The sequence below is a fragment of the Austwickia sp. TVS 96-490-7B genome (genome assembly GCF_019331795.1).
Taxonomy (GTDB): domain Bacteria; phylum Actinomycetota; class Actinomycetes; order Actinomycetales; family Dermatophilaceae; genus Austwickia.
In genome coordinates, this window is record NZ_JAHPZL010000004.1 from 53,870 (window position 1) to 111,540 (window position 57,671).

Here is a 57,671-nt window from a genome sequence, read left to right on the forward strand (position 1 = left end):
GGCACTGGAACCGTCTATCCGTATAGCCCCTTCTGAAAATCCCCCCGAGCCTCCCCCATGGCCAGTGTCAGCATTCTTGGCAGAATTAAGCCTGCCACCCCCTCCGCCGCCCCATGCTTTGATTTTTAGTTTGTCCACACCTGTCGGAACCGTAAATTGCTCAGGTGATCCAGGATCGAGGTAAGAGAACACTTGGCAATGGCTATAGCCTGCATCTGGAGTGCACGCTGGCGCCCCGCCGGCCTGCGCCAGGGGCACCCCCGAGAATGACGCAGCTGCAAGGCAGGCCACTGATAGGCCTATCAGTTTGGTTGACCGCATAGCGCGATCCAGTCTGCTCACCATTTCACCAAGTTAAGGCTTACCTTGGCATATCAAAAACCTCGTTCCATCTATCATAGGTACTATCTAATCAACCCCAAGATCATCAAGTCATACGTCTGACTTTATGCCGCCAGCCCGATGAGGACACCACTTCTGTCCAAGATCAGTCGGATTCTGGCATCAATGCAGTACCGACTGATATGTAAAAACAAGCCTGTGACCTTAACCGGACACCACTCTTGCTGACCTCCCCGTCATTAATGACCAGTCCGGAGGTGCGGTTTCACATGCTCATTCCGGGACGGTTTTGGGTCCATGACGTCAGACTTGGCATCTGGAGTTTCTCAGGTGCCGGTGGTGGCTGGCCCCCTGATGTCAGGTGTTACCGTGACGGCGGACTGCCCTTGGCAGTCTGCCGACCGTGCAGCGAAGCCGGTGTGAATCCGGCGCTGTCCCGCAACGGTGATGTCCGTCCCTGCCCGGGTCGGCTCAGTCCGGTCGCCTGACGGTGTGGCTTTCCCCAGTCCTCGAGGCAAGGACGACCGGGTCTGGTCCGGCTTCCACCGGGCCGCTCAGGTACGCCATGCCTCCTGTCCCCACCCACGAGGAGCAGCCATGGCTGACCAGTCGCCCACCCAGTCCCACCTCGACGACGCTGAGCGTTCAGTCGCTCACAATTACGCCCCGCTTCCTGTGGTCCTGCAACACGGCTCCGGGGTGTGGGTCACCGATGTGGAGGGACGGCGCTACCTGGATGCCCTCGCCGGATATTCGGCGTTGAACTTTGGGCATGGCCATCCGGGGATCATCGGGGCAGCGCAGCAGCAGCTCGCCACGTTGACGTTGACGAGCCGGGCGTTCCATTCCGACCGGCTAGGTGGGTTCTGCCGTGACCTGGCCGCATTGTGTGGCAAAGACATGGTGCTTCCGATGAACACGGGCGCGGAGGCCGTGGAGAGCGCGATCAAGGTGGCCCGGAAGTGGGGGGTGGAGCGTCGCGGCGTCCCCCAGGATCAGGCGACGATCATCGTGATGGACGGCAACTTCCACGGCCGGACCACGACGATCGTGAGCTTCTCCACTGACCCGGTCGCTCGGGACGGGTTCGGTCCGTTCACCCCTGGGTTCACGGTGGTCCCGTACGGCGACGTCGCGGCGGTGGAGGCAGCCATCGACGACACCACCGTGGCGGTGCTGGTCGAGCCCATCCAGGGTGAGGGCGGTGTGGTGATCCCGCCAGCGGAGTTCTTGCCAGGCCTGCGCCGTCTGTGCACGGACCGTCAGGTGTTGATGATCGCTGATGAGATTCAGTCCGGTTTGGGCCGAACCGGCCGGACTTTCGCCTGTGACCACGCCGATGTGGTGCCGGACGTGTATCTGTTGGGGAAGGCGCTGGGCGGTGGTGTGCTGCCAGTGTCGGCGGTGGTCGCTGACCGTGACGTGTTGGGGGTGCTCACCCCAGGTACGCATGGTTCGACGTTCGGCGGCAACCCGTTGGCGGCTGCGGTGGGGCAGGCTGTCGTGGACCTGCTCGCTCCCGGCGACATCCAGGAGCATGTGCAGGCGGTGGAACCGGTGCTGCGTGACGGCTTGGAGGCACTGATCGGTCACGGAGTGACCGGGGTGCGAGTGCGCGGTTTGTGGGCTGGCGTCGACATCGATCCGGGGTTGATGACCGGCAAGCAGGCGTGCCTGCGATTGGCGGAGCGGGGTGTGCTGGTCAAGGAGACGCATGGGTCAACCATCCGGATCGCGCCGCCGCTGATCGTCACTGCGGACGAGGTCCAGGTGATTGTCGACGCGCTCGCGGAGATGTTGGACGAGGCCCAGTTGGCAGCGTAAGTCGCTGATCGAGGTGAGTTGTCGCCGCGATCAGGCCGAGGTGCGGGGTGTGTTGCCGTCGCCTCGGCGGGTCGCGGCGACGACCCGGTAGTAGGCGTAGATGTCAGTGAGGACAAGGATCACGACGGCGCCGGTGAGCACCGCGAGAGACATGGGGATGGTGCCGCCGTCCAGGTAGGACACGGTCTGTGCGAGCACTGCCCCACCGAGGATGATGAGGTGTTTCATCAGCTGTCTGCGGGTTGCGCCGGTCGCGTCGATCGGGACCGTAGCGACGTGGACGCGGGGGCTGCCGAATTCTTCGCGGAGAGGACGTCCGCTGGTCTGGGCATACCCGGTGATCTCGTGGAGGTGCCGCCGGATGTCGCGCTCGGAGTGTCCGGCTTGCCGGAGCAGCACGGTGGTCTCCTGCCGCCAGGCTTGGTCCGTGGCGGCAGTGACAGCGGCCGGTGAGGTGGCGGCTTGCGAGGGTCGGTAGATGGCGATGATGCGAGCTGCAAGATAGCTGACCAGGGCGTATCCCAGCGTCATGGTCAGTAAGCTCTGGGTTTCCACAGTGCCCAGGCGCACTGTTTCGGTGCCGACGATCAGCACTGCGGTAGCGATGCTTCCGGTCAGGCCGACGAGGCTGGCCAGGGCCGCGGCGACGCTACGACGCCATCGTCGTAACGCTGCCCGGTGGATGGCGATGACCGAGAAGATCACCATCGACAACACCAGGGGCAGCAGGATCACCCCGGGGGTGAGTGCTGCCTGAGGTGGGGCTGGCCACAGGTGCAACAGCTGGGCCACGGTGAAAAGAAAAGACAGCGCCGCTGCCCATCCCAGGACGAGCGGGAGATTGCCGAGGACAACGATGTCGTCCTCGGGCTTCCAGACGTCAGCGCCATCCTCAGTCCAGTCGGCGACCTGTCGGGTGGCCCAGTCACGGGCCGGACCGAAATGGATGTCAGCGGGTTGACCGGCCGTCTGGAGTTCCGTGGCGGCATCGGCCAATGCGGCATTCCGGTGGATGTCATCAATGTCGGCGAGCACGAAAGCGAGCAGCGCTGCGTGCGCCCAAGGCCGGTCGGTGGGGTCGAATCGGTCCAGGATCTCGGAGGAAGCGCTCATGGTTGGTGTCCTGTGGAATCGTCGGTGACCTGGTGCAGCGTGGAGATGAAGTCGTTCCACAGGGCGAGTTCTCCGCGGAGGCGGGCCTGGCCGTGCGGGGTGATGGCGTATCGCTTCCGGCCCGGACCGCTGCGGGGTTCTTCCCAGGTGAAGGTGATGTGCCCGTGGTTTTCGAGCCGGGTGAGGACGGGGTAGATCGATCCACCGCGGAGGTCACCGAATCCGGCTTCTTTGAGGTGGCGGGCAAGGGCATAGCCGTGTTGCGGCTGAGCGTGGACGAGTCCGAGGATCGCGAGGTCCAGGACAGCACGCACCCAGGGCAGTGGGTAGGGCTGGGGTGATTCGTCGGGTGGGTGCTGTCCCGTCATGCACTAAGTATGACTTGTATCTAGATACGGCGCAGGGTGTTTCAGGAGTGGTCGACGTACAGGTCGCGGAGCGGACGGTGACGGACCGCAGCGGGGAGGGTGAGGAGGATCACCAAGCCCACTGCACCGATAGTCAAGCCGGACAACACCCAGAAGGCAGGTGAATGCTGCAAGCCGATCCCGGCGAGCAGGGCGTACCCGATGTGGTAGCCGCCGTGGACACCGACGGCTGACCAGAGACTGCGGGTGCGGATCACGAGAGCACCAGCGAGAATCGCGAATCCGAATGGCGGCAGGAGATAGATGAACCGTTCGGTGAGGGAGTTTTGTCCCCCTTGGGAGGTGAGGTGAGGCAGCGCGAAGCAGAACGCGTTGAGGAGGACGGCGGGGACCACCGCCATCTGGATGCTGGTGAGGAGGTAGCCGCGCCAAAGGAGTTCTTCACCGATGCCTTGAAGGACGAAGGCGTGCAGGAAGGCCAGGACGAGCAGGGCCCCTAGGGGTGCCCCCTCGTCGGTGACTGCGTTGAGGGGAATCCACCCCATCCGGTGACCCCAAGCCAGGGCGGCACCCATCGGCGCGATAGTGAGCAGCATGGCGAGAGTGAGGTGTGCGAGGTCGAGGGGGCGGGCACGCCAGCCGATGGCGCCCAGGCTGGGGCGGCGGTCGACGTAACGGGTGAGCAGGTGTGCGATGAGGAGGTAGCTGAGGAGGGTAAGGACGCAGAACAGCGTTTTGGCGGCGAGATAGGTGAAGAGGTGATCGCTGTGCAACCAGGTGCTGACGGGGTGGATCAAGGCCAGTGGGACAGGTAAGGTCACTGCCAGGAACATGCCAGCCACCGTGAGCAGCACTCGCGCCCAGGGTGGGACACGTGGTGTGGCGTCAAGGGTCGACCGGCCAGAGGTGACCCCGACTATGTGGCTGGATTCCGCTGTTCCAGAGTCTTTTTCCATGAAGTCATGATGTTCCCGCGGTGGTCCTTGACTCGATCAGGAAGCCCCCCTGAAACACCCCTGATGTCCCCTGAGCCTCACCCCGGGCGGCCCGGCCACCGTCGACTCCCGGTGTGGGATACCAAACTTCCTCGACAGCGGTCCTAGGCTTTCACCGGCTGACCCTGTCCTCGACCCCTACGGAGCTTGACCATGCCGCCGCAGATCAAAAAGGTGCTGATCTGGGTTTTCTGGATCTTCGTCGTCTACGCGGTGTTCACCTCACCTGATCGGGCGGCCAACATCCTGCGCACTGCCTGGGAGATCATCATCAACGGCTTCCAAAACCTGGGGGTCTTCTTCGATCGGCTGCTGGGTCGCTGAGATGGCCCACGACGACTGGGTGGAGCCGCCACGCTTCGCCGAGCGTTATCTGGTGAACGGCGAGCATTGCGTGGTCGCGACCAGACGGCATTGGGTGACCTTGGTGGAGCCGTGGGCGTCCGTCGCGGCAGCATTCATGGTGGTCTCCTGGATCACCATGAACGTCGACCCGCGGATCGCTCGGCCAGTGGATTTCCTGTGGTGGTTGTGGTTTGCCGTGGTGGGTCGAGCGGCGTACCGCAGTTGGGATCGCTCACGGACCTGGTTCATCGCCACCGACCGCCGCTTGCTGCTCATTTACGGCATCCTGGTGCGCCGCGTCGCGATGATGCCGTTGATGCGGGTCACTGACATGAGTTATCGGCGGAGCACCTTGGGGTGGCTGTTGGGCTACGGCACATTCGTCCTGGAAAGCGCGGGCCAACAGCAAGCGTTGCGGGACATCACGTTTGTGCCACACCCAGACGTGTCTTACCGGCGGATCGTGGCGCAGATCTTCCACCGTGACGGCGATGACGAGGAAGAGTCGGCCGAGGAGTTCGACGACGAATTCGACGAGATGTACGACGAATTCGATGTGATCGAGGATCGCCCGTCGCGGGGTCGAGGAGATCCGACATCGTCTTTAGCGATGAGCGAGGAAGAGTCCGACCAGTGGCGAGACCGGCTTGCCAGGACACGCACCTCACCTGGCCGGTCGCCATCAGCACGGACGCACCAACCCGGGGTGCAGGAGTGGCCTGAGCAGCGCCGGTTTAGTTGGTTTGGTCGGCGAGCGCAGGGTCGGGCGAATCCGCCGGAACGTGACGGAGAGTCGTTGTATCGCAGCGAAGGTCGCTGATTTGGGCTGTGGTGTGTCAGATCAGGGGTGTGCGCCGGGGACGCCTGCGCCAGGAGGTGGCAGATCCGGATGGTCACTGTGGGGTGCCTGCGCAGCGTCGGCTTCCGCGGCGGCGCGGGCGATCTCTTCGGCACGTTCGGTGTCGTGGCGACGCCGTTCCTCCGGGGTGTAAACATCGCGTGGTGAGAGCAACTGGTAGAACCCCAGGGCGTTGCCCCAGTTGTCGGAGAAATTCACAAAACTGACGACGTCTGGGACGACCACGACTTCTCCGACTGGGACGGATCCGCCAGCGAGTCGCCCGACAGCTGTGTCAATGTCGCCGACTTCCAACCGGACTCGGGCGTTGTTAGCTCCGGGCCGGTCGTGACCGGTGGACAGTTGCAGCCACGCTCCGGGTGAGATCTGCCATTCGAGGAAGTCGTCGAGGGGTGCCGTGTCCGGTCCGTGCCCAAAGACCAAGGTGTAGAAGTCCAGCACCTCGGTGAAGTCCCCGGCGTTCAGGGCGATGGTCATGCCGCGCACGTCCGCCATGGTCGACAGCCTAGGTCACTGGAGGGCGCTGACCCGGCAGATGCGTTAGATGGGTTTGCCCATGCCGCAAGGGTGTTGCTGGTGGTGGCGGTGGGATGGATCTGTTGGTGGGAGGGGCTCAGGTGCCCTGGGTGCGGTGACGACTGGAGGGGGTACGCGTCATGTCGCCCGAGGAGGATCGTTGTCGATGTCGGTGGGTGAGGTCACGCACATCGTGGTGATCACGGTGGGTGTGCTCGCCGTGTGTTGGGGGGTGGGTCGGTACGCCGCCGCAGTGGTGGCGACCCGGTCTGTGGTCAACGGCATTCGGCTGGATTTGGCGATGCCACCGGCATGGGCGTTGGACGTGGCTGAAGCCCAGTTCGAGGTGGCCCGGTGGCACCCGATCGAAGGGGACGGGTCAGTGAACCGTCAACACGTGTCGGCGTCGTACCCTGCGGTGTCGGTGGAAGCGGTGCCCGGCGGGGCCGCCGCGGACGGGACGATCTGGGCGGGTGGCGACGGCTGTCTCTCAGGGGGCAGCGAAGTGCACATCTGGCTGTCGGGCTGGACGGTGCGGGCCGGGGTGGTGCGTCATGCGTCGGTGGCGTGCGCGCAGATGCGTTTGGTCAGCGAGGTATTGCGCACTGCGGATCGGTCGTACGTCGCCAGTTCCTAAGGAAGGTGGACGATTGTCCTGGGAGAGCACCATCACGGTGGACGGATGGCAGGTCATTGCGTTTTCAGTAGACCGAAAGCTCACCCAAGCCTTCCACTCGGCGCCCAGTATCCGCCATTTAGCGCAGCCATACCGCATCAAACCTAGTAGCCTGCCATTCACCCCATGTGAGCTCGATTACGTTCACTCACACCCCTCTCATCGGACGGCACCACCCCCGCACGTCCCCCCGAGAGCCAGAGACGAGCTGCCGTTCGGACCGGACCGCCGTTCGGATCACGTTCGCAGCACATCCAACCGCCACATCACAGGTGGCGCCATCGGAACAGCGGCGTCACCGCCCACTGCGACATAGGCCTTTACCGACCTTTCCGAGGGAGTTGTGAGCATGAGTGTCCTGCGAACCAAAACGATCGAGCAATCGATCGCCGAAACCGACGAGTCCGAATATCAACTCAAAAAACGCCTCACCGCCGTCGACCTGACCATCTTCGGCATCGGCGTCATCATCGGCGCCGGTATCTTCACCCTCACCGGCAAAGCCGCCCACGCCTACGCCGGACCAGCCATCGTCATCAGCTTCACCCTCGCTGCGATCGCTTGCGGCCTCGCAGCTCTCTGTTACGCCGAATTCGCCTCCACCGTCCCCGTGTCCGGGTCGGCGTACACCTTCTCCTATGCCACCCTCGGCGAAATCGTCGCCTGGATCATCGGCTGGGACCTGCTGCTGGAAATGATGCTCGGCTCCAGCGTCGTCGCCCAGGGCTGGTCGGCGTACTTCCAAGTCTTCCTCGCCCGTTTCGGGATCACCTTGCCCGAAGCGCTCGCTGGTCCTCCCACTGGGCATGGCGGGATGTTTGACCTGCCGGCGTTCATCTTGGTGGGTGTGTTGACGGCGTTGATCGCCTACGGCATCAAAGAATCCATGCGGGTCAACCTGGTGTTGGTCGCCATCAAACTGTTCATCGTGTTTTTCGTGATCATCGCGGGGATCGGTTTCATCAACACTGCGAACTACTCGCCGTTCATCCCTGACCCGCAACCCGCCGGGAACGTCGGCGGCAGCATCTGGACTGCGCCGATCGTGCAGGGCGTTTTTGGTTTCAACCCGACGACGTACGGCTGGGGCGGGATCGTCGCTGGCGCGTCGCTGGTGTTCTTCGCGTACATCGGCTTTGACGTGGTGGCCACCACCGCGGAAGAAGCAAAAAACCCGCAACGTGACCTGCCGATCGGCATCATCGCGTCCCTGGTGATCTGCACGGTGCTCTACATCGCAGTCGCGCTGGTCATCACCGGCATGGTGCAGTACGACCACATCTCCCCCAAGGCTGCGTTGGCCACCGCGTTCGAATCGGTCGGCAAACCCGGGTATGCGACGTTGATCGCGGCCGGAGCAGTCGCGGGTCTGTGCACCGTCGTGATGACGTTGATGATCGGCGCGACCCGCGTGCTCTTTGCGATGTGCCGGGACTGGCTGCTGCCCAAGTCGTGGGGCACCACCAACCCACAGACCGGTACGCCGGTGAAGATCACCCTCGCGGTGGGCGTGCTGTGTGCGTTCATGGCGGCGCTGTCGCCGTGGGATCTGGAGCAGATGGTCAATATCGGCACGTTGGCGGCGTTCACTCTGGTGTCTTTCGCAGTGCCGGTGCTGCGAAAGCGTCGCCCCGACCTGAAGCGATCATTCAAGGTGCCCGGTAACCCGGTGTTGCCATGGCTGGCGGGGTTGGCGTCGATTTACTTGATGTTGAACCTGTCATTGGAGACATGGCTGCGCTTCATGATCTGGATGGCGATTGGTTTTGTCATCTACTTCACGTATAGCCGCCATAACTCTCGCCTGGCAAAACACGCCCACTCCGCAGAATATGACGATGCCAGCGCGCATGAACACCACGGTGGTAACCCCGCTGTGGGTGGTGACTTCTGACCCGTCGACAACCGTGCGGGACGACCCTGCTCGTGACCTAACGGCCACCCCTCATCGGTGAGTTCGGGTCCCTGCCTTAAGAGTTCACCTAGGCAGGGGCCCGTCGTCGTGTCGAGACGCTGATGGTGGGGGCAGCCAGCGCGGGCCAGGGATGGTGGAGGCACCGAGGAGGTGACGTCGAGATGTCAGAGGCCTTGTGGTGACCTGGTCAAAGGGAGCCGCAACATTGTCGACACGGTGACCTGCGTCGTATTGATGAACGATGAAAGATCACATCAACTGACGATGATTGCTGCCCAAATTGGTCGATCGTCCTGTAAGCTGGCGGCGCCGCCTTCGCCAGGGGCGGCATCTGGCGGTGACGCGCCAGGGATGACCGTCGAGACCCCCATCCGTTTTCGGGTGGGGGTCTCGATGTTGTGGCGCGTTTTCAGCGCAGCCACGTGATGAGCAGACGATGCGGGGGCGACTTAGCGCAGGTGATCCGGGTGGATTTCGCTGGGGCGTGAACGGCCCGGCGGTGGCGGCACGGCAGATCCCCCACCCGGCATTGCGGATGGGGGATCTGCCGCACCTGAGGCTCCCTGGGACCTCTGCGGACCAGGTGGTGTCCGGTGTCCTGGCGTCCGAGGAGCGACGGCACCGTCCTCGTCCGGGTGCAGGTCTTCATGACGACGGCCCGCCGCAAGTCGCTGTTGCCGGCTTGCGGCGGGCCGTGCTGGTCATGTCCGGTGACCGGGGGTCACGGCAGGACGGTCAGCCCAGGATGTAACTGTCGAGCGCCAGGTACTGACCGGGCGCGTTGCGGGTGATGATCTTGATGGTGACGGGTGCACCGGTGGCTGGGAGGTTCAGGTGCCGCACCATCTGCTGGAACTTCGTGGGGTCGGCACCCTTGGTGGTGAAGTCAGCCCAGTTCCGGCCGTTGACCTGGATAGTGCCAGAGCCACCCTTGGCGAAGACCGCCGCATACAGGTCGAAGGTCTTCGTGTTGGCGGGGACCGTCATCGTGGCGGTGCCACTGAACCCGATCAGCGCGGACTTGCCGAAGTACGGCAGGTTGAGGTTGCGCAGGTCCTTCCACGATCCAGTGAAAGTGACGCCCTGGCTAGTCAGGTCGGTCATCTTGGACCACTGGTTCGGGAAGGTCAGGTCGTATGTCGCGGCGTCAGACATGCCACCCTTGTCGTCGATCGCCACAGCACTGATCCGCCACTTGCTGCCCAGACCGGCGAAGAACTTCGCGGTGGTGTCAGTGGTGTTGGTCATCCAGTTGACGACCGGGCCGAGGGTGCCATCTTCGTTGATCTTCTGGAAGGTCACCGTGTAGGCCTTGGCGTCTTTCGCTGTCCACGACACCACAGCAGTGGGACGAGTCGCGTTGTCGACCCACGCGGTGGAGATCACTGGCTTGTCGATGACTGCTGATGCGTAATCAAGTTTCCACTCGGTCTTCGCACCAGCAGCGATCGTGTAGCCAGACATCGCTTTCGCGGTGATCGTCAACGTTGCCTTGCCCGCGGTGCTCTGCGGCAGGTTGAACTTCGCCGGGTCAAACTTCACCCCGTCGACGTAATAGTCGACACCTGAGCTACCAACGATCGTGTAGGTGTCTTTGTCTGTGCCGGGCAGGTTGACCTGGGTTGGCGCTGCCGGGGTCACCACAGTGCCATCAGTAAACCCGTTGATGAACGTCGCGGTGGATTTGTTGGCCGAATCCGCATCAGCGTTGCTGAAGGCATAGCCTGCCTGGGCGGTAGCAATCACTTTCACCGTGACGCCAGCGGCCACTTTCACCGTGGAGACACCATTGGTGTAGGTGAAGGCAATCGGGGAACCTGTGTACGTCTTGCCACCGTCAGTGCTGGTGTCGTACTTGTAGTCGACTCCCAAAGTCTGCGACACCTTGATTTCGTCCTGGACACCGGTGCCGTTGTTATCGGTAAAGACCGGAGCAGGGGCGGCGATCAGGGTGCCCGCGGTGACTGTCTTCGTCCAGGGTTCCACCAGGTTGGAGTACGACGCAGGAAGCGCCCAACCAGCTGCTGGGGTCGGCGTGAAAACGAACTTCACATCGCCGCCATCACTGCTGGGGAGATTCAGCTTCGACACCCAGTCTGTCCGCTTAACCGTTTGCCCCCACAGGTTATTATCATTGATTTTTGCGGTGATATCGACAGCGCCAGCTCCATTGACTGAAGCAGTCACTCCGCTGACCCCATAACTGACGCCAGGCGTTGCTGTGGGGAAAGTGATACTGTCATCCAATCCGCTACCATCATTGTAGGTAGGAATTGCTGGTGTGACGATCTGCAAAGCCGTGTAATTACTGGGGGATCCAAAGTAAACCGGCCCCATGCTATCTGCAGACATGGCCGAAGTGATTCCTTTATCAGTATAGAGAGACGTCACTTTGGCAAACTTGCCCGTCTTGGGGTCAGCCAGCGCAACAGCGATAACCAGTTGATCACCTGCAGCGACTGGGGTGGTCACCTGAACAGGAGAGCCAGCTCCGAGCACATGCCATTGTCCACTGTTTGGACCTACGTTATATCCGCCAAGAGTAGAATCGGGCTGCACACCAGCTGATGGGATCTGCGATTTCCACGTATAGAAGTAATTGACTCCAGGCACCGCCGGAACAGTGACGGTGTCGCTGGCCGTTCCAGTCTGATCCACCCACGTTGTCTTCAGCGGATCGAGGGTGATCATGTTGAGTTGCGGTACCACCACATCAAAGATTTTATAAGTCACGCCATCCGGGCTGAATGACTTCCCAGCTGTCGCAATAGCCCAGAACCTCTTGGTTGTCCCCCTATCAGAGCTGGTGAGGGAATATTGAGTCGTTGTGTCACCCAAATTATTTGTAGCTTTTGCCACATCAACAGATGTAACAGTGGCATCAGTGACATGCCAAGCGAAGTCCACGCCGGATTGATTGAATTCAATCTTCGAGATATCACTTGCAACCACGGGAGAAACTGGTGCAGGAATAAGAGTAGTTCCATTTGTCACGAATGACCACAGCATGTTAGATGGACTGAGCATGAAGTTAGCAGATACTGGGACTGCTTTAACCGTCACCGTGGTCCCCGTGGTAGTGACATCCAGTTGCGTGCCGGCAGTGGTGGCACTGAATGCTGATTTAGTAAAAGTACGTGTCCCACCCCCGTCGGTGACTTCCCAATTCACACCCTCAGTATAGAAGAGATGTAGAGTACCACCGCTCGTAGCAGGCGGGGCCGCATTAGTAATAGTGGGCTCTTTAACTTTTCCAGTAAATACCGGGGATGGGTTCGATGGATCAGGGTTTGCCGCAGTGGTTGAATCTGCCGTGATTGAACATTTTGTATTGGTGAGGGTGCTTGCCCCTGCAGTGATTGCCGCCTGCTCAACATTTCCTTTGTAAATCCGGAACGTCGATTTCAGCAAGCCAGCAGTTTCACCACCTCCAGTAGTGGTTGCATAAATATCAGGCAGTGTCGACAGGTCGATGACCGCACTTGTGTCCGCGTCATCAGGCGCGTAGGTCAGGGGGCGCATCGTCGTGCCACCATCAGGAGAATACTGTGTGTAAGTCTTGTCTGGAAGTTTCAGAATATCCGCGGTGCCACAGCCATTAACCAGCGTCGGAGTAAGAACAGCAGCAGCGTGTGCTGGTATCCCAGCCAAACCGACTGCGGCCAGGGCGAGTGTTGTTGAAGCGGTGAGGACGCGCTTGCCAGAGATAGGAGACAAGGTGATCTCTTTTCAGACATGTCCTGGACAGACGTACTGCACAGGACGGCCAGGGATGACGGCAACGACTATGCCGTTCTTTGCCAAGATTTGGAAGTCCTGGAGCTAGTTTCGACCTGTTCTCTCAGATGGTGATACGGACATTTGTCCAGATCAGTCGACCGTATTTATTAACGTATTTATATCGTGAGTTCACAGCCACCACAGTGGTTTTAGGAGCCGTCGCGTTCTCCCTTTTGGTGCCCCTGAACATTGACGTCACAGCAGCATCCACAGGCCGCTGACAGCACTCACGCACCGTGTGTCGGACGATCGCCACACATGTCACGAGCTCTTCGCGGACAGACGACTCATATCCGCTCCGATCCGGCCGATGAGTGCGCTGAACGAACAATCACGACAGCCACCCCACAGTCAGCCCCCACCCCATCGGAGAGGAATCATGGACGACATCCGCCACACCGACAGCACGTCGATCGACCTAGACCTGCCGTGTGCGCGCGACGAACTCCTCCACGCACTCGCGCTATCTGGCTCCGTGCAGTGGGGAATCACCAGCGGGCAGCTGCTCCGTCCTCTGTCGACGGGCCGGCCCAATGGGCGTGCCACCCGCACACCCCGTTCCGCCTGACCCCACCCTGCACCGGCATCACCACGACAAAAGGCGGGGGATCGACGTGATCGTCGATCCCCCGCCTTCATGTCATCACTTGCGCCAGCAAGCAGATCAGTAGGGGTGATACATCCCTGTGTCCTTCACCACCCGGGAGGACACCGCCAAATCATGCCAGCCACGATCCCGCCCTGCGGAATCAAAAAATGGTGAGAAGATACCGACGATGATGGTTCCGCACAGCTGCCACACCACAACTCGCAGCACCGCAGGCCAAAAACCGATTGGCTGCTGAGTTGTCTCACTGATCACACGAAGCCCGCAAAGCTGCTTACCCCAGGTGCGGCCCCTCACCCCATTGCCATAACCGTAGTAGCCACAGTTCATCACAAAAGCCAGGGGATAGGTTAAAAACGTCGCTAAGCCGGCGAGGTTGGGGTCAACGCTGATGAGGATTATCACCGTCACAACCATCAACAGCAGCATGGGTATAAACATCACAAGTGAGTCGACAATCGACGCTAGGATGCGCATTCCTCGCGGTGCCGTCTCATACCCTCCAGCCTGACCGTAACTCGACATCCAGGGTGCTGCAGCCCCAGAAGCGCCGTACCCGGGAGCGCTGCCGTATCCACCATCTTGCGGTGCCCCGTAGGGGCCCACCGGCTGGCCATAAGCACCCGGCTGCTGCCCAAACGCACCAACGGGTGCCCCACCCTGAGGCGGGTTGCCGTACTGCTGCTGCGGCGCGGCGCCGTACTGCCCTTGGAAAGGTGCCTGTGGCGGCTGCCCCTGCTGCTGCCCCCACGAACCAGCAGGGTTCCCACCCTGCCCGTAGTACTCCTGTTGTCCTTGCCCCTGCGGGGCACCGTACGTCGGCCGGGGCGGCATCCCATACGGAGGCACCTCACCGCTTTGCGGTCCAGCACCGTGACCTTCGACAGGGCCACCAGGCATGTTGCTCATCCACATCTCCCCATACATGTCGGCGTCTGCCGCATCGTCAGCTGAGGACTCCAGTATCCTCGGTCCGCTCGTTTGATGGTTCCAGACCCCACAACAAACGTCACAAACCGCCTCTCACCAGCCGATTCGTTGCTGGGCCAACCCAACCGGTAGCATGTCTATCTGTCAGGCAGGGCCTGGCAAAGATCAAAAATGCGCCCGTAGCTCAACGGATAGAGCATCTGACTACGGATCAGAAGGTTGGGGGTTCGAATCCCTCCGGGCGCGCTCTGTGTTGAGACAGAACAAGAGACCTCGTACTGCGGCTTTCGCGTACGGGGTCTTTTGCTACCCCCTGCCCCTCATCACTACCATCCCCGCGCTCCCCCACATCCGCGAGCCACATCACACCTCACCACGCACCACTGCACACCCCACCAAACCCGCCCACGGGCGGCCCTACGCGACCAACACCCCGCCCATGGGCGACTTCCCTGACACAAAACCCCAGGACACACCCCACCAAACCCGCCCACGGGCGACTTCGGGGGTAAAAGACCCCGCCCATGGGAGGCCCTGAGCGCAGAGACCAGCAGAGCAAGCTGCGCGGGTTCCCTGTTGAGCGCTTAGCGAAGTGGAAGCGAAGATTGCAGCTCTGGGTAGGGTCGATGGCGACGCGGCAGTCGCTATCGAGGAAGGGAGCGTTGCTCGTCTCCTTACTTTCATCGTCGTATCCGTCACAAAGCGACATCTTCGCGGCGCCTCAATACGTCGCCGAGCTCAGACACGGTCCGAACCTCGACTGCACCTCTGACCAGTAACAGCAAATAGATAGAAAACCTCTGGGGATCCCAGCTGAACTATCTAAGGAAGAGACGGCGTAATGAGAATTCTCATCATTGGGGGGAGCGTGTTTCTTGGACGGGCTGTCGCAGAGACTGCCCTTCGGATGCACCATGAAGTTCTCGTGCTGAATCGTGGGCTTAGCCGCCCGAACGCGCATGGCGTTGTAGCCATTGTTGGTGACCGAAACGAGACTGAAACTCTCGCGCGAGCACGAGCTAATGGGCCGTTCGATCTGGTGGTCGACACATCGGGTTTTGAGCCAGAGACCGTCGCACTGTCTGGAAGGATGCTGGCCGACATCTGCAATCACTATGTGTTCATCTCGTCCGTCAGTGCGTTTGCCGACTGGCCAGCGCAGCCCGTGTCGGAACTATCCCCACTCTTGCCGTTCTCCAAAGATGAGCGCAGCTACGGCTCCTCCAAAGCAGAATGCGAGCGCATCCTCAGGGCCCAGTTTGGACCTCGCCTCTCGGTGCTTTATCCGGGAGTTCTCATCGGTCCCAACGAGAACGTCGGACGGTTGCTATGGTGGCTGGATCGCTTTGCCAAGGGAGGGAGCGTTATCCGTCCCAAGCTGGATGTGCCGATCTCACCTATTGATGCGCGTGACGTCGCAGATTTTGTACTTACGCTTGCCGCCAGGTCCTCCGCTGGAAAGGGATACGTGGTGTCGGGTGTGAGCGCGGAAAGGACGCTCGACGACCTCCTAAGCATCTGCGCGACCGTGACCAACACCACAGCTAGGTCCGTTAGCGTCGAGGATGAAATCTTGCTCTCACATGAGGTCGAGCCCTGGTCGGAATTGCCTTTTTGGGCTCCCCGAGGCGTAGGAGCAGATGGCATCTGGTCCACTGACTGTTCCGCCGCGCTTCGCGCGGGGCTACGTCTTCGACCGCTCTCTGACACGGTCGCCGACACGTGGTCTTGGATGCAGTCCATCGGGGCGGTGAACCACGTAGATCGGTTTTCTGCCCTCAAGGAAGGAGTCGGACTTTCTGCAGATAAGGAATCGCGAATCTTCGCAGCACTTTTTCATTGAATGCCTAGGGAATATTGGACTGCATCCTTGCGAATACGGATGTCCATCTCAACCTGGATCCTCTTGCCTTCACCCAGGCAGAAGGACAAGGTAAGTTAGATTTTTTAGGCTTATTGACGCTCATCATTTACGCACCCCAAATCACGACCTTCCCGTTTACGACAAAAAAATCAGCGTCCACATTTAGGCCTGCACTGTCGTAATTACTTCGCGCCCCACTTGCTGGAGCGATGAGCCGCGTAACCCACTCGTCTCACCTCATAGGGCCTGTTCCAGTTGATTCCAGGTTATCTCGAAGTCCAAATCTTCGAGATGTCTAAATCTGAGGATCATCCTTCTCGACGACGAAAGAGGTCCGCGATAGATACAGAACATCTTTGATTGAATGGGGGCACTGCAATCGAGATAGCACCATCCAGCCATAAGCAATAGATGCAGGGCAACTTTGATACAGACGTGCGGGTTATTGCTCTTCATCTCCCATAGCCAACATGCGAAGCTTTTTAAGGCTCTTGGAGTTGAATTAGCTATTGACCAGATTCTCGCTTCAACAGTCAAGCGCACCGTGCCCATCGAGGAGCCGAACCTCGGCGTCGGCATCGCATTGGCTTCACGGGTCAGCTCGCTGCGTGACGCACACCTGCGAGTGCAAGTGAGGGACGCAGCTCCGTCACGGAGTCCCATAGGTGAGAGCACTCGGTCGCGGGGAGACCCCCAGAGCCTTGCCAACATGCTGTTGACCCCAAGGCCTTCTCCATCCGAGGAATCAGCGACCTCAGGGCGGGGACGACTATCACCGTTCTCCAGCAAGTAGCGCTCTGTGTTGAGACAGAACAAGAGACCTCGTACTGCGGCTTTCGCGTACGGGGTCTTTTGCTACCCCCTGCCCCTCATCACTACCATCCCCACGCTCCCCCACATCCGCTAGCCGCACCACATCACACCTCACCACGCACCACTGCACACCCCACCAAACCCGCCCATGGGCGACTTCGGGCGTAAAAGACCCGCCCATGGGCGACTTTCCTGACACGAAACCCCAGGACACACCCCACCAAACCCGCCCACGGGCGACTTGGGGCGAAAAAGACCCCGCCCATGGGCGACTTTCCTGACACGAAACCCCAGGACACACCCCACCAAACCCGCCCACGGGCGGCTTGGGGTGAGAAGCCCGCCATTTAATTCGGAGTCAGCCAGGAAAAAGATTTACGGCAGACGACTTTGACCAATGTGGAGCATCTGGCTGACGCGACACCCCTGGCTGGCTCATCCTGGAGTAAGGATCTCGCCTAGGCCCACGCTAAGAAACACCACCCCAAGGTACGGCGCACAGTCCCATGGCGCCGACGTCGGCACACACTCATCAGACATAAGGTGCCGACAAGGCGTCAGAAAAAGCCACGGTCACATCAGGAACATACATACGTGTATGTATCCCCCATATCGGACATATTGACGCCTGTCCGCCCCCACCTTCATAAGGTGTTACTTACCTTGGTTGATGGTGCCCAGGCAAACCCCTGGGGTTGTGAGTTACTCCTCACAAAACATCGTGTCGTGGATCTTGAATCCCTCCCGACCCCCGGTACTACGGTGAAACCAGAGCTCCGTCATCAACTCATCAACGGGGGTCGAGGTGGCGTCGGCGCCAGCGGATTGTCGCCACTCCCCTGGGCCGAGGTGGCGGGTTCGAGCGGATAGCAACGCTCTGGTGGCCGTGTGCGGCTCAGCCCGGCAGCGACTGCCTGAGTGTGACCACACCACACGAAGGGATTGTTGAGGCGATGACCGACATGATGACGCCGACCAAGGGCGGAACAGCCCATGAGGACCTGGCTGCCTGGGTTGAGGAGATCGCCTCGTTGACGCTGCCGGACGAGATCGTCTGGGTCAACGGTTCAGAGGCGGAGCGGGACCACTTGAATCAGGCTCTCGTCGACTCGGGCACGTTTGTCCGGTTGAACGACGCCGCCAAACCCAACAGTTTCTGGTGCGCTTCGGACCCCAGCGATGTGGCTCGGGTGGAGGACCGCACCTACATTTGCTCAGTCGACGAAAAGGACTGCGGCTTCACTAACAACTGGATGGCTCCCGAGAAAATGAAGGAGACCATGACCGAGTTGTACCGGGGGTGCATGCGTGGGCGCACCATGTATGTGATCCCGTTTGTGATGGGGCATCTGGATGCCGACGAGCCAAAGTATGGCGTGGAAATCACCGACAGCGCCTATGTTGTGGTGAACATGCGCATCATGGCGCGGATCGGTACCGCGGTCTTGGACCGCATGGAAATGACTCGCGCACCGTTCGTGAAATGCCTGCACTCGGTCGGCGCCCCGCTCGAACCCGGCCAGCAGGACGTCCCGTGGCCGTGCAGCAGCACAAAGTACATTTCACACTTCCCGGAGTCCCGAGAGATTTGGAGCTTCGGGTCGGGGTACGGCGGCAACGCTCTGCTCGGTAAGAAGTGTTATGCGCTGCGGATCGCCTCAGTCTTGGCCCGTGATGAGGGCTGGATGGCTGAGCACATGTTGATCCTGAAGTTGACCAGCCCTCAGGGCAAGACCTATTACATTGCTGGCGCTTTCCCCAGCGCCTGTGGCAAGACCAACCTGGCCATGTTGGAGCCGACGATCCCTGGCTGGAAAGCTGAGATGGTCGGCGACGACATCGCGTGGATGCGGTTCGGCAAGGACGGCCGACTGTACGCCGTCAACCCCGAATTTGGCCTGTTTGGGGTGGCACCGGGCACCGGGTATGGCACGAACGCCAACGCGATGCGCACCATCGAGAAGGGCAACTCGGTCTTTACGAATGTGGCCCGCACCGATGATGGTGACATCTGGTGGGAGGGCATGACTGACGAGAAGCCAGCGCACCTGACCGACTGGAAGGGTCGGGAATGGACGCCGGAATCTGCGGAGAAGTCATCGCACCCGAACTCACGGTTCACCACCCCGGCAAAGCAGTGCCCGATGCTCGCCGCGGAGTACGACGAACCGAATGGCGTCCCGATCGACGCGATCCTGTTTGGTGGCCGTCGGGCCACCACAGTGCCGCTGGTGTATGAATCGCGAGACTGGAACCACGGCACATTCATTGGCTCGACGTTGTCCTCGGAGACCACGGCCGCTGCGGCCGGTGCAGTCGGCGTCGTACGGCGTGACCCGATGGCGATGTTGCCCTTCATCGGCTACAACGCCGGTGACTATGTGCACCACTGGATTGAGATGGGCCGCCGCGGTGGGGACCAGATGCCGCGAATCTTCCAGGTCAACTGGTTCCGCAAGGACGACGAGGGGCACTTCGTCTGGCCGGGCTTCGGCGACAACATCCGGGTGCTGAAGTGGGTTGTGGACCGCCTTGAAGGCACCGTTGAGGGCGTGCAGACCCCGGTGGGTCTGATGCCGCGTCCAGAGGAGTTGGACTGCACGGGTCTGTCATTGACCCCAGATCAGGTCGCCACCGCAGTCGCATACGACGAAGCCGGGTGGAAGGCCGAGATCCCGATGATTGAGGAGTGGTATGCGAAGTTCGGTGACGCGCTCCCGAAGGAGCTGCGGGCTGAACTGGACGGGTTGAAGAAGCGCGTCGGCTGATCCGGGTGACGTCGCCGTCACGGTAGGTCCCGGTGGGCCGGTCATCTCCACGGAGGTGACCGGCCCCGGTCGTGACTGCCGGCCCCGGTCGTGACTGCCGGCCCCGGTCGTGACTGCCGGCCCCGGTCGTGGCTGCCATATCTGGGTGTGACAGGTCGGCCTGGAGGTGGCGGCGTGGACAGTGGGGCACCTGCATGTCACTGGTGGTGCCATGATGGGGCGGTGTGTGCGGAGCAGAGGTGGCAGGTGTGACGGCGCAGTTCCACGTCGACCTTCGAGGCATCGTCGATCTGCTCAGTCATCATCTCTATTCGAGTCCGCGGGTTTACCTGCGTGAACTGATACAAAACGGAGTCGACGCGATCGAAGCGCGACGGCGTCTCCCCGGCAGAGGTGGCGCCTCGACGGGCCGGATCGTCATCACTCCCGCTGATGTCGCCGAGGACGGCTGCCTCCACATCACTGACGACGGGGTCGGGCTGACCCCCGACGACATCGAACAGTGCCTCGCCACGATCGGTGCGTCGTCAAAACGCACCACCGACGGGATGCGTCGGGAAGGGTTTATGGGGCAGTTCGGCATCGGTTTGCTGTCTTGTTTTCTGGTGGCCGACACCATTGAGCTGACCACCCGACATGTCGACGGTGGACCGACCTGGCGGTGGCGGGGCGAATCCACCGGCGTCTATCACGTCGATGAAGCCGACATCCCGCAGGATCAGCCGGGAAGCACGGTGCGGTTGCAGCCGCGCCCGTCGGCGGCGCATCTGCTGCGCACCGCTGAAGTGACTCTTTTGGTGAGCCAGTTCGCGGCGTTCTTGCCTATCGACATCGTGGTCAACACTGCCGACGGGCCAGAGCATCTCGCGGAGCGTCGTTTCCCGTGGGAAAAGGCCGTAGACGGGGCGAGTTTGCCCTCGGTCGCGAGGCGCGCCTCCGGGGTGGACCTGTGCCAGGAACTCTTCGGTTTCGTCCCCTTGCACGCCGTGGAAATCGCTGACGTCCAGACCGGTGTTCGCGGCATGGCCTATGTGATGCCGTTCGCGGGGGGTCAGCGCGGCACTCACCGGGTCTATGCACGTCACATGCTGGTCAGCGACTCGTGCCCGGAGATCCTCCCGGACTGGGCGGTGTTTGTCCGAGCGGTGCTCGACACCGAAAATGTGCGGTTGACCGCCGGACGCGAGTCGTTGTATGCCGACGCAACCCTTGCCGGGGTGCGCGAACGGTTAGGCGCGCAGATCCTCGGCTGGTTGACCCGGACCGCGCAAACCGATCCGGCTCGGATCCGCTCGTTCCTCGACGTCCACGAAGTGACGTTGAAACGGTTGGCGACTCAGGACGACGACCTGTTGTCGGCAGTGGTGCCTTGGCTCGCTTTCGAATCGACGTTGGGTCCGGTGAGCCTGCCGGAGTTCGCCCACGGCCAACCTGTCATCCGATACGCCGCGTCTGTGGAGGACTTCCGGCAGTTGGCTCCGTTCGCGGCAGCGCAGGGCACCTCAGTGGTCAATGCTGGCTACGCCTTTGAAGGGGCGCTGCTGCGCCGGTTCGCTGAAGTCAACGGCGTCGACACCCAAGCGTTGACCCCGGCAGCGGTGATGGCTGATCTGACGGCCCCGGATGCTGACGAGGAGGCGTCGTACCTGCCGCTGTTGGATCTCGCCCAGCGAGCGCTGGACCGGTCCGGCTGTGAAGTGGTGGTGCGTTCTTTCGAACCGGCATCGATGCCAGCGGTGGTGCTGGCCGGTCGGGCTACTCGGGCGGCTGCTCGCCGTCGGGAAACTCTCGACGAATCCGACGGGGTGTGGGCTGATCTGTTGCGGGGGTTGGGGGAAGGGGAGCGACGTCCGCAGTTCGTCTTGAACATAGCGAATCCGAGTATCCAGGCGTTGCGGGACCGGCAGGACGACGAGGTGTGCACCACTGCGGTGGAAGCCTTGTATGCCCACGCCTTGGTGAGCGGACATCACCGGCTGCGTCCTTTTGACACCGCCCTCATGGCACGGGCCCTGCCCTGCCTCATCGATCGCGCTCTGCGCGTCCAGGAGTGAGCATGACCAGCACAGCAGACGTCGACCGGTTGTTGCGGGCCGTCGAAGGACTTCCCCACGGCGTGGATCGAGTGCGCGCCGCCGAAGAAGCGGTCACTGCCGCCGATGACAGCGGTGATTTCCTGGCTCGCGTTCACGCCCGGTATGCCCTGCACACGGCGTACGTCTTTGGGTCGCCTTCACCGCAAGAGTTCACCGTCGCAGCATGGTTGACTCGCGCTCTCGAACAACCTGAGGTGCCTCTCCCTGACGACCTGCGGCACAGTCTGTTATGGAATCTCAAGTTCGTGCTCTCTCGGCTGCGTCACACCAGCTCGGTCCCTTTGGATGTGCTGCTCGGGTTGTACGACGACATCGAACAACGCCTTGCTGCCGACGGATTCCGCCACGCCACTGCTGTCAATCGGGCCCTGCTGCAATGTGACATCGGCACCCCCGATGATGTGGCTGCCGCGACCGCAGTCATGCACACCACCCCGCGTGACGAGCTCTCCGACTGCCCTGCCTGCTCTGGCGCCTCCGAATGTGCCCTCGCGGTGGCTGTCGGGGACACCGACGGCGCCCTCACTGCGCTTCTGCCCACGCTCAATGGCACGCTGCTCTGCCAGGACGAACCAGCGTTCTCCCAGGCAGTGGCTCTAGATCTGCTGATGCGCGCTGGCCGGACCGACGAAGCCGTCGCCGCGCATGTCGCGTCATGGCGTGAACTTCGGGAACGACAAGCCTTGTCTTCTGGGATGATTCGCCACCTCGTGTGGCTCGCCCGCACCGGCCGCCCTGAACGAGCCTGGCGGCTGCTCGGGCCGCGCCTGTGCTGGATTGAAGACATCGAATCCGACTTGGAACGTATGGAAATGGCTGCCGGATCTGCGGCGGTCATCGAAGCTGGGCGCGCCGCCGGGGTGGTCCCTGACCGTGTCGGCGGCGAAGACAGTGACCTGCTCGCCGCCGAACTGCGCGAGATCTCCGGATCATTGGCGGCGGCTTTCGACGCCCGTAATGGCACCACCAATGTGTCCCGGCGGTTGGCGGCGCTGGTTGATCTCACGCCGTACGACGACGCAGTGGAACTCCCCACCGACATTGGTAGCGCCGTCGACGCAGCCACCCGACTGATCGCCCGCGGTGACCTCACGACGGACGCCCATGCGGTCCCGGATGCGCTGCCCGACGGGGTGATATCTTGGCGGGCTCAGGTCGAACACGCCATTGAGGTGTTCGACCCGGTGGCCTCCCACCTGCTGACCGCTTGGCGTGACCACCGCGCGGACCAGCCAGCACCGACCACCCCCACCGAGTGGGCAGCCGCGGCGTACCTGGACCGTCGCGTCACCCCAGCTGCAGACAGCGAGGACCCCGCCGCTGAACGACGTACCTGGCTGGAACGGGCCCTGGACGAAGCCACTCACGGTGACGACGACGGCTTGGACGACCGGATTCGGGTGGATTTGGCGGCTTTGGACGCTGAAGAGGGCACCGGATCGTGGGATGCCGTGGTCGACCTGGTGCGTTCCATGCCTGCCGATGCCCCACAGAGCACGAACGCGATGACATCACTCGGTGACCACCCTGATTCGCAGGTCGCCACCGCATGGTTGGAACGGGCGGCCCAGGCCTTCGGCCGGGATGGTTCTCGGGGGTGGCAGGCGGTGACCTTAGCCCGAGCCGGTTGGCGCGCCCTGGACCACGACCCAGTGGCCGCAGAAAGCGACGCGCGTGTTTCCTTGTCGCTCCTCGCTGACGTCGGTGCGCCCCGCCTCTCCCAGGTCCTCCCCTACCTGGTATTCGGGGTGGCCCGAGCCGTCCAAGGACGCCCCGACGAAGCCGTTGAACCGTTGACCTGCGCCATCGACCTATCTCGCGGCATGGGCGAGCCCGCGCCCGTCCCCGCGCTGATGGAGCTCTGCGCTGCTCTCGCTGCGATCGGTGACTGGCCGACCCTGCTCACTGTCGCTCGCCGCGGCGCCGGAGAATACGTCTCCCACGGCGAGATCACCTGGGCGCTGCGCAGTTACGTCGGCGTTGCTCTCCTGGAAATCGGTCGAGCCGAGGAAGCCGCAGCGCTCCTCGAAGATCTCCTCCCCGAGGTGCGAGCCCAAGGATCCACGACCGTGGCCCCCACCTGTCGCACCCTGGGACGTGCCCTCGAACGCATCGGCGACGCGGAAGCCGCCCGGCAGGCACACCTCCTCGCCGCGGAAGCTTTCGAAGAGGACCAGCGCTTCCAAGACGCTGCGCGAGCCTATCTGAGCGCCGCAGAACTCACCTGGGATGTGAGCACCGCCGACGAAGCCCTCCCCGGCTACGAACGCGCCGGAGAGCTGGCCTTCGACGCTGGCGACCTGGACACCTACGTCGGGGCACGTCGCGGCCGAGCTGCCGCGCTCGCCCAAGCCGACCTAGAAGGCGGACTCGCTGCGTTGACCGCATGCGTGGATGACGCCCGTCGGTTGGCAGCGGCACCACACTGCCGGTACGACGTCAACGCCGAGGCTCTCCGCGGCAGCCTCTTGCTGCAAGGAGCCCGGCTATGTCGGGCCCAAGGGCGATCAGCGCAAGCCGTGGACCTCGCGGTCGCGGCGCAACGCCACGCCACGCAGATCCCCGCCATGCAGTGGGAAGCCCAGGTGCTGCAGGCCTCCGGGTTGGCCGCGTTGGACCGTGCTGACGAAGCTGAACCCTTGCTGCGTCAGGTCCTCGACGCCGTCAACGACCCTGACCTGGTGTGGGTGCGCATTGAAGCGGCACGAGTATTGGCGATTCTGCTCGACGACACCGGCCGAGTAGAACAGGCCAATGCGATCTGGGAGCAGTACGGTCTGGGCGCACCGTGAACACCATGACGTGATCGGCTCAGCACCGCGACGAGGCACCATAGAATTCCATCAATAAAATCAGCAGAAATCATGCATTGAATGCGACACGGCACGATCTGACATGCCCTCAGGTAATGCAGCGACATGGGGCGTCATTTCCGGCACCATGAGGGGCGCTCATCGTCGCTGTCGGCCACGCCTGAGCGGACCTTCATGATGTACGGTGGGGGTCATGTATGCTGCTCCGCGCTCGGTGCGGCACCGCCTGCTCGATGTGCGATTCCTCTGGATCGCATTCCTCGGCGCACAAGTGCTGCTGACGCTCATCAATATTTACGGTACCAAGGTCAACCCCATCGGCGACATCAAGAATGTCTACATCGAATGGGCCAGGCAAGCACTTTCAGGGAATTTTCCTGGAGTCACTGTCGATTTCGTCTACCCCGTTTTTGCTATGGCGCCAGTGTTGCTCGCCGCGATCTTCGGTCTGGGGCGTTACATCCAGATGTGGTTCGTCATGGCGGTGCTCCTCAACTGCATCGGCATGGCCATCCTGCTCCGCGACGAGGAACCCTTCTCCCGTGACCGGCGCATCATGGCTGGCTGGGTCTGGACCCTGCTGACCTACTTCCTGGGACCGATCGCGCTGAGCCGCATCGACTCGATCACCGTCCCCATGGCCGTGGTCGCCGTGGTGTGGCTGTCGACCCGCCCCAGGACCGCCTCGGCCCTGCTCGCGCTCGCCACGTGGATCAAGATCTGGCCGGTCGCGGTGATCACGATCGCACTGGTCAGCACCACCTGGCGCAAGACCGTCTTCACCGTCGGAGCAGTGGTGTCGGCGATCTTAGTGGGCGCCTCGGCGATCTTCGGTGGCTTCCGGCCAGTTCTCAGCTTCGTCACTCAGCAGACTGGTCGCAGCATCCAGATCGAATCGACGTACGCAGTGCTTTATAACTGGGGTGCGGTGCTGCGCGTCCCAGGTTTCCGCAGCTATTACAACCGGCAAATCCTCACCGTCGAGGTCGCTGGTCCCGGGGTGAACTTCTGGGCGGCAGCATCCACCCCGATCCAGGCATTGGCCGCGTTCTTCGTGGTGGGAATCACCCTGCTGATCGTGCGGCAACGCCGCCCTGACATCCTCGCCCAACTCCTCCCGCTCGCGACATTAGGGCTGGTCCTGGCGCTCATCGTCTTCAACAAGGTCGGCTCGCCACAGTTCATGTGCTGGCTGGTCGCGCCCCTGCTGTTGGGCGTGTTGATGCGCACCGATGACTGGTTTCCGATCATGTTTGTCTGCGCCGGAGCCACACTGTTGACACAGCAGATTTACCCCTATTTCTACTCGTCGTTCTTCCCAGCGAGCGCCTGGTTGGTGTTTCTGCAGAGCGCGAAAATGGTGCTGTTGTTGATTGCTTTCTGCATGGTGTCGGTGCGGCTGGTCCGGTTGTATCGATCTGGGGTGCAGCCGGCGACAGCGGTGGTGGAATCGTCACCGGCGGCGGGACGCAGCGCCGCCGTAGAAGGGTGATTTCCGGGCAGTGAGGTGACCCCTCGCAGATGACTGAGTGAGCTCAGAGATAGGGGCGGATCGACCGGTCGGGTCGACCCGCCCCTATCTCATGTCGAACTGCTTTGAGGCCGAGGCAGCTGGCCGCCGCTCACTCGTGACGTCGCGAGTCCTGGAGTGGCGACAGCCCGTCGCATGGTGGTGACAGCCTGTCGGCTCGACTGATCTGCCGTTCACAGTCTCAGCACAGTGCGGACATAGCCAGCAACGCTAGATCCATCGTTCAATTACTTCATGAGCACTCCCACCCCATCGACGTTGACCCGCCCGGACGGTTCGGCGGTGCGGGTCCTGGTCGTCGACGACGAAGCCAACATCACCGAACTCCTGCGGATGGCCCTGCGCTACGAAGGCTGGGACGTCCAGACCGCAGCCACGGGCGTCGCCGCCGTCCGAGCCGCCAAGGAGTTCGCCCCCGACGCGGTCATTCTCGACATGATGCTGCCCGACTTCGACGGGATGGAAGTCCTCCGACGGATCCGCATCAAGGACCCCAACGTGCCGGTGCTCTTCCTCACCGCCAAAGACGCCGTCGAGGACCGGGTCGCTGGCCTCACTGCTGGCGGCGACGACTACGTCACCAAACCCTTCTCCCTCGAAGAAGTCGTCGCCCGACTCCGAGCGCTGTTACGCCGTACCGCCGTGACACACAGCGAATCCGGCTCGCTCCTGGTCGTCGGAGACCTGACCCTCGACGAAGACAGCCACGAGGTGACCCGAAGCGGCGTAGAGATTTCCCTGACCGCCACCGAATTCGAGCTGCTCCGCTATTTGATGCGCAACCCCAAACGAGTGCTGAGCAAAGCGCAAATCCTAGATCGCGTCTGGAACTACGACTTCGGTGGACAAGCGAACGTCGTCGAGCTCTATATCTCCTACCTGCGCAAAAAAATCGACGCGGGCCGCAGCCCGATGATCCACACCATGCGTGGCGTCGGATACGTCCTCAAACCCGCCACCTAATCCACTCACAGGCAGCGCCCTCCCACCACCTAATCCACAGCCTCGACACAGACCCACAACAGCCTCAGCTCCGGTGCACCCCTTGTCATGTGGTCATGAGTCGATGCGGACAAGAGATGCTGGAAGGTATGTCACTGCGTCGCAAACTGGTCGCCTCGATCGTGGCCCTGTTTATTCTGGTCACCATCACCACCGGGGTCGTCAGCCTCCTCGTGACCCGACATGCGCTATCCGTGCAGCTCGACCGCCGAGTCGCCCAAACCGTGACCCGCGCCGGGGACCCCGGCACCGCCCCCGCCCCGCCCCGACCCACCGCCGGAGAGCGCGGACTCGGACGCGGCATCGGCGGTGACTTCCTCTATCTCGCCTACCGCGACGACAAAATCCTCCGCTTCACCGCCTTCACCACCTCCGGCGACCTCGTCGACGCCACCAACAGCAACAACCAAGTCATCCACACCCTCCGCACCGCGCCACTCTCCGAACGCCCCAGCACCGTAGACCTCGGCCCAGAACTCGGCTCCTACCGCCTGGTGCGCGCCGAACGCCCCCACGGCGCCACCGTCATCACCGGGCTACCCCTGCAACCCATGGTCGACACCCTCGACAACATCATCCTGGTCACCGCACTGGTGGGAGGCGCCGGAATCCTCGTCCTCGCCGGCGGCACCGCAGCCCTCGTCCAAATCAACCTCCGCCCCCTCGACCGGGTCGCCGCGCTCGCCGATCGGGTCTCCCGCACTCCCCTGCACCAAGGCGAAGTGGACCTACCCGACCGGGTACCAGCCCGCGACACCGATCGACGGACAGAAGTGGGGCAAGTCGGCGCGGCCCTCAACGAACTCCTGGACCACGTCGGCGCGTCCCTGCACGCCCGATACGAAAGCGAAACCAAATTACGACGGTTCGTCGCCGACGCCAGTCACGAACTGCGCACTCCGCTGGCGTCAATCCGGGGGTACGCCGAACTATCCCGCCGAGAAAGCGAACCCGTCCCTGAAGGGATCAGACATGCCCTGAGTCGGATCGACTCCGAATCAGCCCGGATGGCACATCTCGTCGAAGATTTGCTCCTCCTAGCCCGCCTCGACGCCGGACGCCCCCTGGCCAGTGACACCGTCGACGTGACCCGACTGGTCATCGACACTGTCAGCGACGCCCGCGCCGCCGGTCCGGATCACCGATGGCAGATGTGCCTGCCCGAAGATGTCGTCGAAATCACCGGTGACGGATCACGCCTCACCCAAGTCGTGGTGAACCTCCTGGCCAACGCCCGCGTGCACACCCCCACCGGAACGACCGTGACGACGACAGTGCGCACCGAAGCCGACCACGCCGTCATCACGGTCGTCGACGACGGACCCGGAATCCCCGCCGACCTCCTTCCGCGCGTATTCACCCGATTCACCCGGGGCGACGAGTCCCGGGCCCGTCTCACTGAGACACCGGAAGAACGCACCGGAGCATCCACTGGCCTGGGACTATCCATCGTCGCCGCTGTCGTCGCCGCTCACCACGGCGATGTCCACGTCCACAGCACACCAGGGAACACTGTCTTTACGGTGCGACTCCCCCACGCCGTCACCGCTCCGTCGGAGGCACCGGACTGATCAAGACCGCTTTGCGCCGCCCATCTGGATACCCCATGGTCGCGGCAATCTGATGGTGCTTGTTGATCGCCCCCGCATCGACCAGTCGCGCATCGCCAGGCAACCGTCGGACCTGCACACTTCGGACAATCCCGCCGCGCCACAGAGCTGGGCCCTGCGGTGTCCGACCCACCACGACGTGATCTGCCGCGATATCCACCGGCACAAAACCTGACCCTGCTGCTGAGATTGTCGCCGTACGCGCCGCATCCCACGAGACCACGCTGTCACCGATACGCGCGATGATCATCTTTCCGTCAGGGGACGTCAGCAACCGCACCTCCGAACCCACTGCCGACGCAGGTATCCCGGCCGGCAAGGGCAAGGGCACCGGGGTCTGAGCACGGCCCGGCGCGACAAAGGGCTGCCACACCGTCGTGCCGCCCACCCGCACCTGCATCACACCGACCACAGTGCCGTCATCAGCTAATGCCGTGCCCCGGACCTGCATCCCGTCCTGTTCAGCTACCAACTCTCGGCTCTGCCCGCCCCCAGTGACGTTCGTCACCAGCGAGTGAGCAACTGTCATCTCTTTGGTCGTCAGCGCAGCGCCACGAGCGTTGAGCGCCACCGCGTCCACGCGACAACCAGACCCGGCCGGACACTCGTCCACGGTCTCGCTGAAATCATCCAGCGAAGACCACACCACACTCAGCTGCGAGACCTGCGAGTCTTCCCACGATCGACATTCCCCCACACCCATCACATTGCCCCGGGCGTTTGCCGCCACCGGACGCCAATTCTCTGGCTCACCACCAGGGCAGGTCTTCAGCAGGTTCAGTCGTGCACCGATTGTTCCTGGGCCAGTGAGGAAACCACCGGAGCCGTCATCGCCATGACCAGGAAGAGCCGGACCGATCCGCACCAACAACATCGAAGCGTCCGTGACATCCACGCCGGTAGTGACAGCAGCACGATCCATCCCTGGCAGCGAGATCAACGGCGTCACCCGGTAGAGCAGGTCACCGGTTTGTGGCGGCGGGACCGCCCCGCCAGCCCCGGTGGGTCTAGCCCCTGGAGCATCGACGGCTTGCGCGCCATCAATCATCACCAGCGGAGAGGACATCACGGACAAAGCCGTCGCGGCGATGAGGACACGACGGTAGGAACGAGGTCTCATCATGACTTTCTTCCTCGGGGGGGGAGGGCTCTCGCTGGAAATCGGAGTTGATGTCGCATCGAATGAGCCCACCGAACACATGAATCTAAAACCGTTCATTCCCTGGATAGGGAGTATGCGGAATCACGATCCCGTGCGGAAAGTAAATTTCCGTCCACCTCGAAGCCGTCTCGACATACCTGCCAGATTCGAGAGTCGGCACCATGCAGACATCTCGATGCCCGCTGTGGACCTGCCGCCCCGGCGCTCGCTACTGTCGCGACATATCGCCCATCGCCTCTACCATCTCGACATATCGCCCAGCACCTCTACCATCTCGACATATCGCCCAGCACCTCTACCATCTCGACATATCGCCCATCACGACGAAGCGGCCTGACATCGTGATGATGTCAGGCCGCTTTCGACAATGGCGGAGGCGGAGGGATTTGAACCCTCGATGGGGTTTAACCCCCAAACCCGCTTAGCAGGCGGGCGCCATAGACCGGACTAGGCGACGCCTCCACAGATTACCCACCACGAATCATCGCGGTCGGCAAGCTCAGGCAAGGCTACCGGGTCACCCGGACTGAACACAAAGTGGCACGACGACGACTCGTGTCACGCAGGTCACATCCGCTGAGCTGGTCCCGAGGCGCCTTTCTGCATCTGCTGCACCGTCAGACCTACACCACGCCCGGCCGACCACACAGCCATCGTCATGTCACCGTCCTGACCAGCCATGATGGCCTCAAGCCACGACGCGCCGGAGCGGCACTGTACGTCCGTCGGGGCAGCAACACCCCAGGCCACGACGCTGAGCAGCAACACCCCAGGCCACGACACGATGCAGCCGCCCCACGCCCCCCGTAAATATCTCAGCGACGCAGAGCTACCCGCCCCACCTCGACCTCCCCCGCCGAGCGCACCCCACAGAACGCACGAACGGCCCCCGGGGGTATCCCGGGGGCCGTTCGCGATTAACTGACGTCTATCGGCGTCAGGGAATCAGATGGGACGAACGTTGTCCGCCTGCGGACCCTTGGGGCCCTGCGTCACCTCGAACTCGACGCGCTGCGCCTCGTCGAGCGAACGGTAACCGTTCGTCTGGATCGCGGTGTAGTGAACAAAGACGTCGGGGCCGCCGCCGTCCTGAGCAATGAAACCGAAGCCCTTTTCGGCGTTGAACCACTTCACGGTGCCCTGAGCCATGCGAAAAACAACTCTCTGTTGAGGCCTGCGGCGCGTCACACTTCATGAGCGCCTGGCTGCTCCATCACCCCAACACGGGGACTGGCCCATCATCCCGAGAGCTCAATGAAGCTGTCCGGAGTGGAGGCTAGGGAAACCGCCGCGAGGAACTTGCTGTGCAACCAGGCTCACCGTAGCACGGCAGCAGCTTGCAGTGACAGGAGAATCCAACACTGATCGGATTCCCTGTGTCAGGGGTTCGACATGCCTATGTGGGTGACATCTTGGACGGTCGTCAGACTAAGCCTAAACCCCAGAAGGCTTCATGGCGAAGAGTGCAGGTCAGAGACCTGTCATCGTGAAGATTTCAGCGTTTTCAACAACTCCGAACCGTCCCGATCGGTTCAGCTCCGCGCTGAACCATCGCACCCACATGACCGGCGATGCACGATCTCACCAGCGAGTCGCAAAGTCTGCGGAGGCGCATCAGGCGTGTGCATGCGTCGTTCCAACAGCTGCACAGCCCGTGCTCCAATCGCAAACCACGGCTGCGCCAGGATCGTCATGGCCGGATCAGCGACCCCCGCCCAGGGCACCTCGTCAAAGGCCACCACCGCCAGATCCTGCGGGATGGACAGCCCCGCCGCCCTAGCTGCCCGCAATGTGCCCAGCGTGGCGCTGTGTCCCCCCGCAAAAACCGCTGTCGGAGGTTCAGCGGAGGCCAACATCGCCGCCACCGCTTTGCGCATGCCTTCTTCACCGGTGTTGTCATCAGAGACCAGCTCAGGGCACACCGGAATCCCCCGTCGCCGGTGCGCTTCGACGTACCCGGCTTGTCGTTCCTGCCAGGTCATAGTCTCTGGCCAGCCGCCGACAAAGGCGATCCGAGTGTGGCCGCGAGCCATGAGGTGCTCGACCAGACTGGTAGCAGCGCCCTGGTTTTCGACGCCGACCTGGTCAGCGCGGGCATCTTGGAGACGGTCCACCACCACGAAGGGCACATTGCGCTCCCGGAGACGCTTCAGCGTGCCCTCCTCCCACTGCCGAGTCGGGGCGATGAGCAAGCCGTCGACGTGGTGGGCCAGGAGGTTGGCGACGACTCTGGCCTCATGGACCGGGTCGTCGTGCGTGTCGACCAGCATCATCTGCAGGCCACGCCGAGACGCTTCTTCCTCCACTCCATCTGCGAGTTCACGCAGAGCCGGGTTGACCGATGGTGACATCGCCAAACCGATGGTGGAGGTCGATCCGGCCGCGAGGGATCCCGCCACCGGCCGATGCTGGAAGCCGAGACGATCCATGGTGGCTAGGACCAGTCGGCGCGTCTGCGCATTGACTGGTCGTGTGCCATTGACGACGTGCGAGACGGTGCTCACCGAGACCCCCGCCTCACGTGCAACCATCGTCATGGTGACTGTGGGCATATCCCTATCTTTGCGCAAACCAGGCACAGAGTCACTGGGTCGCAAGGCCCCAAAAAAGCACATCCCGCCATCGCGTCGGACCTGCCTTGTGCAGCAAGGATTCTGGTCAGGCGACTGTCTTCACGGTACGGACACCACCTCGGGCGTGTCTCACTCCCGCCGTATCATGAGGAGCCCCGACCAGCGGGCAGCGGCCACCACCGCACGCCACCGGCAGCCCCGGACACAGCGGAAGGAGACACCCATGGTGTCGCTCCAACCTGAGGACATGGGCGCGGTGATCAACCGACTGCGCCGCGCTCAAGGACAGCTCGGGGGCGTCCTAGCCATGATCGAAAACGGCCGCGAATGCGAAGACGTCGTGACCCAGCTCGCCGCCGTCAGCAAAGCGGTGGATCGTGCCGCGTTCAGCATCATCGCCACCACCCTGCGTCAGTGCGTGGACGCGGGCGACGCCGACAGCTTGGACTCCAAGCGTCTCGAGAAACTCTTCCTCTCCCTCGCGTGACGCTCCCCCGACGACGTATCGCAACGATCCTGGCCACAGCCTGCCTGCTGGCCGGGCAGCTCAGCTCGTGCGGCTGGGGTCCTCCCGACCTCCCCGCCGACTCCAGCAGCACCTCCAGCCCCCCCAGCGGGCTCGGCACCGCCACCCGCGCCGCTCGCACCCCAGGGCCACAGACCCCAGAGCTCACCCGCGCCTTTGAGGCCTTGCCCCAGGAACTACGGCACCGCGCCAGCATGGCTGTCCTGCGGGTAGGCACCGGCTCCACCGAGGAAACACTGCGATGGGGAGATCTCCCCGCCACGCCAGCCTGGTCCACCATCAAAGTGCCAATGGTGGTCGCGACCCGTGGACGAGACGCCGCCACAGCAACCCGCGCCATCACCGCCTCAGACAATGAGGCTGCCGCGAGCTTGTGGAAAGGACTCGGCGGAGGCAAAACAGCTGCTGAGGCCGTCCAGAACGAGCTACGCGCTGGCGGTGACCACAACACCATCGTTCAGGATCACGACGTCCGCCCGCCGTACACCCCGTACGGACAGACGGTATGGCGTGACGACGACGCCGTGCGCTACACCGCGTCACTCCCCTGCCGCGCCGACGCCGCTGCCGCCTACGACGCGATGAAACACATCATCACCGCCCACCGTTGGGGCTTGGGCAAGATCGACGCGCCCGCTTTCAAAGGCGGCTGGGGGCCGTCCTCTGACCACGGGTACGTCGTACGACAGATCGGCGTGGTGCCCGCTGCTGACGGCGGGCAGACCGCCGTGGCAGTGACCGTGCTGGCCCCTCAGGGATACGACCAAGGCGTCGCAGACATCACCACGCTGGCCCGGCTGCTCGCGGACCATCGGGATGAGTTGCCGTCCGGTCGATGTGCACCGGCGTCCACGTCACCGTCCAACGGGCCGTAGACTAGGCGACGCGCACGTCGGTCCACGCCGACGTGACATGCATGGAGGGCTCGCATAGTGGCCTAGTGCGGCGGTCTTGAAAACCGCTATGGGGTGACCCCCCATCGTGGGTTCGAATCCCACGCCCTCCGCCATTGACCCATGCCGACCCTGGTCAGGGCTGAGTGTCACCGCCCTCAGTTCAGGGCGGAGCCACCCACCGCGACGACATCTGAGCGCACAGCTCAGATGTCGTCGGCTTTCATTTCTGGTTTTTTGTTGGCCGTCATGATGGGGTTCCACGCACGCAGGAAGTTCTGCTTCGCCTGTGACGCCTTTGAGTTGGCCTGGGCTAATTCGCTGCTGTTATGGCAGACCGTGCCCGAGCGGGCCATGCGCACATAGATCTGGTCGGCTTCTGCTGATGCTTGCAGCGCTTCTTTCAGCTTGTCGCGGGCATCTTTGGCTCCGGGGAGATCAGCGAATGCGGTGTCTCCCATTTCGCCCAGCTTCGCTTGTTGTGCCATGCGCCCCTGCAGGGCTTCGGTCATCAGCTTGCTACCGCCCTCGCGGTCTCGTTTGCTGCAGTAGGTGTCGATGCCCTGCACCAATGTGGTGCGGGACCCCTTGCCAGCTTCCAACGCTTCCAGGACCGCTGCTCGAGCTGCCTGAGCCTTCGCTTCCGTCCCGGACGCACTCGTTTCCTTGTCTGTGGTGGGGACGGCAGGTGCCACCGACGGTGGATTTGGCACCGGCTCTGGCGCAGGGACTCCGTTGCCACTGTTGAGAGTCCACACCATTGCACCGATCCCCAGGACGCATAGAGCTGCCGCGCCCGCCACGATCGGCACGACCATTCCCCGCCGACGCCCCGACATTTCTTGCGCATCGGCATAGCGTCTCGCCGCCGTACGACTCCCAGTTTCCGGTTCGGCGGCTTCATGCCGGGCGCCGCCGCCTCGACGGGTCGGCGGTGCCTGCGGAGCGCTTTCCTCGGGGGCTTCCCACGGGTCGTCGTCATCCGGCCAGGCCGCGAACTGTTGCGACACGCCGTCACGTGACACCCCCCGGTACGTCGGGCGAGGCGGAGCGATTTTCGCCGTCGGAGCGGGGCCTCCCGCAGCTGCGGTGTCGAACTTCGCGGTGGCTGCTCCGGCATCACCGGCGGGGAACGGCGTATCGATCTTGGCGGTCGCTGCACCCCCGGCCATCCCGGCTGCGGCAGCGAGTTGCTCTGGCGTCAACGCTGGCGATGGACCCGGAGTGATGGGTGCCATCGCGGCCGTGGACAGCTCGACCGAACTCTCTCGTCGAGCGGCTGCACCAGCACTATCAACGCCGGTGATCGCGGCCCCACAGGACACGCAGAACCGGGCTTGAGACGGTAACTGCGCACCGCACTCGAGGCAGTAGCGGACCATGTGGATCTCCTCCCACCCGCCGAAAACTGCGGGTCAGCCTCGTAGCCTATCGACCATCCGGCAACGCCGACATCCCGGTCCAGGAAGGCCACCGCCATCTCGTGGCGAGACCAGGTCACTTGAATCGTCGAGAACACCTCGGATTCGACACCGAACTTCACGCCATGACAAGACATTCGGCGTCTAAGCTCGCGATCACCAAGAGGTCACGGACGACCCACGCTGCCACTCACCGATCCTAAGGAGAACAGGCCATGCGCGGACGCGTGATGTTGCTGACCGGGGCCGCGATCGGCTACGTCCTGGGGGCCAGGGCCGGACGAGGCCGGTACGAACAGATCAAAGAACACGCCGATGTCCTGTGGAACGACCCCCGGGTACAGGACAAAGTCGGCCAGGCGCACGAACTGGCCGTGGAAACCGCCACCAGCGCCGGACAAGCCGTCGTTGATGCCGCCAAGGACAAAGCCCCTGAGATTCGAGCCACCCTCGGGGATGTCGCCGACACCGCCCGGAACGCCGTCAGCTCGGTCATGCCCGGGCAGCGTGACGACGCCAGCGGCACCTCCGAAACCGCCCGAACCGATCCACCTTATGGCGGAACCACGTGGCCTGGCCCCGGTCCCACCGGCCCCTGAACCGCCGTCTCCTGCCAGCGCCACTCAGCGACAGGTGCTCGTCGAGAGGTCCTGGCCGCCCAACGCGGTGGTCAGGACCCGGTGCGCACTGCGGTCGTGGTGAATGACGCATCGACGCGCTCTCCCAACCACCCTTCGATCAACCAGCGGCCTGCCGCGAACCACGGCGGCAGGGTCACCTCACCGGCAGTCAAGGCCTCTCGTAGCTGGGTGCGGGTGAACCATCGCGCCGCCGCCACCTCGACCGGGTCGATCGTCAATGCTGGATCTTCGACCCGAGCGACCATAGCCACCATGACTTGCCCCGCTGCTGGCCACGGTTGGCTTCCCGCGTAGGACACGTCCACGGTCCGCAGCCCTAGCTCCTCAGCGACCTCACGGCGTACGGCGTCTTCCAACGACTCGGCGGCATCGACGAAACCGGCGGGGCATGACATCGCCACCGATGACGCGAACTGATGTCCTCGCACCAGACAGATCCGGTCTGCGTCGTCCAAGACCGCCATGATGACCACCGGATCAGTGCGTGGGTAAAACTCCGCCTCGCACGTCCCGCACACTCGCATCCACCCGGCGTGTCGCGGCTGAGTTGGCGCGCCGCATCGCGGGCAGAACGGATGAGTCGCATGCCAGCGCCCCAACGCCAAACCCACTGCGGCGGCATGGGCATCCACCACTGGCAGCGCACCGATCACGTCACGCCACGGGCGGGCCCCTGCCACCGGATCCGCAGACACCCGCACCCACCGCGCTGGATCACCGCCGCACCACACCACCAGGTCATCCCGCACCGATCCGGTGGGCTGCCACACCAGGCCGTCTCCGCCTGAGACGGTCACCAACTGACCTGACTCCGACACCTCCGTCACCACGGACGACGGGTCAGCCCACAGCGCTGCGAGGTCTTCTTCACGCCCCCGCAATTCACCGCGTCGATCCTGCCGGGACTGATGCAGCCACAGCTCACCAGCAGGGGCACAAGGCAGGGCAGATCGGCTCGCAGACACAGCTGTCAGCGTACGCGCGGCCTTGTCGGCGGATCATTCCGGCGTACCGGACCCGACTCCCCATCGGCGGGCCTGCGCGGCCGCCGCCGCCCGATTCGGCACTCCCAGCTTGGCGAGGATGTGCGACACATGCACGCTCGCCGTTTTGGTGCTGATGAACAGGCGCCGCCCGATCTGTCCGTTGGTCAATCCCGCTGCGACTAGCTGCAACACCTGCCGCTCTCGACGGGTCAACATCTCCGGCGAAGGCTCCGCGGCCGCGGGATCGCCCGGAGGGCCGGACGGGCCGGAGACCCCCAACTCCTGCAGCAACGGCTCCGCTCCCAAGGCGCGTGCTTCCCGTTCCGCTTGGGTTGCGACCTCTCGCGATACCGTCACGCATCCTGCCCGTCGTAATGCCGCAGCAAGAAACACCCGGGAACGCACCGTCTCGTAGGCATTGCCGTACGACTCGAATGCGGCGAGCGCGGCACGCCACGCTGCGACTTCTTGGTCGGCGTCGACCGGTCCGCCGTCTGCTGGGGGGATGCCGGGTGCGGCGATCATCACGGATCGTGCGCAGTCGGCTTCCATCCGGGCGGCCCATGCCCGGGTTTCGGCTCCGATGCGTTCGTCGCTGGCGGTGGTGATGGCTCGGGCTTTGGTGACGAGCCGGGCTATCTCGGGCAGCGCTCGGGAGCGGGTGTCTTCGGGTGATGCTGCAAGCGGCCCGGTGACTGCTCCGACGAGTACTGCGCTCAGTCGCACTAATGCTTGGCAGGAGGGTCCCCACATGCGTTCTAGCATCACGGCGCCTTGGCCTGCGACGTCGATGGCTGCGTTGACTCGCCCTTCCCTGCCGTACACCTCGATGCCGACGATCAGGCCGAGGAGGCAGGTCAGTCCGTCGTAGGTCCACCATCGGTCGAGGGAGCCGAGGTGTTCGCTGTCGATGTCTCCACGCGCGACGTGCACCCCCATGTGCGCGGCTTCGGCCATGGCTCGCGCCAGTTCTGGGGTGTGTGGGGGCACGGTGAGGATGTCGTCGGCGAGTGCCCATTCGCCGAGTTCGAAACTGTAGATGCCTTGGAGGACGCGGCATTCGACGGCCCAGGGGGTCCATTGGCGTCCGAGCCGTTCGGCGATGGCTCGGCCTTGGGCCATGAGGTCGCGGGCTCCACGGAGGTCGCCGCGGCGGTGGTAGACCCCGGCGAGGTTGTGGTGCACGCGGACTTGGATGGGGTCATCGCCGCCGGCGAGTTCGGCGCGGACAGCTTCGAGGTGGGCGCCCATCGCGTCGGTGTCTTGTTGGGCTTCGACGACGCGGGCGAGGATCGCGCGGGCTTCGCTGGCTTGCCGGGATAGGCCGTGTTCTTCGGTGATGCGGGCGATTTCGTCGGCTAGGGGTGCGGTTTCGGCGTATCTGCCGGTCTCGGTGAGGGCTTGGAGGCGTGCTTGGAGTACGCCGCCGCGGACTTCGGCGGGGGTGTGCTCGTCGAGGAGGGCGAGGGCTTCGTCGGTGAGGGCGACGGGGTCGCAGGGGACGTCGATTTCACGGCAGCGGAAGACCAGCAGGGAGAGCATGTAGGCGCGTTTGTCATGGTCTTGGCGGGGACCTGGGTGGTCGATGGCGTCGCGCAGGAGGTGGATGGCGCGTGGGACGTTGCCTGCGTGGACGCCGGCGAAGGCGGCTCGCAGAGTGATGTCGTCGCGCACGGGGTCGTCTGGGTCGGTCCAGGCGAGGGCGCGTTCGAGGTGGGCGAGGGCGTCGACGGGGCCACCGGCGGCGAGGGCGTCTTCGGCGGCGCGGCGTGATGCGGCGATCGCGGTGGCACGTTCACCGGCTTCGTAGGCGTGTCGGGCGAGGGTGGCGGCGGTGCCAAGGTCGGGGCGGTGGGTGAGGGTGTCGACGTAGGCGGAGTGCAGGCGGCGGCGTTGGGTGGGCAGCAGGTCGTCGTAGGCACTTTCGGCGAGGAGGGCGTGCCGGAAAGCGATGTCGTCTTCGGCGGTGCAGACGAGGATGTGATGGTCGGTGGCCTCATGGAGGGCCTGGTCGAGGGTGTGCGCGTCGAGTCCGGTGACGCAGCTGAGGAGTTCGCTGCTGACGCGGCGTCCGCCGACGGCCATGGCTTGGACGACGGTGCGGGCGGTCTGGCCGAGGTTTTCCACGCGGAGGCGCAGGACTCTGCCGAGGTCGCCGGTGAGTTCGTTGCCGCCGGCAATGAGTTCTTCGGCGAAGAAGGCGTTGCCGTCGGCACGGTCGACGATGTCAGCGACTGCGGCCCGGGAGGTGGGCGCACCGCCGGTGGCGTCGATGAGGGCGCGCATGTCGCGGGCGGGGAGACGTCCGAGGTGAATTCGGGTGACTTGAGGAAGGCGGGCCCACAGGCCGAGGGTTTCGTGCAGGGGGTGGCGTCGGTGCAGGTCGTCAGCTCGGTAGGAGGCGAGCAGACCGACTGGTCCGGTGAAGCCGCGCGTGAACAATACGGTGAGCAGGTCCCGGGTGGAGTTGTCGGCCCAGTGCACGTCTTCGACGACCACGAGCACGGGCCGGTGTGCGGCGACGGTTTCTAGCAGGGCGTGAACGGCGGTGGCGATGCGGCCGGGGTCAGGGACCGGGCTGGTGTCTTCGATGGGGTCGACGGCGGGGTGGTCTTCGACGGGGAGGAAGGGTGCCAGCGTGCGGTGGGTAGCCGCGACCTGCCGGACCATGTCGGGTTCGGCGGCAGTGAGATCGTCGAGGAGTTCGACGAGAGGGAGATAAGCCAGGTGGGGGCCGGTCACTCCCACGCAGTGGCCGACGGCCACGACGTGGCCTGCTTCCTGAGCTCGGGTGGCCAGGGCAGCGATGAGTCGGGTCTTGCCGATGCCTGCGTCCCCGGAGAGAACAGCGAGGCCAGTGGTGTGACCGCCGCCGGTCGCTGCGGCGAGACGATCAAGTTCGGTGAGACGTCCCACCAGCGGCCGGTCCGGGACGTACAAGGGCATACCCTGCATTATCAACCTGCGGACCGGCGCGGTGAGACGTGTCCGTTCAGTTGGCGCGTCGACGACCATCCAGCGGGTCGATCGGGCCGTAGCTGCCGAGGATTCGGCGTCCGATACTCAGCCCTGGGAGGAAGCCGCCGCGTCGGGTCTCGTCACGCCGAACATCGAGGGTGACGCGACGAGCAGGTCGCGTGGACCGCCAGGACAGTCCGGCATGGTCGTCGACGTAGCGCCAACGAATCTCTGCCGCGAGGGTCTGGGGGTCGGTCAGGGCGTACATCGCTACTGCCTTTCGTGGTGGATGTCACAGAATGCGTCAACCCTCACGATCCCGGTCTGAGGTAGGGGCCCACATCGGGTGTCCGCCTTACCTGAGGCAGGTACCTACCTCAGATCCTGGTCTGGTCAGATCCATAACGCAGGTTCGGCGTACAGATCATCCGGAAGCCCCAGGATGCGCTGCTGACCGCCAGGACGGGTCCGCGCCGGAACCCCGACTGCCACATGCTCGGCTGGAACGTCCTTGACCACCACCGAATTTGCGCCGATCTGCGCGCCAGCGCCGATCGTCACCGCGCCGAGCACTCGGGCACCAACACCGATCGTGACACCATCCTCCACCGTGGGATGACGTTTTCCAGCGGACAGGGTGCGACCCCCAAGAGTGACCGCGTGATACATCATCACGTCGTCACCGACCTCGGCGGTCTCGCCGATCACCACCCCCATGCCGTGATCGATAAAGAGTCGCCGCCCGATGGTCGCGCCCGGATGGATCTCAATGCCGGTGCGGGCCCGAGTCCATTGAGACAGCAACCGCGCTGGAAGGCGACCACGGTCATGACGCCACATCGAATGGGCCACCCGATGCGCCCAGAGCGCATGCAGGCCCGGACTCACCAATGCCATCTGCACGCGACCGGTCGCGGCAGGATCCCGGGCGATGGCCGCATCGAGGTCTTCAAGGACAGCACCAGCCATCCGTTTCACGGCATGCATCCACCGATGTCCCCGGCCCTGACCAGCCAGGGATCTCGGCTCAGGGTCGGCGACACCGACAGGCTGCGAGGCGGACATGGCTCAGTCAGTCAAGCCGTCGAACAGGACAGTGGACAGGTAGCGCTCGCCGGTGTCGCACAACATGGTGACGATGGTCTTCCCGGCGTTCTCCGGTCGCGCAGCGAGCTGGGCGGCGGCGGCAAGGTTAGCCCCGGAGGAAATACCGACCAGCAACCCTTCCTGGGTCGCTGCAGCCCGAGCATGAGCGACGGCGGTGTCAGCGTCGATACGCAGGATGTCGTCAACGATGTCGCGGTCGAGGTTGTCGGGCACAAAGTTCGCGCCGATGCCTTGGATCCGGTGCGGTCCCGCCTGACCGCCGGTGAGGATCGGGGACTCTGCGGGTTCAACTGCCACAACAGTGATGCCGGGGTCGTGGGCTTTCAACGTGGCGCCGACGCCAGAGACCGTCCCGCCGGTGCCGACCCCGGCCACGAAAATATCGACGGTGCCGTTCGTGTCAGCCCAGATTTCTTCACCGGTGGTCTCGCGATGGATCTGCGGATTGGCCGGGTTAGCGAACTGACTGGCCAGGATGGCATTGTCCCCTGCGGCGATCTGTTGGGCGCGCTCCACGGCGCCTTTCATCCCGGCAGCGCCCGGGGTGAGCTCCAAGTCGGCTCCGAAGGCCCGCAGCAGCGCTCGCCGTTCGGTGCTCATCGTCTCCGGCATGGTCAAGACGACGCGGTAGCCACGGGCGGCACCGACCATCGCCAACGCGATGCCCGTGTTGCCGCTGGTGGCTTCGACGACCGTGCCACCGGGGCGGAGTTCACCGGCGGCTTCGGCGGCGTCAATGATGGCCACGGCGATGCGGTCTTTGACTGACCCGGCAGGATTGACGAACTCGGCTTTGACCAGGACGGTCGCCGGGCCGTCGATCATGCGGTTGATCCGGATCAAGGGGGTGCCGCCCACGAGGGCGGTCACGTCGTCGTACACGGTCATGTTTCTCACCTGGGTGGGTCGTCGGGGTCGACGTGGGTGGCCGGTACGGCGGGGGACGTCGAGCTCTGTCAGCTGAATCAACAGTAGGTTGCTTATAGGTATTCCAACAAAATCTTATGGATCTGGTGGTGGTGCCGCCCCACCACCACAGCTTCACCGCAGACCGGCCACCCTCGACGATCCTCGCCAGGGAGAGCCAGGTCACAACGACGAGCACCCCGTCCCCCGCAGATCAGCTCCGTATCATCGCAGCATGTCAGCGCTGCAAGCCACGGCGATCCTGCTGTGCCTGATCGTCCCCACCATCGGTTGGAGTCTGCTGTTCTGGCGGATCTGGCAATACAGCCGAGTCTTCCGAATGGGCACAGCCGACCCCACCCGCACCGGACGCCCGATCCGCCGCACCTGGGTGCTGATCAAGGAATTCCTCGGCCACACCCGAATGGCCCGACTCCCTGTGGTTGCGGCAGCACACTGGGTGACTGCCGTGGGATTCCTCGTGCTGTTCTCTACCCTGGTTAACGCGTTCTTCCAACTGTTCTGGGCTGACTTCCGACTCCCCATCGTCGGGACTTTCTTCCCCTTCGAATGGATCATCGAAGGCCTGTGTGTCTTCGGTCTGGTCGGCATCCTCACCCTCGTCGGCATTCGGCAACGCCACAACCCGCGGTTCGCTAAAGGCGTCCACGGCCGCCGTAGCCGATTCTTCGGTTCGGTGAAATGGAAGGCCTACTACGTCGAAGCGACCATCGTCGCGGTGATGGTCCTGATCATCCTGCTGCGCTCCCTCGAAGCGCGGATGGTGCAGATACAGCACCCCGAGGAAAACATCGCCCTGCACTTCCCACTGACCGGTTGGGGCACCCTCTTCTGGAGCCACCTCGACCTGGCTCAGATCTATGAAGCGGTCTACATCTTCGCGATGCTCAAGATCCTGGTCAGCTTCGCCTGGATGATCGTGATCGCATTGAACCCCACTATGGGAGTCGCCTGGCACCGCTTCTTGGCGTTCGTCAACATCTGGTTCAAACGTGAGGCCTCTGGACGCACCGCGCTGGGAGCGCTCCGCCCGATCCTCACCCCCACCGGCGCCCCTGTCGGCCTGGCCGAGATCGATGCCATGGGCGACGAGAGCGCAGACGACAACACCCCCGCAGCGATACCGCGCTTGGGAGTCGGCGCGATTGAAGACTTCTCCTGGAAGTCCCTGCTCGACTTCACCAGTTGCACCGAATGCGGCCGCTGTCAGAGTCAATGCCCCGCCTGGAATACCGACAAGCCGCTGTCGCCAAAGCTGCTGACCATGACCCTGCGGGACCACGCTCACGCCAAAGCCCCCTGGATTCTGGCCACCGAGGACCAGCGCCACGACCTGCCAAAACACGTCAAACGTCTCGCGGAAATCCCGCTGGTCGGCGACACCGGCTATGAAGCGCCCTACCCGATCGGGGCCTACGACGCCCTTGGCCCGGACGCGATCATCGATACCGACGTGCTCTGGTCATGCACCTCCTGCGGGGCATGCGTCGAACAATGCCCCGTCGACATCGAACATGTCGACTCGATCATCGATTTACGCCGCCACCGTGTCCTCATCGAATCAGCGTTCCCCGCCGAGTTGTCCGGCCTCTTCAAAAACATGGAAAGCAAGGGCAACCCCTGGGGCATGTCCCCGCAAACGCGCCTCGACTGGACACAAGGGCTGCCCTTCGACGTACCCGTCGTCGGTCAACACGTCCACGACCTGACCGAAGTCGACTACCTCTTCTGGGTGGGCTGCGCAGGCGCCTACGAGGACCGCGCCAAAAAGACCACCCGCGCCGTCGCCGAACTGCTGCACCACGCTGGGGTCTCCTTCGCGGTGCTCGGCAACGGTGAATCATGCACGGGCGACTCAGCCCGACGCGCGGGCAACGAGATCCTCTTCCAGATGCTCGCTGCGCAAAACATCGCCACTCTCACCGCAGCCCAGGCCACCACGATCGTGGTGACCTGCGCCCACTGCTTCAACACACTGCGCAACGAATACCCCCAGTTGGGTGGTGATTTCGACGTGGTCCACCACACCCAACTGCTCAACCGGCTCGTCCGAGAAAAACGCCTCGTACCCACCGCCCGCCCCGAGGCAGCCGACACCTCTGGTGTCGCCTCCACCGGAAAAGACGTCACCTACCACGACCCCTGCTATCTGGGTCGGCACAACCACGTCTACAGCCCCCCACGCGAACTCATCGCCAGCCTGCCCGGAGTGCGCCACCACGAAATGGCCCGCTCACAGGAAACGTCGTTCTGCTGCGGTGCCGGTGGCGCACGCATGTGGATGGAAGAAAAACTCGGCTCTCGCATCAACGAGAACCGTACGGCGGAAGCCGTGGCCACCGGCGCTGACCGGATCGCTACCGGCTGCCCGTTCTGTCGAGTGATGATTTCTGACGGGCTGACCAGTCAACAAGAAACCGGCACCGCCCGTGCCGACGTCGAAGTGGTCGACGTGGCCCAGATGCTGCTCGCCGCCGTCCGTCCCCCAGCTGGAACCGCCCCCGCCACGATTTCCGAGGTCGCCCCTGAGGACACGCTCAACACGGAATCTCCAGCGCTGGATGACACGCCGTACGCCGATGACGTCGCGACCGTCCACGCCACAGCCAGTCCCCACCGAGCTGACGCCACCACCTGGGCCAGCCTGCGCACCCACCTCGACGGACGACGCACCATGCCCGCCTCCGAAGCCCTCGCCCTCCTGGGCATCGCCGCACCAGACACCCCCACAGCGGACACCACCACACCAGATGCCAGCAGCTCAGATGCCGCCGATACCCCCTCGACAACCCCAGCCCTTCCCCCCGAAGGGACGCCGTCCAGGGCAGTAGTCAGTGCCGACGCCACCACCTGGGCCAGCCTGCGCACCCACCTCGACGGACGACGCACCATGCCCGCCGCTGAGGCTCTGTCGCTGCTCGGTGTCACCGCGTCCACCGCCGTGCTGGACCCCACACCCCACCCCGAACCTCCCCCGGCAGCAGCACCTACCCCACCGACACCACAACCAGCCTCGCCCACATCAGCACCCGCCCCACCAGCAACCCGCAGCGAAGCCTTCACCGCCGACAGCAACGATTGGGCGCGCCTGCGAGATGCCCTCGGATCCCGCCGGACGATCCCCGCTACTGAGGCGATGCACATCCTGCGCACCCGCTGACCTCACCGACGAGACAGGGCCCCGGCTGTCACCGCGACAGCCGGGGCCCTCTCTCGTGGCGGAATGTGGTCGCTAAAGGGTCAGGTCTGACCCGCACATGCCGATGAGCGCTTGAGGAGTCCTTTAATGCACCAAAAGGACTCCATGTTTGCCACGCTGATCGTGCTGATATTTCCGCAGGAGCCCACTCTGAAGAACGCCGATGTATCACCCCTCCACGCCGCTGGTCATCTGCTCCTGGGAGCGATGACCCCAGCGGAGTGCATCCGCTTGCCACATCACGTCATCGCCTCGGGGGATAGTCCGACCAGAACGCGCCGGCGTGCGACGTTCTCAAGCACCGAGGAGCAGCATGCAGCAGCATGATCCACAGCAGGGCACCGCTGACAGCGCTGTGAAAACCCCATCCGCCAAGCCCACTGGACGCGACGGAGGCGGCGCCCGCATCGCTGGCGCAGTCCGCGGAGTCCTGCCCGGTCAGAGTGCCGCCGCCGAATCACTGACCGCAGACCCGTACGTCGCTCCATCCGTGAAGATCTCGCCGCTGGCGCTCGCCGCGGAAGGATATCCGGTCCCCACCGAAGCGGAGATCGCGGCCTTGTTTGACCGGTGGAACTCAGTGATGCAGAACTCTGACGCCAAAGCCGTTGACGCGCTCTACATGCCTGACGCCACGTTGCTGCCCAGTCTCTCGGAACATCTCTGCGAGAACGCTGAGGAACGTCTCGCCTATTACGAGATGTTCTTGGCCAAGAAGCCCTGGGTCTCGGTCATCGAACGTCACATCTATCGGGGCCATGGCATGGCTGTCGATGTGGGCCGTTACCGGTTGGAGTTCCAAGAAGAAGTTGAACGCCTGGAAGGGCGCTACAGCTTCGCGTATGTGTGGAACGGCGAGGAATGGGCGATTGTCAGCCACCATTCGTCGTTCGAACCGGACCTCACCATGGAGGAAGCCGAGGAGGAATCCGCCTAGGACGCCTCCCCGGCTCCGTTCACCGCTGACCTGTGTTATCAGAGGAGTTGGTTGGTGGGTCAACCGGCGCGATCGGCTCGTCTCGTTCGATCGGAGCCGCTGGGGCCACCGAGTCAGCTGGGTCGGCTGGCGCTGACTCGTCGGCGGTCGCTGCCCCGGCAAACTGGCTGCGATAGAGCTGCGCATAGGCGCCATCGAGCCCGAGCAGCTGCTCGTGGGAGCCGTGTTCGACGATCACGCCATCCTGCATCACCAGGATCACGTCAGCGTCACGGATCGTGGACAGTCGGTGTGCAATGACGAAGCTGGTGCGATCAGTGCGCAACGCTGCCATGGCGTGTTGCAGGAGCACCTCGGTGCGGGTATCCACCGAGCTGGTCGCCTCATCGAGGATCAACAGGCTCGGCGCACTCAGGAAGGCCCGGGCGATGGTGATGAGCTGCTTCTCCCCTGCCGAGATGTTGGAACCCTCATCGTCAAGGACCGTGTCATATCCATCAGGCAGGTGCGCGACAAAGCGATCGACGTACGTCGCCTCCGCTGCAGCGTGGATGTCCTCTTCGGTGGCGTCCGGCCTGCCGTAGGCGATGTTGTCCCGGATGGTGCCGTGGAAGAGCCAGGTGTCTTGCAATACCATCCCGATGCGCTGGCGCAGTTCGCGTCGAGGCATCGCAGCGATATCAACGCCATCCAAGGTGATCCGGCCACGATCCAACTCGTAGAACCGCATGATCAGGTTGACCATGGTGGTCTTCCCGGCACCGGTGGGTCCCACGATGGCCACGGTCTGTCCCGGCTCAACCGTCAATGACAGGTCGTGGATCAGCGGACGATCCGGCCGGTAGGAGAAGGCCACATCGTGGAACTCGATGCGTCCGTGCGGCTCTGGTCGGTCACCGAGGCGAGCCACCTCCGGGACTTGCTCGGGAGCGTCGAGCAGCTCAAACACTCGCTCAGCGGAGGCCACACCGCTCTGCAGCAGGTTCGCCATCGATGCAACCTGCGTCAACGGCTGAGTGAACTGCCGTGAGTACTGGATGAAGGCCTGCGCGTCACCCAGACTCAGGGCTCCATTCGCCACCCGCAGCCCACCAACGACGGCGACCAAGACAAACGACAGGTTCCCCACCAGGAACATCACCGGCATCATCAAGCCGCTGACAAACTGCGCGCCGAACGCGGCGTCATGCAAATCCTGATTGGTACGACGCATCCGCTCAGACACCTCGGCGCGCCGACCGAAGGCGGCCACTAATTCGTGACCGGTGTAGGCCTCCTCGACCAAGCCGTTTAACTCACCGGTGCGGGACCACTGAGCAATGAATTGCCGCTGGCTGCGTTTGCCAATGACCACAGTGACCAGCACCGACACCGGGATTGCGACCAGAGCAATCACCGTCAGCATCGGAGAGACCAGAAGCATCATCACCAGGATGCCGATGACGGTGAGCAGACTGTTCAATAACTGTCCGAAAGTCTGCTGCAAACTCTGCCCGAGGTTGTCAATGTCGTTGGTCACCCGCGACAACAACTCTCCGCGGGGCTGGGCGTCGAAATAGGACAACGGCAGCGAGTGCAACTTCTCCTCGACCTGCCCGCGCAGTCGACGCATCGTGGTGATCACCACATGGTTGATGAGACGACCGGCCGCCCACATCAGGACGGCGGCGACGGCGTACAGTCCCAGCACCAGCAGCAGGACGCGACCGACCTCGTCGAAGTCCACTCCCCGGCCAGGAATGACATCCATCGCTGACACCAGGTCAGCGAACGTGTTCTCCCCGCGGGCTCGCAACGCCGCCACCACCTGCTCCTTGGTGGTCCCGGCGGGCAGTCGGCGTCCGATCACCCCAGCAAATACCAGGTCAGTGGCATGACCGAGGACTTTAGGTCCGACAACGGACAGCGCCACGCTAGCCACAGACAACACGACCGCGGTGATCACGTGGACCCGAGAGGGCCGCAACAATCCGAGTAGGCGCCGACCTGACCCGGAGAAGTCCAACGACTTCTGCGCCAAAGCGCCTCCCATCGGGCCGCCCCCGCGAGCGCCGTGGGGGCGGCGGGTGGTGCTCATCGTGTGTCCGACGGGGGTTTTTTCGGTGCCGTGGGGGTGGCGTCCGTGTCGGCGTGTCGTGGCGGCCATCAGGCGGCGTCCTGGGCGCTGAGCTGGGAGGCCACGATTTCGGCGTACGTGGGGCATTGGGTGAGGAGTTCGGCGTGTCGGCCGAGTCCGACGACTCGGCCGGAGTCCAGGACGATGATGAGGTCGGCGTCGACGATGGTCGAGACGCGTTGGGCGACGACGATCATGGTTGCGTTGCGGATCGAGGGCCGTAGTGCGGCTCGGAGGCGCGCGTCGGTGGCCAGGTCAAGGGCGCTGAATGAGTCGTCGAAGAGGTAGACCGTGGGGCGCGCGACGATGGCGCGGGCGATGCACAGTCGTTGGCGTTGTCCGCCGGAGACATTCGTCCCTCCTTGGGCGATGGGTGCGTCGAGGCCGTCTTCCATGCCGCGCACGAACTCGTCGGCTTGGGCGATGCGTAGTGCCTGCCAGAGGTCATCGTCGGTGGCGTCGGGATTGCCGTAACGCAGGTTGGATGCGACGGTCCCGGAGAACAGGTAGGGCCGTTGGGGCACGATGGCGACGTCACGGGACAGTTCGTGGGGGTCGAGTTCGCGGACGTCGGTGCCGTCGAGTCGGACTGTCCCGCCGGTGGCGTCGAAGAGCCGGGGTAGCAGGTTGATCAGGGTGGTTTTGCCTGATCCGGTGCTGCCGATGACGGCGGTGACTGTGCCGGGGCGGGCGGTGAAGGTGACGTCGTGTAGGACGGGTGCTTCAGCGCCGGGGTAGGTGAATTCGACGTGGTCGAGTTCGACGAGTCCAGTGGGGTTGGTACGGCGTACCGGCTGTGCTGGGGGGATCACGGTGGAGTGGGTGTCGAGGACTTCGCCGATGCGGTCGGCGGCCACGGAGGCGCGCGGCACCATCGTGGCGACCATCGTCGCCATCATCACTGACATCAGGATTTGGATGAGGTAGCTCATGTAGGCGAAGAGCGACCCGACCGGCATGGCGCCGTCGTCGACGCGGTGGCCGCCGAACCAGATGACGGCGACGGTGGAAAGGTTCATGATCGCGATGACGATCGGGAACATCAGCACCATCAGTCGACCGACGCCGAGGCCGACCTCGGTGAGGGCGTCGTTGGCGACGGCGAATCGCCGGATTTCGTGGTCTTCGCGGACGAAAGCGCGGACCACGCGGATGCCGCTGATTTGCTCCCGGAGGATCCGGTTGACGGCGTCGATGCGGGTCTGCATCTGCCGGAAGAGGGGCACCATACGGCGTACGACGAGCAGGACGCTGATGGTCAGGAGCGGTACGGCGACGGCGACGAGCCAGGACAGGCCGACGTCTTCGCGTAACGCCATGATGATCCCGCCGATCATGGTGATGGGGGCGCCGACCAGGACGATGCAGCCCATCAGCACGAGTTGTTGCAATTGTTGGACGTCGTTCGTGGTGCGGGTGATCAGGGATGGCGCCCCGAAGTGGGCGACCTCGCGGGCGCTGAATGACATGACCTGTTCGAAGAGGCCGCTGCGCAGGTCTCGGCCCATGCCCATGGCGGCTCGTGCTCCGTTGCGGACGGCGGCGATCTGGCAGAGCGCTTGGCCGAGTGCGGCAGCGAGCATCCACATCGCTACCTTCCAGATGTGGTCGGTGTCGCCTTTGGCGACGCCGTTGTCGATGATGTCGGCGTTGAGGCTGGGGAGGTAGAGCGAGGCGATGGTGGCGAACAGTTGGAGGACGACCACGGCGGCGAGGAATCCTCGGTAGGGGCGCAGATGCCTGGTTAAGACAGTGGTCAGCATGGGGATCCCTTCGGCTGCGAGTCGTGGCTGCTCAGCAGTGATGTGCTCCGGTGGGTGTCGAGCGCTGTGATCTCGTCGGGCCGTTCGATGTCTGCCGCCCGTGGCAGGGCCCCGTCAAGCAGGATGTCGACGATCGCGTGAGGTGTCATCAGTTTTCCGTCGTTGATATGTGGGTGGCTCCCGGCGAACGACAGGAAGCGCAGGGCGTCGACGAGGATGTCGGGTGGCACCCTCAGGGTGTGCGCGTCCGCGCCAAGGACGTCGTAGAGGTGCTGCCGGATGTGGTGGGGGTCCAGGCAGTCGTGGTCGTCGGCGCTGGGGCAGCCGGGGTGTGGGCCGTGCTGGGGTGGACCCATCACTCCTAATGGGCCCAGGACGTCGAAGATCTCGGTGAATCTGTCGTTGAGGAGCTCTGCCAGCGCGTAGACGCGGTCTCGCAGGGGCAGGGTCCGGTCGATATGGCGGGTGCGTTCCCAGAACGGGGACGGGCAGGCTGTCGCGGAGATGATCGCGTCGAGGAGAGCTTCTTTGGTGGTGAAGGCCCGGAAGAGGGTGCCTTCGGCGATGCCGCTTTCGGTGGCGATCCGGCGGGTGGATGGCAGCGCTTGGTCGCGGCGGATCATCTGGGTGGCGGTGTGGACGATCAGGAGTCGTCGTTCCTCAGGGGGCAGCGGTCGGGCACGCCTTCCTGATTCCCGACCGGGCCCTGGCGTTGTGGTCGTTCCTGGCACAGTACGACGATAAAGTGAGTGAGCACTCACTCACAAAGCAATCCTCGCCACCCTTCCCACCAGCGTCGATCCAGACTGGGCGCCCTCCCCGAGACAATCCAGCGACAACCGCGCTCACCAACCTCTGTCACCCCCCAGCGTCACCTCGCTCACCAACCTGCCCGATTCAAGCGCATATGACGGTGTCGGAGCGGCCCCGCACGGCCGCCCCGACACGTCATCACTCACCCCGCAGCGAGATGGCTCCGGCCGCCCGAATCACAGATAGGCAGCAAGTTCCGAACGGGCCGTCAACGCCGCCAACGTCAGATCCTTCAACGGCAACTTATCGACCCCCAGGCACACTTTCGCCGCCTGGGTGAGCACCCGTACGTCGTACCGGCTCGGGAACACCTCAACAACTGGACGCTCCAGATCGAGCAAACCATAAACCGCCGTCATCGCCGTACGCACCGAATATTCCACCGTGAACACGCAGTCCCCGGGCACCTCCGCGTACTGACCCAAGAAGGCGAAGTTGCGGCTCCCTTCTGGGATCACCGCCGGTCGGTCACCCGCCACTCGCGGCATGAACTGCGACGTGATGTACGGCATCATCGCCGGGATGACATTGACGGTGTGCGCCAGGATCTCCTCCACCCGATCCTTCAGCCCCATGTGGAACAACAGCTCTGTGAACATTTCTCGGCCAGTGCATTCCGACAGTGTCTTCGGCACATAGTTGCCCGGCGCGTCCATATTCAAGCCGTAGGCCCACAACACCTTAACGTTCTCTGGCTGGTCAATGAAATGTGGATCCTTCGGGGACACCCAACTCATGAACCACGCCGAGTCGGTGATGGTAGTCAGACCACCCATCCCGGGGACGTTATTAGTCAATTCAGCCAAATACGGGAACAGCACATCATCGTCCTTCAATGTCACGGTGAAGGACAGCCACTTCGTCCGGTCGATGTCACCACAGAACACCTCCGGATGCCCAAATCGCGGCGACTTCGGCGCGATCCTCTCCCACACACTGAAACAGCCCTTGTCCTGCGAACGGTTCAACTCCGCCGGAGTATCCAGGTCACCGCGCGTGGTGTTCTGCGTCATCGAGCCATTGGTGAACAACACCAGGTCATCCGCGCCGACCTCGATCAGCTCCTCCGCGCCGTCCATCAGATAGTGGACCGCCGTGGCCGTCGTCGCGTCATCAGTGAAATCAATATCCGTGACCACCGCACCCAGCTGCACCTGCACGCCCTGGTCACGCAGCCAAGTCACCAACGGCAGAATCAACGAGTCATACTGATTGTATTCAGTGTGCAAGATGCCTTTGAGTTGGTTCATACCACCGATCAGATGCATGAACCGTTCCATGTACCGCTTCATTTCCACGACACTGTGCCACGTCTGGAAAGCAAACATCGACGCCCAGAAATACCAGAAGTTTGTCCGGAAGAAATCAGGGGTGAAAAACTCCTCAATCGAGGTGGCACCCAACGCTTCTTCTGTCGCCAGATGCAACCGTCCCAGCTGCATCGCCTGCGCAGTGGACAGCCCCAACGACGAGAAGTCCCCGACCGCACCCTGGTCATGCACAATGCGGCATCTCGACTCGATCGGCTCGATGAGATTCAACTCGCGGAACTCATCCAGCACCGACCGAGAAGGGTCAGTCAATGACGGCACCGACGCAAACAGGTCAGCGAAGCATTCGAAGTGCTCTTCGATCTCCCGACCGCCCCGAGCGGTGTATCCATGCTCCGCGTCACCAGCACCATCCATCGATCCACCCGTGCGATCCAGGGACTCCAGGACGTGAATGTTTTTTGCCGGCATATGCGCGTCACGGATCAAGAAAGCAGCCGCTGCCAGCGCCCCTATCCCCCCACCGAGAAGATAGGCGTGCCGCTCCTCGATGCCCTCAGGTGCCAAAGGCGTGACCTTGTCGTAGTTACCCATGTCGTATCACTCTCACCGGTCGTCGATGTCGGCGTATCTGCCGCTAAGACCACTGTTGATCGAGGTCTCAACCGGGGCAATGGACAAAGACCCGCCGATGTCTCATCACGGCACATCTGGACGAAAATGTGTCATCGCCGCACAGGCCAGCAGCGACCTCAGCCACCCCTGCATGGGGCGAGCTGTGGAAGCGTGCCACCGCGTCACCCGGTGATCACCAGGGCCCCTGCATCACCTTTCCGACGCGACCGGAAGCACAGGCGCGGCGTCGATTGTCCAAGACATGCCGGATCGTGCCATCCATCATCTCTTCGATACGACGACCCACGACCAGCGGCGATTCTTCTAACCCCCGAGACAACCAGTCCAAGAACTGGCCGAGCAGCGCAAAAGCAAAAAAAGATGCCACCTGACATCGGGTTTCTTCATCGACCGGATCGTCCCGACATAGGTCGTCGACAACTCCTCGAAGCAGTCGATTGAACACCCCACACAGGAAACGTTCTGATCTTTCCCGGCCCAGCGAATGATAGACGCTCAGGCAGAGCTCCGGGTTGTCAGCGGTGTAGGTCAAGACCCGATCCACCCCGGCCCGCCAGGTGGTGTGGCGGCAATACACCGGGAGGTCCTCGACGATCTCCATGCGGAAGAGATAGGTCAACAGGTCATAGACGTCAGCGAAATGGTGATAAAAGGTGTGCCTCGACACCCCACAGTCATCGGTGATCATGCGGACGGTGATCTTCGACAGCCGACGCGTCATCAGCAGCCGACGCAGCGAAGCGGCGAGCGCCCGCCGGGTCAGATCGACAGCCGCCATCTCTTCTCCCCTGAGCCACCTTGTGTGGCAAGACTATCCACAACAGATGGCCCGAGGTGGGCGCTTTCCCGGTAGCAGCGCTCCTACCAGGAGCTCTGCGATCACGCGCCCAGCAGGTGGTGGTCTTGCAACCATTGCCGGGCCACGCTTTGCGGGTCTTGTTTGTCAATGTCGACTTTGCCGAGCATGACCCGCAGGTCCTCGGTGTTCAAAGCGGCGGATACCCCGTTCAAAGCTGCCGTGACGGTGGGGTTCGCGGCGTCCTTTGCAACCAAGGGCACGATGTGCTGGGTCCCGAAGAGGTGTTTGTCATCGTCGAGGACCACAAAATCGTGGGCGCTGATCGCCGGGTCCGTGGTGAAGATGTTGGCAGCATCGATCTGGCCGTGTTTCAACGCCTGCACCACCGCCTGGCCGGTCAACGGCGTACGCACTCGGGAGAAGACGATCCCGTAGACCCCGGCCAGGCCTGGCAGACCTTGCGGGCGAGCTTTGAACTCGTCTGGGGCGCCCAGCACCATGTGGTCAGCGACAGCTGTGAGGTCGCTGACCGTGCGCAACCCTCGAGTGCGGGCGGTCTCCCGAGTGACGGTGATGGAGTCTTTGTCCTCGGCGGCGGATCGGTCCAGGACTGTCAGGTTGGGCGGTAGCGCCGCCCGCAATCCGTCAAGGACCCGATCAGGGTCGGTCTCGGCGGCATCCTTGCGGTAGAAGAAGGACAGCGCGCCGGTGTATTCCGGGACGACCTGCACCGACCCGTCCTGCATCCCTTTGAGATAGGCCTCTCGGGACCCGATCCGTAGTTTCGGTGCGGCATCGACTCCTTTGGCTTTCAAAGCGCCCACATATATTTCTGCCAGCAAGGCGCTTTCAGTGAAATCAGCTGATCCGACCAGGATCTGACCGGATCGCGCGGGAGGAGCGCCCTGGCCGGTCGGGGCGGCCGCGCCGGTAGCTAACGGATTATTAGTGGGTGATCCACATCCGGTGAGCGTGATGATCAGGATCAAAACGGCCGGGGTGCGACCTCGTCTCATGGACATGTCGTCCCTCATTTCGCGGTGGCGGAGATGTCAGTGCCCGGTCGGCTGCGGTGGCTGCCGCGCAGAGTGCGCAACCCCGGGGAGACCAGGACCACGGTGAGCACAGCCAGCAGGGCGTCCACGCCAAGCGCGAGCGCAGCGACGAGGATCGCGCCGCCTGCGACCATCGGGTAGTCGCCGATGGCGAGTCCTTCGGACAAATAGGCGCCAAGGCCCCCGGCGGAGACATAGGCGGCGATGGTGGCGGTGCCGATGACTTGAAGGGTTGCGCTGCGCAGCCCGGAGAGCAGGAGCGGAAGCGCGCAGGGCAGTTCGACTCCGAAGACGATTTGGGTGCGGGTCATCCCCATACCGTGGGCGGCGTCACGCACGGCTGGGTCGACGGCGTCGACTCCGGCGTACGTGCCGGCAAGAAGCGGCGGGACGGCGAGGAGGACGAGGACGATGAGGCTGGGCACGACGAAGGCGGCGCCACCGGGAAGGTTGGTGGACAGGAGGATTTGCATGACGAATAGCAGGCCGAGGCTGGGGACGGCACGTACGGCGTTAGTGGAGGTGATCAGCCAGCGGGCTCGGCCGGTGTGTCCGATCCACAGGCCGAGGGGTACGGCGATGAGCGTTGCGGCGGTCAGAGCGTAGAGGCAGTAGCTGAGGTGTTCGCCGAGGCGTAAGGGGATGCCGTCAGGGCCGGACCAGTGGGCGGGATCGGTGAGCCAGGCCCAGATGAGCGCGATCATCGGGGACCTCCGGCGGCGGCGTGGCTGGGACCTACCCGACGCCACGGGGTGGCTAGCCAAGTGAGAGCGACAATGGCGAGGTCAAAGAGCATCGCCAGGATCATGCAGGCGAGGATGCCGACGAGGAGTTCGTCGACGTAATAGCGCTGGTATCCCTCCGTGAGCAGGGTGCCGAGTTGCGACACCCCGATGAGGGAGGCCACTGAAACGATGCTGACGTTGCTGACAGAGGTGACGCGTAGTCCGGCGGCCAGGACGGGTACGGCGAGGGGCAGATCAACTTTGATCAGGCGTGCCCACCGGCCGTAGCCGAGAGCGGTGGCAGCGGCAGTCACATCGGGGGGCACAGAGGACAATCCGTCGTCAACGCTGCGGACCAGCAGCGCGACAGTGTAGACGGTCATCGCGACAATGACATTGATCGGGTCGAGAATCTTGGTGCCGAGGACCGCGGGGATCAGCACAAACAGGGCGAGGCTGGGCAGGGTGTAGAGCAGTCCGCTGCCGGTGAGCAAGAGGGGGCGGATCCAGCGAGGCCCGCTGTGGGCTGCCCATCCCAACGGGAGGGCCACAGCCAGTCCGAGAAGCAGGGGGGTCGCGGCGAGCCAGGCGTGTCGCGCGCTGAGGCTGAGGACCAGGTCGAGGTGTTCGAGGAGCCAACTCATGCTGGATCCTCAAGGGTGGCTACGCCGGAGGTGGGTACGCCGGTGACGGGCAACGCGGCTCGCGGGGAGTCCATGGCGGTGACAAGTTCGGCGACCCGAACGGTCCCGACAACGGCACCATCGTCATCAACGACGACACCGCGTCGCGACGGGGAGGACAGCGCCGCGTCAAGATAGGTGCGCAGCGGACCGTTACGGGTGGCGACAGTCCCCCCGAGGTCGAGGTCGTCGTGCAGGTCGGCGGCGCGCCGCCCGGGGGTGCCGTCATCTTCGGCCCAGCCCAGGGGGCGGTTGTGGTCGTCGACGACCAGCACCCACCCATCACGTCCGGCGTCGGTGAGGAGTTCGCCGAGGTGAACGGTGCGTTCAGGCACCGGAGTGATCACAGTAGGAGCCGGGACGAAGCCGAGTGCGCGGTAGCCACGGTCACGGCCGACGAATTCAGCGACGAAGTCGTCCGCTGGCGCGGCGAGCAGGGTCGCAGGGTCAGCGACTTGGGCCAGCCGTCCGCCCACTTTCAGCACGGCGATCTGGTCGCCCAGACGGATCGCTTCGTCGATGTCATGGGTCACAAACAGGATGGTTTTGCGAAGTTCTCGTTGCAGTTCAGACAGGTCAGCTTGGAGTTGGTCGCGTACGACGGGGTCAACGGCGCTAAAAGGTTCATCCATCAGCAGAACTGGTGGGTCAGCGGCCAGTGCCCGAGCCACACCGACCCGTTGTTGCTGACCGCCGGATAGCTGCGCCGGATATCGACGTGCTAGCGCCGGTTCCAAGCCGACACGTTCCAGAAGTTCGTGGGCGCGGACACGAGCCTGTGCTTTCGGCGTACCCAACAGCAGCGGGACGGTCATGACGTTACGTTCGACGGTGAGGTGCGGGAACAGCCCGCCATGCTGAATGACATAACCGATACCGCGTCGGAGGTGGGCAGTATCCATCGCGGCGACGTCCTCACCGCCAACAAGAATCCGCCCTTCGGTGGGGGCGATCATGCGGTTGACCATGCGCAGCGAGGTGGTTTTCCCGCATCCGGACGGACCAACCAGCACGGTGACGGTGCCTTCGGGGGCCGATAAGGTCAGGCCGTCGACGACGGGAGACCCTTCGCCGTATCGTTTGACGACCTGTTCGAAGCGGATCATCCCGCCACGCTAACGGGCCGGACCGACGTCGTTACGCTTTGGCTGCCGATGAAGGCGCGTCGCCCCCCAACCGGGAGACGTCGGTACGCCGAAAACCGACGTGAGCACGACTGGCGGTCGGTCCACGCTGGCCTTGGTAGTGGTTCCCGGACCGGGATGATCCGTAGGGATGCTCAGCCGGGGAGCTGAGCTGGAAGAAACACAGCTGGCCAATCCGCATCCCCGGCCACAATTTGATAGGCAAAGTCGCCACGTTGGACAGCTCCAATGTGACATGGCCGGTGAAGCCTGGATCGACGAATCCGGCAGTGGCGTGCGTGAGTAGCCCCAACCGCCCCAGACTGGATTTGCCTTCAACACGGGCGGCGACATCGTCGGGCAAAGTGACCTGCTCATAGGTGGACCCCAAGACAAACTCGCCCGGATGCAGCACGAATGGTTCATCCGCGTCGACCTCGACGAGTCGGGTCAGTTCAGGCTGGTCCTCCGCCGGATCAATGAACGGATATTTGTGATTGTCGAAGAGGCGAAACAGCCGGTCCAAACGGACATCGATGCTGGAGGGCTGCACCATCTGAGGGTCATACGGGTGCAAGACGACCCGTCC

Annotated in this window: 45 protein-coding genes, 3 tRNA genes and 1 riboswitch (1 of these 49 cut by a window edge); of the genes, 21 read left to right on the forward strand and 27 right to left on the reverse strand. The window is 63.4% G+C overall.

Going from position 1 to position 57,671, the window contains the following annotated elements:
* Positions 1-709: 709 nt before the first annotated feature.
* Positions 710-849, forward strand: a riboswitch (cobalamin riboswitch).
* Positions 850-939: 90 nt separating this feature from the next.
* The gene (gene rocD / locus KEM60_RS06165; protein ID WP_219106657.1) at positions 940-2,166 is read left to right on the forward strand and encodes an ornithine--oxo-acid transaminase; all 1,227 of its coding nucleotides are present in this window, start codon (positions 940-942) and stop codon (positions 2,164-2,166) included.
* Positions 2,167-2,196: 30 nt separating this feature from the next.
* Here rocD and KEM60_RS06170 read toward each other — a convergent pair whose 3' ends face one another.
* From KEM60_RS06170 to KEM60_RS06180, 3 genes are read right to left on the reverse strand one after another with little or no spacing between them, the layout of a single operon-like run.
* Positions 2,197-3,279: a hypothetical protein gene (locus KEM60_RS06170; RefSeq protein ID WP_219106658.1), complete on the reverse strand. Its 1,083-nt coding sequence runs from the start codon at positions 3,277-3,279 to the stop codon at positions 2,197-2,199.
* On the reverse strand, positions 3,276-3,647 hold the full coding sequence (locus KEM60_RS06175; protein WP_219106659.1) for a PadR family transcriptional regulator: 372 nt from the start codon (positions 3,645-3,647) through the stop codon (positions 3,276-3,278). Before KEM60_RS06175 ends, KEM60_RS06170 begins: the two co-directional genes overlap by 4 nt.
* Positions 3,648-3,688: 41 nt before the next feature.
* Positions 3,689-4,603, reverse strand: coding sequence for a CPBP family intramembrane glutamic endopeptidase (locus KEM60_RS06180; RefSeq protein WP_219106660.1), 915 nt, complete (start codon positions 4,601-4,603; stop codon positions 3,689-3,691).
* 192 nt (positions 4,604-4,795) lie between these two features.
* On the opposite strand from KEM60_RS06180, the gene KEM60_RS06185 reads away from it, so the two are divergent.
* Positions 4,796-4,966 carry a hypothetical protein gene (locus KEM60_RS06185; RefSeq protein WP_219106661.1) on the forward strand — a complete coding sequence of 57 codons (171 nt, stop codon included), beginning with the start codon at positions 4,796-4,798 and terminating at the stop codon, positions 4,964-4,966.
* 1 nt (position 4,967) lies between these two features.
* Positions 4,968-5,807: a PH domain-containing protein gene (locus KEM60_RS06190; protein ID WP_219106662.1), complete on the forward strand. Its 840-nt coding sequence runs from the start codon at positions 4,968-4,970 to the stop codon at positions 5,805-5,807.
* Between the two features lie 21 nt (positions 5,808-5,828).
* Here KEM60_RS06190 and KEM60_RS06195 read toward each other — a convergent pair whose 3' ends face one another.
* The gene (locus tag KEM60_RS06195; protein WP_219106663.1) at positions 5,829-6,341 is read right to left on the reverse strand and encodes a VOC family protein; all 513 of its coding nucleotides are present in this window, start codon (positions 6,339-6,341) and stop codon (positions 5,829-5,831) included.
* A 136-nt stretch (positions 6,342-6,477) separates the two neighbouring features.
* On the opposite strand from KEM60_RS06195, the gene KEM60_RS06200 reads away from it, so the two are divergent.
* The 3 genes from KEM60_RS06200 (at position 6,478) to KEM60_RS06210 (ending at position 9,704) form a co-directional block, all read left to right on the forward strand.
* Positions 6,478-6,999, forward strand: coding sequence for a hypothetical protein (locus KEM60_RS06200; RefSeq protein ID WP_219106664.1), 522 nt, complete (start codon positions 6,478-6,480; stop codon positions 6,997-6,999).
* A gap of 388 nt (positions 7,000-7,387) precedes the next feature.
* Positions 7,388-8,932, forward strand: coding sequence for an amino acid permease (locus KEM60_RS06205; RefSeq protein ID WP_304502090.1), 1,545 nt, complete (start codon positions 7,388-7,390; stop codon positions 8,930-8,932).
* A gap of 457 nt (positions 8,933-9,389) precedes the next feature.
* Positions 9,390-9,704: a hypothetical protein gene (locus KEM60_RS06210; RefSeq protein ID WP_219106666.1), complete on the forward strand. Its 315-nt coding sequence runs from the start codon at positions 9,390-9,392 to the stop codon at positions 9,702-9,704.
* On the opposite strand, the gene KEM60_RS06215 is transcribed toward KEM60_RS06210, so the two are convergent.
* Positions 9,689-12,670, reverse strand: a complete 2,982-nt coding sequence (locus KEM60_RS06215; protein ID WP_219106667.1) for a hypothetical protein — start codon at positions 12,668-12,670, stop codon at positions 9,689-9,691. The two genes, KEM60_RS06210 and KEM60_RS06215, sit on opposite strands and share 16 nt — an antisense overlap.
* Before the next feature lie 442 nt (positions 12,671-13,112).
* Between KEM60_RS06215 and KEM60_RS06220 the strand changes: the two genes are divergently transcribed.
* Positions 13,113-13,301, forward strand: coding sequence for a hypothetical protein (locus KEM60_RS06220; protein ID WP_219106668.1), 189 nt, complete (start codon positions 13,113-13,115; stop codon positions 13,299-13,301).
* Between the two features lie 96 nt (positions 13,302-13,397).
* Here the strand turns inward: KEM60_RS06220 and KEM60_RS06225 are convergent, their stop codons facing one another.
* Positions 13,398-14,249: an RDD family protein gene (locus KEM60_RS06225; protein ID WP_219106669.1), complete on the reverse strand. Its 852-nt coding sequence runs from the start codon at positions 14,247-14,249 to the stop codon at positions 13,398-13,400.
* Positions 14,250-14,443: 194 nt separating this feature from the next.
* On the opposite strand from KEM60_RS06225, the gene KEM60_RS06230 reads away from it, so the two are divergent.
* The 8 genes from KEM60_RS06230 (at position 14,444) to KEM60_RS06265 (ending at position 28,728) form a co-directional block, all read left to right on the forward strand.
* A tRNA-Arg gene (locus KEM60_RS06230) sits at positions 14,444-14,516 on the forward strand.
* Between the two features lie 595 nt (positions 14,517-15,111).
* On the forward strand, positions 15,112-16,113 hold the full coding sequence (locus tag KEM60_RS06235; RefSeq protein WP_219106670.1) for an NAD-dependent epimerase/dehydratase family protein: 1,002 nt from the start codon (positions 15,112-15,114) through the stop codon (positions 16,111-16,113).
* 1,787 nt (positions 16,114-17,900) lie between these two features.
* Positions 17,901-19,715, forward strand: coding sequence for a phosphoenolpyruvate carboxykinase (GTP) (locus tag KEM60_RS06240; protein WP_219106671.1), 1,815 nt, complete (start codon positions 17,901-17,903; stop codon positions 19,713-19,715).
* 248 nt (positions 19,716-19,963) lie between these two features.
* Positions 19,964-21,769: an HSP90 family protein gene (locus tag KEM60_RS06245; RefSeq protein ID WP_219106672.1), complete on the forward strand. Its 1,806-nt coding sequence runs from the start codon at positions 19,964-19,966 to the stop codon at positions 21,767-21,769.
* 2 nt (positions 21,770-21,771) lie between these two features.
* Positions 21,772-24,603, forward strand: coding sequence for a hypothetical protein (locus tag KEM60_RS06250; RefSeq protein WP_219106673.1), 2,832 nt, complete (start codon positions 21,772-21,774; stop codon positions 24,601-24,603).
* A 214-nt stretch (positions 24,604-24,817) separates the two neighbouring features.
* On the forward strand, positions 24,818-26,116 hold the full coding sequence (locus KEM60_RS06255; RefSeq protein WP_219106674.1) for a glycosyltransferase 87 family protein: 1,299 nt from the start codon (positions 24,818-24,820) through the stop codon (positions 26,114-26,116).
* A gap of 273 nt (positions 26,117-26,389) precedes the next feature.
* Positions 26,390-27,118, forward strand: coding sequence for a response regulator transcription factor (locus tag KEM60_RS06260; RefSeq protein WP_304502091.1), 729 nt, complete (start codon positions 26,390-26,392; stop codon positions 27,116-27,118).
* Positions 27,119-27,246: 128 nt separating this feature from the next.
* Positions 27,247-28,728 (forward strand): cell wall metabolism sensor histidine kinase WalK, encoded by a 1,482-nt coding sequence (locus KEM60_RS06265; protein WP_255574326.1) that lies wholly within the window; start codon positions 27,247-27,249, stop codon positions 28,726-28,728.
* Here KEM60_RS06265 and KEM60_RS06270 read toward each other — a convergent pair.
* From KEM60_RS06270 to KEM60_RS06290, 5 genes are all read right to left on the reverse strand, one after another.
* Positions 28,700-29,890: a hypothetical protein gene (locus tag KEM60_RS06270; protein ID WP_219106675.1), complete on the reverse strand. Its 1,191-nt coding sequence runs from the start codon at positions 29,888-29,890 to the stop codon at positions 28,700-28,702. The two genes, KEM60_RS06265 and KEM60_RS06270, sit on opposite strands and share 29 nt — an antisense overlap.
* A gap of 407 nt (positions 29,891-30,297) precedes the next feature.
* Positions 30,298-30,391, reverse strand: a tRNA-Ser gene (locus KEM60_RS06275).
* Between the two features lie 105 nt (positions 30,392-30,496).
* Complete coding sequence (locus tag KEM60_RS06280; RefSeq protein WP_219106676.1) at positions 30,497-30,712, reverse strand: hypothetical protein; 216 nt, start codon at positions 30,710-30,712, stop codon at positions 30,497-30,499.
* A gap of 162 nt (positions 30,713-30,874) precedes the next feature.
* Complete coding sequence (locus KEM60_RS06285; protein ID WP_219106677.1) at positions 30,875-31,078, reverse strand: cold-shock protein; 204 nt, start codon at positions 31,076-31,078, stop codon at positions 30,875-30,877.
* A 383-nt stretch (positions 31,079-31,461) separates the two neighbouring features.
* Positions 31,462-32,466, reverse strand: coding sequence for a LacI family DNA-binding transcriptional regulator (locus KEM60_RS06290; RefSeq protein ID WP_255574328.1), 1,005 nt, complete (start codon positions 32,464-32,466; stop codon positions 31,462-31,464).
* Between the two features lie 262 nt (positions 32,467-32,728).
* Between KEM60_RS06290 and KEM60_RS06295 the strand changes: the two genes are divergently transcribed.
* From KEM60_RS06295 to KEM60_RS06305, 3 genes are all read left to right on the forward strand, one after another.
* Positions 32,729-32,989: a metal-sensitive transcriptional regulator gene (locus KEM60_RS06295; protein WP_219106914.1), complete on the forward strand. Its 261-nt coding sequence runs from the start codon at positions 32,729-32,731 to the stop codon at positions 32,987-32,989.
* A complete protein-coding gene (locus KEM60_RS06300) occupies positions 32,986-33,903 on the forward strand; it encodes a hypothetical protein (RefSeq protein ID WP_219106679.1) in 918 nt (305 codons plus the stop codon). Before KEM60_RS06295 ends, KEM60_RS06300 begins: the two co-directional genes overlap by 4 nt.
* A gap of 43 nt (positions 33,904-33,946) precedes the next feature.
* Positions 33,947-34,037: transfer RNA gene (locus KEM60_RS06305), tRNA-Ser, on the forward strand.
* Between the two features lie 90 nt (positions 34,038-34,127).
* Here the strand turns inward: KEM60_RS06305 and KEM60_RS06310 are convergent.
* Positions 34,128-35,303, reverse strand: a complete 1,176-nt coding sequence (locus KEM60_RS06310) for a zinc ribbon domain-containing protein (RefSeq protein WP_219106680.1) — start codon at positions 35,301-35,303, stop codon at positions 34,128-34,130.
* 254 nt (positions 35,304-35,557) lie between these two features.
* Between KEM60_RS06310 and KEM60_RS06315 the strand changes: the two genes are divergently transcribed.
* Positions 35,558-35,941 carry a YtxH domain-containing protein gene (locus tag KEM60_RS06315; protein ID WP_219106681.1) on the forward strand — a complete coding sequence of 128 codons (384 nt, stop codon included), beginning with the start codon at positions 35,558-35,560 and terminating at the stop codon, positions 35,939-35,941.
* Between the two features lie 71 nt (positions 35,942-36,012).
* Here the strand turns inward: KEM60_RS06315 and nudC are convergent, their stop codons facing one another.
* From nudC to cysK, 5 genes are all read right to left on the reverse strand, one after another.
* Positions 36,013-36,948 (reverse strand): NAD(+) diphosphatase, encoded by a 936-nt coding sequence (gene nudC, locus KEM60_RS06320; protein WP_219106682.1) that lies wholly within the window; start codon positions 36,946-36,948, stop codon positions 36,013-36,015.
* Between the two features lie 33 nt (positions 36,949-36,981).
* Positions 36,982-39,915 (reverse strand): helix-turn-helix transcriptional regulator, encoded by a 2,934-nt coding sequence (locus KEM60_RS06325; RefSeq protein ID WP_219106683.1) that lies wholly within the window; start codon positions 39,913-39,915, stop codon positions 36,982-36,984.
* A gap of 46 nt (positions 39,916-39,961) precedes the next feature.
* On the reverse strand, positions 39,962-40,195 hold the full coding sequence (locus KEM60_RS06330) for a hypothetical protein (RefSeq protein ID WP_219106684.1): 234 nt from the start codon (positions 40,193-40,195) through the stop codon (positions 39,962-39,964).
* Between the two features lie 125 nt (positions 40,196-40,320).
* Complete coding sequence (gene epsC / locus KEM60_RS06335; RefSeq protein WP_219106915.1) at positions 40,321-40,914, reverse strand: serine O-acetyltransferase EpsC; 594 nt, start codon at positions 40,912-40,914, stop codon at positions 40,321-40,323.
* Positions 40,915-40,995: 81 nt separating this feature from the next.
* Entirely contained in the window at positions 40,996-41,922 is a 927-nt protein-coding gene (gene cysK / locus KEM60_RS06340) for a cysteine synthase A (protein ID WP_219106685.1), read from the reverse strand.
* A gap of 253 nt (positions 41,923-42,175) precedes the next feature.
* Between cysK and KEM60_RS06345 the strand changes: the two genes are divergently transcribed.
* Positions 42,176-45,121 carry a heterodisulfide reductase-related iron-sulfur binding cluster gene (locus KEM60_RS06345; RefSeq protein ID WP_219106686.1) on the forward strand — a complete coding sequence of 982 codons (2,946 nt, stop codon included), beginning with the start codon at positions 42,176-42,178 and terminating at the stop codon, positions 45,119-45,121.
* 352 nt (positions 45,122-45,473) lie between these two features.
* A complete protein-coding gene (locus KEM60_RS06350) occupies positions 45,474-46,097 on the forward strand; it encodes a DUF4440 domain-containing protein (protein WP_219106687.1) in 624 nt (207 codons plus the stop codon).
* Positions 46,098-46,116: 19 nt separating this feature from the next.
* On the opposite strand, the gene KEM60_RS06355 is transcribed toward KEM60_RS06350, so the two are convergent.
* The 10 genes from KEM60_RS06355 to dcd all read right to left on the reverse strand — a co-directional run.
* The gene (locus tag KEM60_RS06355; RefSeq protein WP_370626312.1) at positions 46,117-48,243 is read right to left on the reverse strand and encodes an ABC transporter ATP-binding protein; all 2,127 of its coding nucleotides are present in this window, start codon (positions 48,241-48,243) and stop codon (positions 46,117-46,119) included.
* Positions 48,243-49,976: an ABC transporter ATP-binding protein gene (locus KEM60_RS06360; RefSeq protein ID WP_219106688.1), complete on the reverse strand. Its 1,734-nt coding sequence runs from the start codon at positions 49,974-49,976 to the stop codon at positions 48,243-48,245. Before KEM60_RS06360 ends, KEM60_RS06355 begins: the two co-directional genes overlap by 1 nt.
* Positions 49,970-50,707 (reverse strand): TetR/AcrR family transcriptional regulator, encoded by a 738-nt coding sequence (locus KEM60_RS06365; RefSeq protein WP_219106689.1) that lies wholly within the window; start codon positions 50,705-50,707, stop codon positions 49,970-49,972. The genes KEM60_RS06360 and KEM60_RS06365 overlap by 7 nt, the downstream gene beginning before the upstream one ends.
* A gap of 258 nt (positions 50,708-50,965) precedes the next feature.
* Positions 50,966-52,654 carry an oleate hydratase gene (locus tag KEM60_RS06370; RefSeq protein WP_219106690.1) on the reverse strand — a complete coding sequence of 563 codons (1,689 nt, stop codon included), beginning with the start codon at positions 52,652-52,654 and terminating at the stop codon, positions 50,966-50,968.
* A 214-nt stretch (positions 52,655-52,868) separates the two neighbouring features.
* Positions 52,869-53,474 (reverse strand): TetR-like C-terminal domain-containing protein, encoded by a 606-nt coding sequence (locus KEM60_RS06375; protein ID WP_219106691.1) that lies wholly within the window; start codon positions 53,472-53,474, stop codon positions 52,869-52,871.
* A gap of 101 nt (positions 53,475-53,575) precedes the next feature.
* On the reverse strand, positions 53,576-54,517 hold the full coding sequence (locus KEM60_RS06380; RefSeq protein WP_219106692.1) for an ABC transporter substrate-binding protein: 942 nt from the start codon (positions 54,515-54,517) through the stop codon (positions 53,576-53,578).
* 8 nt (positions 54,518-54,525) lie between these two features.
* On the reverse strand, positions 54,526-55,254 hold the full coding sequence (locus KEM60_RS06385) for an ABC transporter permease (protein WP_219106693.1): 729 nt from the start codon (positions 55,252-55,254) through the stop codon (positions 54,526-54,528).
* Positions 55,251-55,919: an ABC transporter permease gene (locus KEM60_RS06390; protein WP_219106694.1), complete on the reverse strand. Its 669-nt coding sequence runs from the start codon at positions 55,917-55,919 to the stop codon at positions 55,251-55,253. Before KEM60_RS06390 ends, KEM60_RS06385 begins: the two co-directional genes overlap by 4 nt.
* Positions 55,916-57,064, reverse strand: coding sequence for an ABC transporter ATP-binding protein (locus KEM60_RS06395; RefSeq protein ID WP_219106695.1), 1,149 nt, complete (start codon positions 57,062-57,064; stop codon positions 55,916-55,918). Before KEM60_RS06395 ends, KEM60_RS06390 begins: the two co-directional genes overlap by 4 nt.
* Positions 57,065-57,095: 31 nt before the next feature.
* Positions 57,096-57,671 carry the 3' portion of a dCTP deaminase gene (dcd, locus tag KEM60_RS06400; RefSeq protein ID WP_219106696.1) on the reverse strand. Its footprint extends 42 nt past the window's final position, so only the last 576 of its 618 coding nucleotides appear in the window; its start codon lies beyond the right edge, outside the window; its stop codon occupies positions 57,096-57,098.

Bases quoted from the DNA above. Each gene is read 5' to 3' on its own strand.
- KEM60_RS06315 (WP_219106681.1), top strand. From the start codon at position 35,558: ATGCGCGGACGCGTGATGTTGCTGACCGGGGCCGCGATCGGCTACGTC.
- KEM60_RS06255 (WP_219106674.1), top strand. From the start codon at position 24,818: ATGTATGCTGCTCCGCGCTCGGTGCGGCACCGCCTGCTCGATGTGCGA.
- KEM60_RS06370 (WP_219106690.1), bottom strand. From the start codon at position 52,654: ATGGGTAACTACGACAAGGTCACGCCTTTGGCACCTGAGGGCATCGAG.
- KEM60_RS06290 (WP_255574328.1), bottom strand. From the start codon at position 32,466: ATGACGATGGTTGCACGTGAGGCGGGGGTCTCGGTGAGCACCGTCTCG.
- KEM60_RS06180 (WP_219106660.1), bottom strand. From the start codon at position 4,603: ATGGAAAAAGACTCTGGAACAGCGGAATCCAGCCACATAGTCGGGGTC.
- KEM60_RS06190 (WP_219106662.1), top strand. From the start codon at position 4,968: ATGGCCCACGACGACTGGGTGGAGCCGCCACGCTTCGCCGAGCGTTAT.
- KEM60_RS06345 (WP_219106686.1), top strand. From the start codon at position 42,176: ATGTCAGCGCTGCAAGCCACGGCGATCCTGCTGTGCCTGATCGTCCCC.
- KEM60_RS06270 (WP_219106675.1), bottom strand. From the start codon at position 29,890: ATGATGAGACCTCGTTCCTACCGTCGTGTCCTCATCGCCGCGACGGCT.
- KEM60_RS06375 (WP_219106691.1), bottom strand. From the start codon at position 53,474: ATGGCGGCTGTCGATCTGACCCGGCGGGCGCTCGCCGCTTCGCTGCGT.
- KEM60_RS06265 (WP_255574326.1), top strand. From the start codon at position 27,247: ATGTCACTGCGTCGCAAACTGGTCGCCTCGATCGTGGCCCTGTTTATT.
- KEM60_RS06220 (WP_219106668.1), top strand. From the start codon at position 13,113: ATGGACGACATCCGCCACACCGACAGCACGTCGATCGACCTAGACCTG.
- cysK (WP_219106685.1), bottom strand. From the start codon at position 41,922: ATGACCGTGTACGACGACGTGACCGCCCTCGTGGGCGGCACCCCCTTG.
- epsC (WP_219106915.1), bottom strand. From the start codon at position 40,914: ATGCATGCCGTGAAACGGATGGCTGGTGCTGTCCTTGAAGACCTCGAT.
- KEM60_RS06390 (WP_219106694.1), bottom strand. From the start codon at position 55,919: ATGAGTTGGCTCCTCGAACACCTCGACCTGGTCCTCAGCCTCAGCGCG.
- KEM60_RS06195 (WP_219106663.1), bottom strand. From the start codon at position 6,341: ATGGCGGACGTGCGCGGCATGACCATCGCCCTGAACGCCGGGGACTTC.
- KEM60_RS06235 (WP_219106670.1), top strand. From the start codon at position 15,112: ATGAGAATTCTCATCATTGGGGGGAGCGTGTTTCTTGGACGGGCTGTC.
- KEM60_RS06260 (WP_304502091.1), top strand. From the start codon at position 26,390: ATGAGCACTCCCACCCCATCGACGTTGACCCGCCCGGACGGTTCGGCG.
- KEM60_RS06175 (WP_219106659.1), bottom strand. From the start codon at position 3,647: ATGACGGGACAGCACCCACCCGACGAATCACCCCAGCCCTACCCACTG.
- KEM60_RS06355 (WP_370626312.1), bottom strand. From the start codon at position 48,243: ATGGCCGCCACGACACGCCGACACGGACGCCACCCCCACGGCACCGAA.
- KEM60_RS06240 (WP_219106671.1), top strand. From the start codon at position 17,901: ATGACCGACATGATGACGCCGACCAAGGGCGGAACAGCCCATGAGGAC.
- KEM60_RS06395 (WP_219106695.1), bottom strand. From the start codon at position 57,064: ATGATCCGCTTCGAACAGGTCGTCAAACGATACGGCGAAGGGTCTCCC.
- rocD (WP_219106657.1), top strand. From the start codon at position 940: ATGGCTGACCAGTCGCCCACCCAGTCCCACCTCGACGACGCTGAGCGT.
- KEM60_RS06285 (WP_219106677.1), bottom strand. From the start codon at position 31,078: ATGGCTCAGGGCACCGTGAAGTGGTTCAACGCCGAAAAGGGCTTCGGT.
- KEM60_RS06205 (WP_304502090.1), top strand. From the start codon at position 7,388: ATGAGTGTCCTGCGAACCAAAACGATCGAGCAATCGATCGCCGAAACC.
- KEM60_RS06350 (WP_219106687.1), top strand. From the start codon at position 45,474: ATGCAGCAGCATGATCCACAGCAGGGCACCGCTGACAGCGCTGTGAAA.
- KEM60_RS06170 (WP_219106658.1), bottom strand. From the start codon at position 3,279: ATGAGCGCTTCCTCCGAGATCCTGGACCGATTCGACCCCACCGACCGG.
- KEM60_RS06360 (WP_219106688.1), bottom strand. From the start codon at position 49,976: ATGCTGACCACTGTCTTAACCAGGCATCTGCGCCCCTACCGAGGATTC.
- KEM60_RS06185 (WP_219106661.1), top strand. From the start codon at position 4,796: ATGCCGCCGCAGATCAAAAAGGTGCTGATCTGGGTTTTCTGGATCTTC.
- KEM60_RS06250 (WP_219106673.1), top strand. From the start codon at position 21,772: ATGACCAGCACAGCAGACGTCGACCGGTTGTTGCGGGCCGTCGAAGGA.
- KEM60_RS06330 (WP_219106684.1), bottom strand. From the start codon at position 40,195: ATGTACGCCCTGACCGACCCCCAGACCCTCGCGGCAGAGATTCGTTGG.
- KEM60_RS06210 (WP_219106666.1), top strand. From the start codon at position 9,390: ATGCGGGGGCGACTTAGCGCAGGTGATCCGGGTGGATTTCGCTGGGGC.
- KEM60_RS06325 (WP_219106683.1), bottom strand. From the start codon at position 39,915: ATGCCCTTGTACGTCCCGGACCGGCCGCTGGTGGGACGTCTCACCGAA.
- KEM60_RS06385 (WP_219106693.1), bottom strand. From the start codon at position 55,254: ATGATCGCGCTCATCTGGGCCTGGCTCACCGATCCCGCCCACTGGTCC.
- KEM60_RS06310 (WP_219106680.1), bottom strand. From the start codon at position 35,303: ATGGTCCGCTACTGCCTCGAGTGCGGTGCGCAGTTACCGTCTCAAGCC.
- KEM60_RS06380 (WP_219106692.1), bottom strand. From the start codon at position 54,517: ATGTCCATGAGACGAGGTCGCACCCCGGCCGTTTTGATCCTGATCATC.
- KEM60_RS06225 (WP_219106669.1), bottom strand. From the start codon at position 14,249: ATGAGCAACATGCCTGGTGGCCCTGTCGAAGGTCACGGTGCTGGACCG.